We start from the raw sequence: 57,671 nt of genomic DNA, 5'->3' as shown, positions 1-57,671 counted from the left end.
GGAGGATACCGTGTATGTGGAAACGCTCATCCTGAAGAACCCTCAATTGGACAAAGAGGAGAAAATCAAGCAAATCAATGAGTTCAATCAGCTGTATCCGACAAACGAAGCCCGATTCGATTTGGCTTACTTTGAAGGAGACTACGAATTGATGATGAACCTCCCTTCCATCAACATGACGGTCGAACGTTCCGAGATGAAAACGTATGGCTTGCTGAAACTTGGAAAGCTTGAAGATGCCAAAGCAGAGCTGAACAATAACAACAGCGATGAATTGAAACAGAAAATTGATTTGCACGAAGTCCTGACAGCCGAAATCAAAACACTTGAGGATAAGTTAGCGGAAGCCAAGAAAGCCAAGAAAAAGGACGACAAGGCCATTAAAGGCATCACGGATGAATTGAAGAAGAAACAAGACGAATTGGCGACGCTGTAAAGGAGGAAGAGATGGATGTTCAATGAAAGTTTTATTTATTACCTGAAGAAGATCGGGATTCCATTGCTGCTACTGGCGCTGTCATTCTTGGTCTTTTTTCTTACACTGAATACCTTGTTGAATGTAATCGTTGAAGTGTTCCAAAAGACATTCAATACCCGAAGCCTACTTGAACCGGAGCCGATCAATCTGACAGTGGAAATGTTTTATACTTTCCCCTTCTTAGAAACAGCAAGCCTTGTCTATGCTGTGCTGTTCTTGTTCGCGTTTGTGCCGGCTGTTGTACTTACATTCAAATACATCACCAACTTTGGCCAAATCAAGAAGGAGCAGAAAGGCAGTGCCCGTTTCACTACGTTTAAGGAAATCCAGCAACAGTACCGAGATGTCCCCGAAAAAGGGGAGAAGTTCAAAGGCAGCGGCGGGGTGCCGGTGGCCCGGCATAAGAAGCGGATCTTCATCGATGACAGTCCCGTGAATAACATGGTCATCGGAACCACGCGAAGCGGGAAGGGGGAAACATTCGTCTTCTCGGCCATCGACATCTACAGCCGTGCCGAGAAGCAAGCCAGCATGATTCTGAACGATCCAAAAGGCGAACTGTACGCAGCTTCCAAAGATACGCTCGAAGGGCTGGGGTATCACGTCGAAGTCCTGAATCTGATGAATCCCATCCAGAGCATGTCCTACAATCTGCTGCAGCTCACCATCGATGCGTTCATGGAAGGCAACTATTCCTTATCACAGCAATACGCCCGCTCCGTGGCCTTCATGCTTTACCACGACCCGAAAGCAAAGGATCCCTTCTGGGCGAACTCGGCAACGGATTTATGTACTGCGCTTATCTTAGCTTTGTGCGAACAATGCAAACTGGAGCGGGAGAAAATCAACATGTACAACGTCGCGTTGATGCTCTCGGATTTAGGGACGCGCACCGTGATGAATGAAGACGAAGAGGAAGTAAGTGCCCTGGATGATTTCTTTTCCAAGTTCCCTGAGAATCATCCGGCCAAGATGCAGTATGCAACGATCAACTTCTCCAGCGGTCAAACGCGGGCCAGTATCTTAGCCAACGCCAATGCCAAACTCGGTGTCTTCACGCTGGACGGAACGGCAAAGCTGACATCTCGGAATTCATTCGATATGTCGAAAATCGGCTTTTCCCGCTGGATCAAAGGGAAGACCACTCCAGATACACGCATTCATGTCACTTTTTCTAGTAATGAAACGGCCACGATCCGGACGGACGCAGACGGCATGTTCACGCTGTTCCATAAGCACCCGCTACAGGTTGGCGATTCCTTCACTGTAAGGGCCGGCAAAGAGGAAACTGTGGTGAATGTCACTGGATTGATTGAACGGGAGCGGAAAGATGGCGTGAGGATTCACGAAGGGCTCCTGGAACACGAAGTTGTGAGTGGTAACGTGGAAATACAAGCACTCATGGAATTAGATAAGCCGACCGCGGTGTTTATGATTGTGCCGGATTACGATGCCACGTTGAACGTCATTGCGTCGCTTTACGTCAAGCAAGTCTATACGAACTTAGCCCGCATCGCCTCGAACTCGGAAGGCGGCAAGTGTCATCGTGAAGTCATCTTTATCCTGGATGAATTCGGGAACATGCCAGCGATTGAAGGGATGGCCAATATCGTCACGGTTTGCCTAGGCCGGAACATCCGCTTCAATTTGGTTATCCAAGCCTACGCGCAGCTTGAAAACCTGTATGGCGACGACTGGAAGACCATTGACGGCAACTGCGGGAATACACTCTATCTATTGACCGCAGACGAATCGACGGCTGAATTGATTTCCAAGAAACTGGGCGATGAAACGATCCTCACGAAGTCCCGCTCCGGCCAGACATTGTCCATGAGCAAGTCGAAGACAGAGAGTGTGGATTCGAGGAGACTGATGACGGCTACCGAAGTCATGGGGCTGAAAGAAGGGGAGATGATTGTGATCCGCATCATCAAACGCCAGGACAAGGACCGGAAGCGCATCAAGTCGTATCCGATTTTCTTGACCGGCAAAACCGCGCTCAAATATCGCTGGGAGTACCTGTCGGCGTATTACAATACCGATAATTCCATTAACGACATCGATATCCCATGCGAGCATTCCATGACGGACTTGAACCAGCTTCGGGCTTCATTTACTACGAATAACTTTGCGGATAACTTAATCAAACAGTTGCTAGAAAAGGAGGGTGCTGAAAAATCGGCAGCCGTCGCTTCGGTCAAACAGAAGAAAGCCGCTGCACGGCACGAGAAACGAAGAGCGGAGATGCAGAAAGAAATCGACTTCAATCAGTTCGTGAATGATCACTACAAAGTTCAGCAGCTCTTCAACAGTACCTTCCTTAAAAATGTCGATGCTGAAAACCCAGAACAATACCTGGACATGGGCATCGTCGACTTCCGTGAATTCATCTTGGCCAACAATCACCAAATCGAAGACAAGTTCTGCTCCGTCATCTTAACGAAGATAAACGGCACATTAACGAAAATAAAAGAAGAAGAGGAGCGTGTAACTGGATGAACGAGAAAATAGAGCAGCTGGACCGCTATTTGCTGTCGCGCGAAGACCGGCTCGATGCTGGAGAAGTCTTGACCGTTAAACTAACGGACGGCATGCTGACGGTGTATAAAGAAGAGAACCCGGATGGCAAAAAGAAAATTGTCACGTTGATTGAACAGTTTGACGACCAATTGGATCTAGCGGTACACGATTTACTAGCACAGCACCCGACTAAAGGAGGTCACCTAAAATGAATTACGCAGTTTCGTTTCTCTACCAGAGCGATGAATTCGAAATATCGGTCGGTACCAATCACGTCTTTGAAGCACAGAATAGGGAAGAAGCGATGAAGAAGGCCACAACCCTGCAAAAACTGTCAGATTATTTCTCACCCTATTACACCAAAGCGGAAGGCGATATTCTATTTGATGTGATGGAAAACAATTATTTTGACCAGGTATTTGTATTCGAATACACCTTTTACGATGAAACCAAAGGGGATTATCTAACCGTGGATGTAGGTGATGGAAAGGTCCTATCCCCTGTAATGAACCCAGCTTGTTATGTTAAGTTAGACAGAAGTGCATTTCTTCAATGCTTCAAAGAACATTACCCAGACAAAGAGGTAGTGACTTTCGGCTCCTTAAGTTACGGAGTGGAGGAAACCAGCGCGAAACTAAGGTAATGGTAATGAAGCATTGTCATAACTAATAATTAGGAGTGATTTTATGAAAAGAATCGTCGCTTTGGTAGGCATCGTTCTTCTATTAGCCGCTTGCAGTGAAAAGGAATACTTCAAACAGATTTACATCGGAGACATGAAAGAGTACATGGAAGAAGATAAAGATGGCTTTTTGTTAATTGTGAATGAAAACGACCAAGACTTTCAGGCGTATGTGAAAGAGGTAGCGGAGAACGAAAAGGTTGAAATCGGCATGTACAATTCGTATCTATCGGAAGAAGGAGCGGAAGAAAGCAATCCCGTCTTGCCGTTCGATGGCTTTGACCGGTACAACGAGCTTTATTATGTTGAGGACAATGAGGTGAAAGGGAATTTGGATGTGGAAAGTTACGAAGACATGGAGTTGACGCAAGAACTTGAGCATTTTGTAAATCTCCATAAATGATTTCCTGCGGTTTGATAAGGAGTGAGGTTGTATGAAAGACGCGGAAATTGTAGAAAAGATTGAGGAATTTAGCGAGTTTTTAAGCGTCGGTACTCCAATCAGCGACATGGTGCGCTGGTTGGGGTGGGTGTTTATCAAAGGGCTTGCCTTTATAGTAGATGGACTCGAAAGCGTGACAGACGACGTGTTGCTCGTCAAACAATTCTTTCAGAATCCAGAAATTGCGGCGTTCGTTGACACGATACGCCCTTTTTTGTACATTCTTTTAGCGTTCAGCCTGCTCTACGCCGGTTATATGCTGATATTCCAGAAGAAATTCGACCGAGAAGGCATGGCCATGAACTTGTTTATCGCCTTGATCATTGTCGTCGCTCTGTCCCAAGGAATGGGCAAAGCCAATGAATTTACCGATGAGGCCATCAACGCCATCAATACAACCGAGCTGTACAATGAAGGGGAAGGTTCTTTATCGGACAACATCGTTTCGAGGCAGCTCACGGATTTAATGGAGTTTGATAAAGGCGGATGGGAAACAACCGACATCGATCCATCCAATACGCTGCCGCTTTCCATGATTGGTCATCTTTCCGTTACAGAAAAGCTGGATAAAAAGCGGACAGAATTGGAACTGACACCGGACGGGAGAGAAATACTCGCGCATAAATTAACATGGTCTGTGAGTGAAAAAGAATTGGTGGAATTGGAAGACAGTAAACTGATGCCCTGGACGAATGAACGGTATTATCGCTACGACGTGAATTGGCTGACATTGCTGACGACATTGGCTGTCATGGCGTTCACGCTTTTCTCAATCGCATACAAACTGGCCAGGCTGTCTTTTGAATTAACGTTCAACTACATCCTGGCCTTACTTGTGGCACCGGCTGATATCCACGATGGCCAAAAGACCAAAAAAATCATGCAATCGATTCTGAATACATTTCTCGTCATCATCCTGATCTTCCTCTCCATGAAAATTTACATGATTGGCACCGCTTATGTGGCTGCTGAACTGGATGGTTTGGCGTATTTGATTGCGTTGATTGCGTTCTCGGTTGCCGTAATCGATGGACCGAACATCGTGGAACGGTTATTCGGCATTGATGCCGGCCTGAAAAACGGATGGGGCGTCTTGGCTGGCGCGTATGCCGGCGGCAAACTGATTTCGGGTGCCGGGGGTGCTGTCATGAATACCATGAATCGTGCCAACGGTTCCCGTGGTTCCGGTGATTCAGAAGAAGACGATGAAGAGGGCAAGAGCGGAACGGCAACTGGCGGACGTACCAAGAATGGTTCCGCTACTGAAAGTGCCGCGTCACCGAATGCCAGTGAAGATGCAGGTGGGGCACACGGTGCTCGGGGTACAGCCGCTGGAGTTGCTGTTGGCGGAATGGCCGGCAACAAAGGAACCAACGCTGGATTGGCTGAAAAAAATGAGGACGCTAAAAACGAACAGGCGCCATCACCGAATGACGGCATTAAACTTTCGAAAGGCAAAACAGAAACAAACGGAACATCCGGAAACGGCAACAACTCTCCTGGAAACGTCAATTCTGCTAAAGAGAATTTGCCTAGCGGCGAAAAAGGCCCTCTGGAGCCCTCGCAAGGCGCGGGAGCAGCCGGAGGACATACACCTTCACCAAACGATGTAGAACGCGTCGATTCCAGTGCTTCTGGAGGCAGTTTAAGGCAAGTAAGTTCGGCTGGTTCTGCACCTTCACCAAACGATGATGATCGTTCGAATGGCGGGTCGTCAGCGGCATCAACTGCCGAAAGTGTCCAAAATGAACGCATGGAGCAACGGACAACAGGCCGGACGGATTACGAGGTCGAAAGCATCAATGAACAAGCAGACGGCCATGCGACGGTTCGTGATAACTCAGCCGGAAGTTCCGGTTCGGGTCCAAGTGCTGCAGCCAGTCCAAATACAAGCAGCTCTGCTCCTTCTTCGACAACTTCACAAAGTCGCACAGAAAACAGCAGCGGCTCTTCTGGACGGCAGCAAACGACCACCACTATCAATCGCTCCGGCGGTGATCAAACAATTGATGAAAACGTTGTGGTGACTGAATCACAAAGCAATATCGCGCAGGGTTCCCGAAACGTGACCGAGAATACGAGTCGTGGTTCGGGTGCAGGCGGCTTTAATTCTGAAGCACCAGCTGCTTCGGGAGGTTCATCGACATCGAGCGGCGGAAGCAACCGGACAATCAACCAAGACAGTTCTTCCCGCGAGAACATCGTGAATGAAACGACAGTCAATCGGAATCAACTGCAAGATACGCAACAGACCGATAGAACGCGTGTGAATGAGAGCCGCCGACCGCGCATGCATAACTTGAATCAACAAGAGTCGAACACACTGGACCGCATCAAGAATTACAGAAGAAATAGATAATCGATGAGGACGGCGCAAAACTGCGCTGTCCTTTTTTCATAAAGGAGCTGACAACGATGAGGATCTACCAAATCCCGAATGAAATTACGACGGAGCTGAAAATCAACAAGGCGCTATACCTGTTCGACCTTTTCCTAATAATCGGGTTGATCTTGCTGCGGATGATTGTCTTGCCTTTTGTCCATTCGTCGCTGGTCTGGCCGTTTACAGGCTTCGTTGTGCTGTTCGGGCTGTTCTTGATCATCCGCCCTGCCACGAACCCGCAGAAACGGATGAATCAGGCCATCCTCTACGCACTGGTCCGAAAAAAAGATACGTACAGTGCAATTGATTACGAAGAGGGGGAATAAAAATGGCTTTATTTGAAGAAACAAAGAAACGGTCGACATCCCAAACCCGACCTGCCTTGCTGGATGAACGGGACATCGTGGCAGAACGGAAAGCGCGCAGCACGAAAAAGAAAGTCCTGTCCTCGTTCGCGGACATCGCGCCCATCGTGGACATCACCGATTCCGAATTCTTTGTAATGCGGAACGGGGAATTCATGGAAATCCTGCAAATCACCAGCAAGGACATCTATTCATTGAATGAGACGGATAAAGACAACGATATCTATTCACTGGCTCACTTTTTCCAAGCGTACCTGCCCTCGGTTAAAGTGGTCCCGCTCAATACGCCCGTCAATCTGGAGATTCCGAAACGGCATGTCCTGCGCGACATTCGGCGGAATCAGAATCCCTATTACCTGCCACATTTGGAAAAGAAATTGAAAGACCTGGAGTTTCTCGAAAACAACCGCACAGACCGCGAATTCTTCCTGTTCCTCTACAGCAATGATGAGAAAGCCATGCTGGAGAACAAGGTTCATGCCCGAAAGTTAATGGCACGCAGCAACCCGCTTGTTGAACTACCGCTCGATAAGAAGCTGAGTATCCTGTATCAGCTGGCGAATTTAAACTCGAAACCACTATCCGAAGTATAGGAGGACACAACATGCTGAATTTCTTAAGCACTTTGATCAAGCCTCGAAATGACGAAGAAGTAAAAGCGGAAAGGGGATTCAATCCTTACCTGCTCTCGAAAATTCAACCACAGGGCGGCATCAAATTCGAAAGCGGCTACGTGAAGACAGGGGACGGCTACATTTCCTGCATTCATGTCTACAAGTACCAATCCTTGGTCAGCGACTTCTGGCTGGAGGAACTGATGCGGATTGAACACGCAGTGGTCACACTGGACGTTGCCACAGCCGACAAGAAAGAAATCATCGAGTCCATCAACAAATCCATGGCGGAACAGAATACCCGCTACCAGACAGCGAAAGACAACGTCGACCGCATCGATGCCAGAACCAGTTACGAGGAGCTTGATGGCGTCTACCAGCAAATCACCAAAGGCGAAATCATGAAACGCATCCATCTCCGGGCTTATGTGAAGGCTCAGACATTCGAAGAGTTGGAGCAGCGCGTGCGTCAGGTATTGGATGAACTGGAAAGCCTCAACTTTAGAGGTTCGGTGTTGCTGAATGAACAGGATTATTTGTGGTCCGGCATATTCGCCAGCTACGACAACCAGCTGCAGTTCATCAATAAACGGAAAGGCAAAGAGATCCAAGCCCTGTCGGTTGCCGGCGGCTATCCGTTCCATTACACCAGCCTGACAGATGCACACGGCACTTATTACGGTACCACCGAGACCAACGGCAGCGTGGTCTTTGACCTGTTCCACAAAGACAAAAACCGCAAGTCCTATAACGCCTTGATGGTCGGGAAGATGGGCTCCGGGAAATCGACGCTGCTAAAGAAAACGGTGATGGATCAAGCCAGCAAAGGCAACAAAGTCCGCATCCTGGACGTGACCGGCGAATTCAGAAGCCTGGTCGAAGAGATGGGCGGCAAAGAGATTGCGCTGGATGGCTCGCGCGGGATCATCAACCCGCTCCAGGTATTCAAGACGGTGACGAATGAGGAAGACGGCTCCACCAACGAGACGCAATCCTTTACGCAGCACCTATCCAAAATGAGCGTGTTCTACAACTTCATCAATCCGCAGGCCAATGCGACCGAAAGTACGGAGTTTGAAATTCTGCTTCGCAAACTCTATGTGGAACGGAAATTATGGTCAAGAGATCCGGATGAAATCATTCCGATTACCCAATTCCAAGCGAACGAATACCCGACGTTCTCGGACCTTCTTTCTCTAGTAAGAGCGGAACTGTACCACGACTTTGAGCAGCAAATCCGCCATGAGAACTTAGCCCAGGAGCGAGAGTTGCGGCTGTCGAATATCGAACTGTCCCTGACGAACTTGGTCGACAACTACGGCAGCATCTTCGACGGCACGTCTTCCATTGAGAGTTTTGATGAGGAAGGCATCGTGTCGTTTCCACTCCGGAATTTGACCAACTTGAAATCGGAAATCTATCAGGCGCAGATATTCAGCATCCTGAACATGTTGTGGGACAGCATGATTTCCGAAGGGGCGCCCCAGTTCAATGCCTACAACAAAGGAAAGCTCGCCTTTGAAGACGCATCGAAGTTCCTGGTCCTGATCGATGAAGGGCATCACCTCATCAACACGCGGGAAGTTTCCCAGCCGGCGGTGCTGTATTTGAACAAGTTCATGCGGGAAGCGCGGAAGTATTTCGGCGGGCTGTTCTTCGCCTCGCACCTCATTTCCGATTTTGTGCCGGACGGTTCCAATAACGAGTATGCGGAAAATGTCAAAGCCCTATTCGATTTGACGCAATACAAATTCATCGGACAACAGGACGCCCAATCCTTATCGGCCATCCAGAATGTATTCACAGGGCAGCTGACCGATTCGGAGACACGCGTCATTCCACATCTCGAAACTGGAAAGGTCGTGCTCTCGATTTCCGGAGACAAGAACATTGTCTTCTCTGTCGATGTATCGAAACGGGAGCTGGCGATGTTCGGTGGAGGTGCGTAACATGCCGCAGCCCCGTTCAAAGGCGCAACTGGCCAAGACCGCGCTGAAATTAGCGCTGTTGAAATACAATCCCATTGGCCTGCAAGCCAAACTGATCATCATCGGTTCCGCTTTGGCCATCGTGATTGTCTTGATTTTCACAGCAGGCATCTTCTCGATGTTCTCCAGTCGGGATGATGGGTCTTCGGGAGACGGCATGGGAACAGGTCCTGCGTCCGTTTCGCCGGAGGTCGCCCAATACCGAGATGCCATTTCAAGCGAGCTGGCCAAGTACGAGATGGAAGGGCAGACCGAATTATTGTTGGCGCTGATGATGCAGGAATCCGGCGGAAAAGGGAACGATCCGATGCAAGCCAGCGAATCGAAATGCGGTGCCATTGGCTGCATCACCAATCCGGTTGAAAGCATTGCTTATGGCGTAAAACACTTCGTTTCCGTCTTTGAAAGCGCCAAGAAGGATATCAAGCTGACGCTGCAAAGCTACAACTTCGGGAGTGGCTTCATCGACTATGTATTGAAGAATGGAGGTTCCTATACAAAGGAGTTGGCCATTTCCTTTTCGCAATTGCAGTATCAGAAACTAGCGCACACCGGCCTCTATACATGCAACCGCCCGGAAGCGATTCAGCACAGTGCGTGTTACGGGGATATCGGGTATGTGGAAGCCGTACTGAAGTATTTGCCGTCTGCCAGTACCGGGAACTCGGCAATGATTGCGGGAGACTTGGCCGCCCCTGTCAGCAATGAAATGCGCGTCACTTCAAACTATGGCTGGCGGAACATCGGCGCGGGACCGGAACATCATGACGGCATTGACCTCGGCTGCAGTGAGGCGGATTCCATCCATTCGGTGAAAGACGGCACCATCGTTTATGCCGGCACGTATGGCGGTTACGGGAACGTCGTCACCGTTCAGCATGCGGTCAATTCATTCACCACCTACGCGCATTTAAGCCGCATCAGCGTTCAGGTAAGCCAAAAGGTCGAGGGCGGCAATCAAGTCGGCATGTGCGGCAATACCGGACGCTCTTTCGGTTCGCATCTTCATTTTGAAATCAAAACCCAGATGTGGGGCGGGTATATGGATCCTGCTCCCTTCTTATTCAAGGAGGCATAACGGATGAAATTCACATCGAATTCATGGCCCATTCTCTTCTGTTTTATTCTAATAATCTCCCTGGCCGTTAATATCTACGGCTTCATTTCACCGGACTCCGCAGACAACGGAGCCCTTGGTCAAGAAGAGGAAACGGAAGCGGAATCCGAAAAGGAGTTAGTAGAAAAAGAGGAGGAAATTGCATCCCTCCAGGAAGAACTGGACGCGAAAGAAACTGGCGTTCCAGCTGAGTCAGAAGAAGTGGACCAATCAACACCAGAAGCCAGCGCAGAAACGGAGGAACTCATCAACACCGCGCAACGCTTTATTGAATACGCGTTTGAAAGTGATCCCGAGTCGTATGCGACCCGCAAGAAATTGGCGCTGAATTACATGACCGAGAGCCTGTACGAAACATTGTATCTTGCCGACGGGATGGATCAAGAGCAGCAGAAGATAGCGATTGACATCAAGGAGGTGAATGTTTTTGCGAATGGCCAGAATGAAAACGAAGCCATTGTGCATTACACCTACAGCGAAGAAATCCGTTCTTCCGGATACGAAGAGGACAAGGAAATGTATGCAAAACTATCGTTCACAGTAGAAGGAAATCTCTTGAAAGTGGCGGAAATCAAACCGTTGGAAAATGAATACGGAGGGATCTAGATGGCGAAAAAAAAAAAGAAAAACTTAAGGCTCAACATGTCGACGCTCTATATCACCCTCGCTTTTATGTTCATTCTCGGCTTCGGGTTTTTCGGAACCTCGAAACTGTTCATGGCCGAAGACATTCCGCTCAATCAAACCGAATTGAACACCGAATTTGATTTGAAGGCGAACGGAAGTTTCACGATTAAGGACTGGGCATACGATTCGGAACAGAACATGATGGTGGTCACACTGGTCACCAATGGCATCGAAGACTACATGACGAAGCTGGATTTCACGGCAGTCAGTCGGGAGCGATTAGCTGCCGAACTGCCGACGGAGATTGTCTACGATGAAAGCGGCATTTACATCATCCACATTCAAGACGTCCCGAAAAATTTCAATCAGATGGCCCTCCGGTTCAACAAAGGCGAAAAGAGTTACGATGATTTGTTTGCTGAAGGCGAACCAAAAGAAGAACAAAACAAAGTCATTTCCACCATCTACACGGATCAGCGAGTCGTCAATGAAGAGGCGATACCTGACCGGAACTTTACGGAATACGCACTGGAAATCACCGGCGAATTGATTGCAGAAGCAGAACGAAACATCAAAGAACTGGATGGCAAACGCGGCATGATGGACGATGTGATTGCCGAGATTCGGGAAGAGATTGAGCAGCTCCAAGTGGACCTTCTTTATCAAACAGTGGATGAACAAGTCGAAACAAACAACGATGTTTTCCAACTGGAGAAGAACATTGAAGACTACGAAAAAGAGAAAGCCACGATGGCCGATGACATCCAAAATATCCGCGTAAAAGTGGAACGGCTGAAACAAAAACAATACGATTTGAACATTTGACATTGATTTTTATGTGTCTCCACGTGGAGACAAACGGGTGTTTTACGTGCCTCCACGTGGAGGCATATCACCTATTTTCGTGATATCACCTCAAACCCAGGCTCCGCCTGGTCTAGCACTGAAAGTGATAGCAGTTTTCCCTTATGCTCTTCTCTTCCCCCACCCAGTATTGGACTACTTCCGTATTCCAATATGCACTTAACGAAGGAGGTTTTGACATGGATCTTATTATTCGGGATGTTGATCCCCACGCCGTCAAAAAGATTGACGATTGGGCCAAGAAAAAGAAGGTGTCCCGTCAAGTTTACCTGAAGGAATTTATCGAAAAGGCGACGTTGTTGGAAATGATTTCGAACGCGGACGAGAGTTTCGAGAAGCAACTTCAAGTCAATACGTTGTTCATGGAAAAGACGGCTGACAGTCTCGATGAATTGGTCGGTGTCCTTCGGGAGTTGATGGCCAATGACGAATAGACCAGCTGTTGTCATCAAGTCGAAATTTATTGCCGGCAGTGATGGCGGAACGTCATTTAATGAATACCTGAATTACATGGACCGCGCAGAAACGCATGACAAAGTAAATGAATTTGAAAAGTATCAGGACTACATGAGCAACGAAGAGAAATCGACTGGGCTCTTCACGTTCAGCAAGGACAGCTTGAATGATTCGGACAAGGTGTACTTCAAGGAAGAATTCAAAAAGGCACAGGAAAGCGGCAGCCTCTTATGGCAGGACGTCATCTCGTTCGATAACGACTGGCTGAAAGAAAGCGGCGTGTTGGAACACAAGAACGTCGACAACAAACAAATCCAAGACGCAACCCGTTCTGCAGTCCAGGACATGCTGAAGAAGGAGGGCATGATCGATTCGGCCATCTGGACCGGCGCCATCCATTACAACACGGATAACATTCATGTCCATGTCGCCATCGTGCAGACAAAAGATTTTAAGGAGCGCGGCAAACGGAAACAGGCTTCCATTGATTCCATGAAATCGAAAGTGGCCAACAAGATCACCGATCGCTCCAAGCACAACGAAAAACTCAACCTGTTCATCCGGGAGCGAGTCATTGCCTCCAAGCGGGACGATCCACTCAACAGTCTGAAGAACCAGGTCATGAACCGCGACTTGGTCCGGCAGTTCAAGAAGATCCACAAGCAGTTGCCGGAAGACAAACGGTTGTGGCGCTACAACATGAACGCCATCCAAACAGTCCGGCCGGAGATAGACAAGCTCACCACGCTCTACATCGAAAAGAACTTCAAAGAAGAATTCAAAGACTTCCACAAGCAGCTGGAGAAGGAAGTGGAGATTCATAAACGGATGTATGGCAACTCGGCCCATTCAGAGCGGTACCGCGAAATGAAGATGACGGATTTGTATACGCGCATGGGCAACACCATCCTCAAAGAAGTAAGCGAATACGACAGGAAACAGAAAGAGTTTTCTAGAAAAAACGGCAAGAAGCCGAGCAAGTTTATTGTTCAGCGCGATCTCAACAAGGCCGTCTATTTGGTCAATCGTTATGCCAAAGATGAGTTGGAAACAAGCAAAAACCAAAAAGCTTATGAAGAACTGCAGAAGGAACAGGAGTACGAAAGGTGATTTTCAGTTGTCAGCAAACTGACGACAACTCGAAGGTGGTACCAATCTGGTACTCGCTGAAAAATAGAAAGAAGGTGGAAGTGTGGTAGCACCCTACACACACAATAAGAAACAGTTCCGTTATCGGATTGATATGGACTCTGATCAATACCTTAAAGATTACGCAGCCACCCAAAACTTGCCGCTGGAAAGTGCTTCACTGGCATTGGAGCTGATTATTAAGGAACACAAACAACTTACTTCTGAAAAAGCGAATATGCATTTAATGTCGCAAGCCATCTCGCATAACGTAACGAACTCTGTTCAAGAAATGATTGAAGCAGGCGTTGCAAAAGAAGTAAACAAGATTCGTTTAGGCACCAACAACACCGATCGCAACACACAGAAACTCATCGAGCTGGTCCAGGGGCTTCTGCAGCTCCAGAACATCGAACATATCATGACGACGGACATGAACGCGCCTCCGTTCTTGAAGCAGGTCGATGAGTTGATTGAGTCACGGATCACTGAACAGAAACAGCGGAAAGACAATCAATAGAAAAGGGAGCGGATGACAATGGCCGTATTTAGCCACAACTACACATTAGGTTTAATCAAAGAAGTCGGAGAAGAAAGTGTATTGGTTTCGGTAAACGGTGAAGACATTGAAATTGAATTGAAGGAAACGGACCGCGAAGTACTGTTCCAAATGGTGACGGAAAATGTCTTTCTGGTGCCGGTCGATTCCGATACAAACGAACTGATTTTGAACATGGATGAATCAGCTGTGCGTGAAGAGTTTCCAGAAATGGAGTTAGCCGAACTGCTGGGAGCGGCTGAAGAATTTGAAGAAGAGTGATCTTTTTTCTAGTAATCAAAAGGAGTGATTGGGGTGGGTGATCGAGTGGACAAAGAAGAAGTTCAAAAAGCCAATGACGTTCATGTACTGGATTATTTGCACGCGAAAGGTGAGACCTTGGAGCGGCAGGGACATTACTACCGACATCCGGAACACGATTCCCTGGTTATTAAAGACAGCGGGCATTGGTACTGGAACAGCCGAAGCAAAGGCGGCTATGGGGCCATCAGCTTTGCCCGTGAGTATCACGATATGACATTTCAGGATGCAGTCCGAGATGTAAACGCGCAAAACTCTTCCAAGACTTTTTCTAGAGAATCAGAGCGGCACACATCAAAAGAATTCGCATACCCGCTCCATCAAGAAGTTCCGAAACAGGAAAACATTTCGAGGTATCTAACCGAGGAACGGAAACTGGAACCGAAAATCGTCGCTGCTTTGATTCGGAACGATTTGCTGGCCGAGGACAAATTAAAGAACGGAATTTTTAAATGGAAAGATTCTGCCGGCAAGATCGTCGGAGGAGATCGGCAAGGCACCGTGAAGATGGCAAACAAGCGCGGCTCTTTCAAACAGATCCTGGCAAACAGCAAAGAAGACGGCGGATTCCGGCTGGACATCGGCACGCCGAACAAAATTGCGCTGTTCGAAAGCCCGATTGACGCACTCAGTTATTTCGAGTTGAAACGGCCCGAAAACATCCGTCTGCTGTCCATGTCCGGGCTCAAAGACCAATCCGCAACCGCCGGCATTCGGGACTTGATTAAGGACTGCAAGGAGCGCGGAACGGCAGTGGAGCAGGTCATCTTTGCAGTCGACAACGATGCAGCCGGCGAACAATTCGTGGAGCGCTGGTCCAATTACCTAACAAGCTTTGAAATCGACAAGCCGAAGAACAAAGACTGGAACATTGATTTGGTGGAAGCGAAGACTCCGGTAAAACAAAAGGAGCCGAAGAAAGCAATGGAAATGGAAAGGTGAGGGATTGAATGGCGTTTAAAGGGAAAAAGAAAACTCCGGAAGAGAAGATGAAGGAAATCGAAGAGCTGACAACCGGCATGGATCAGCAGATTGAATCGTACTTTGTTTCTGAAAAGGCGATGCGGGAGCACCTGGCGTTCATGGCCAACTTCCACAACTACTCACAGCGCAATATGGCATTGATCGATAAGCAATTCATGGGAGCCGAGGCAGTGGGCTCCTTTCATTTTTGGAAAAGCAAAGGAGCGGCTGTCCAGAAGGGCGAGAAGGGCATCAAGATACTTGTTCCGACGCCGGTCCAGTTTTATAAGAAGAACGGCATTGACGTGCCGGTCTCTTCCGCCAGTAAACAGGACCGTGAATTGATTGATAAAAAACAGCTGGATACAACCAAGAAAACGTTCTTCAAGATTGGCCATGTGTTTGAATACACGCAGACGAATGCGCGTGAATTGAATCTGTCCGTCTCCGAAATCTTCGGGAAGTACCACCGGGATGGCACGTTGGAAAGCAGCAGGGAAATGATGGCCGCGTTGAACAAAGTCGCCGGTAAATTGGATTTCACCATTGTCGACGAGGCGCCATTCGAACTCGGGACGGCCAAAGGAGCTGCGGCTCCGAGTGAAAAAATCATTGCGTTGAATCCGCGGAATACGGAATTTGAAAACGTTTCGGTCCTGATCCATGAACTGGCACACGCCAAGATGCACACGCCGGAACGATCCAAGGAGCTGACGACGAATGAAAAGGAATTCCAGGCGGAAATGGTTTCCTATGTGGTCGCCAATCGGTACGGCATCGATACAGAAGACTTCACGCTTTCCTATTTGGCCAACTGGACACAGGGGGCTGAATTAAAGGAGAAGGAGCGGCTGCTGAAGGAAGTCCAAAGCACGGCCAGCGAGTTTATTGATGAAATCGATTCGCATTTTGACCAGGTAAAAGAAATGGAGATGCAGCAAAGCAAAGCGGATGACCTGTCGCACAACCTTACGGACCAGGCGTTAAAAGCGCATGAAGCTTCTGCCGGAAACGAATTGGCCAACGACGAACCGGCGATGTTCATCCACGGCGTCAGCAGCCAGTTTAAGCCATTCGGAGAAGTGAATAACCTCGACTTTGATCAATACGACCAAGAGCGCACAGCCTATACGGTAGCCATTCCCCAAGACACCGGCCTTACGCTCGTCATCAGTTCCCAATACGAAAAAGGCGAGTACATTCACCCGCTCCATCAATTGGAGAAGGAACAGCTAGTGGACAAGGAGACATTCGCCATATTGGAAACCGGCTACCACGACGAATTGTTGAAGCAAGATGATGCCTACATCCAGTCATTCGCCGCCCGCTTGAGGACGGCGATCCACAAAGAAGAGACTCCTGCAGCAGACAAGAGCAAGAAGCTTCCCAAAACAACATTCGAAATCGAAAGGTGAGGAAAAACATGACACAAGAAAAAGCAATCGAACGAAGCCATTCACTTAAAATTACTTCTGGAGAGATGATTGACGGGAGGAAAGATGTTGACGATGTCGGGAAATTCGTGATGACCAACAGTGTAACCGGAAAAGAACACGAACTGACAATGTGGGCATATGGACTCGCATCAAACCACGAATTGGTTGATGTTGATATTTATAGCGCTTCACCAGAGGAATTGATTCGCATGACGGATGAAGGAATGGATATTGAGGATGCCTATTATCATTCCGCTAAACTGAATTCATTGGGCGATTTTATTACAATCGAAAAGGACGATGAAATCCGTCCAGATATTAGAACTTACACGTTCAATCCTACCGCTAAATATGAATATGATATTCCGACGACGGACTTGAAAATGGATCTGCATGACTTAATTGTTAAAGAAGAAATTGGGGATTTGATCATCATGAAGGAACAAAACACGTTGACGAAAGAAGACGTTCTTGATTTCGGGAAACTCGTTAGAGGAGATGACACCCGCTATAACCTTGGAGACACGCTAAAGGAGCCGATTCAAAACCTCCTAAAGGAAAATCAGTTTGATGCCGAGGAACTCGCTTTAATAAAAGGGGCTGCTAAAACCTTGGGCGCCGAGGTTGATGTTAATTCACCGGAGATAGCGAAAGAAATGCAGCACAAGGCCAAGGCGCCAGGCAAAGAAGAAATCGAGCGTTCCAGATGAGCTGATGAGTCTGCCAAGAGAAGTTTGTCCATCGATGAATTTAGCATGATTGAAAAAAAGTCAGTTGGGGCAGCCGTCAACGAAAAATACCTTACGAATCGAAACGATTGGAAATCAATAGAAAGAAATTAAAAAAGAGGTGATAGCTCATTATTCTTTCCTTATTTCATCGATAAATAGCAAGAAAATTCAGTTCTCAACTACTTCTTTTGAAAGGCTTCCGCTATACTAAGAAAAAACCGATTTTGGGAGAATGGGGAACGACATGAAGCATCTACCAACCATCAGCCGCGCGAAAGAGGAGATTGAATATTTACAGGACTATGTGTCACTTGCCGAAGTGTATCATGCAAACACGCTAAAGAAGGAAATCATTAAATTGTATGCCTATACGGGTAGTATTCAAAAAGTTGCTTTGCAACTAAACGAAGAGCGAGAAGCGCGAAATCTACCGCTGATTGATGCCGCTTTTGTGTCCTACACCATTCAAAGCAAACCACAAGATCCGTTGCACAAGCTGCTCCGAACCAATTACTTACAAAAGACGAAACATATCCGAAAAAAACCAGCGAAAAAAGGGAAATATAGCTATTGATGCTCTGCTAGGAGCTGATAGGAACACTCGAATGTCAAACGAGTTTTTTAAAAAAGAAAGTCAGTGGACCGGCTTTTTCTTCGGTAGTTAAATGCCTAATTTATAAAAAGAAGAGACCGTTTAAACTAGAAGAGACTGATACACAAAAACGATAGAATCAATTTTAATCGAAAAATGAAAGAACTTAATCAGTTGAGCCCCTCATCTTTCTTCGGATGAGGGGCTTTTTTATTTTCTTCAATGGATTATTCAATGGACTTTAGCGGTATAATAAGAACATATGTTCTTATTATACTTAGGAGGTGGTCAACATGAAAGTGAACAAACACTTGAAAGTACAAGGCACAATCAAAGATCGGGGAGTGATCAAGTGGCAAGGAATGATGTTGACAGAACACGTTGAAATGATACGTGCTTGGTACGAAGAGGACCAACACGATGCAGAACCGGAATTAAATGAAACTGACCTTCAGCTATTACAGGAAGAGCTTGTATTGGCCACTCAACGAAAATGCCAGGTGAAATTGAAATCGTGGAAAGAAAAAAAGTTTCATTACCATCTCGGTATTATCCAAGAGTTGGATGGGCGTAGCCGTTCCATCATCTACCAAGATCCTTCTGGTATACACCGATTGCCGATGGATGAGTTGGTGAGCGTCTGGTTGCTTGATTGAAACGGCGCTTATTCGTGTGGAGCGAAAGGAGCCAAGTTCAGTTTTGTTCCAAATAGGCAGAAATGAAGAAATGCTGCACTCAGAGTAGATGAAGAACAAGATAATTCAATGGACTTGGGCCCTTTCAGTTCGTAAAAGTGTACTTTTACGAACGGTTTTTAACAGCGAATTGCCTTAAGGTCTAATAAATATGTAATATTCAGCAAATAAATTTTTAATATGTTTGCCAAATACAAAAATAAGAGCTTCCTTCAACAAAGGAAGTTCTTATTTTTTATATTTCCATGAAATCTGAAGATGTCTTCAACAGCCGTTGTTATGCGACTACTGGATAACCCAGTTTCTCAATGACTGTTTTCAGTTCTTCAGGAGCAACTTTGTCCTCGTCATAGACTGCTTTTACTTTACTGGAGTTGAAAAGCACTTTCACTTCTTCAACGCCATCCATTTTTCCTAATTTTCCTTCAATTTTTTTGATGCAGGAAGGGCAAGTGAGTGGTTCTAATTGGAATTTAACTGTGGTCATGTTAATCTCTCCTTTGTTTTTTCTATCTTAAGTATAATACGTCTATCTATGTAATTCCTTGACACCCATCAATCTTTTGAACGGAATAAGTCTTACGGTAGTTATAGAAATGGAGGAAAGGAAAGAAAACAAACAGAAAAAGAAAATGTAAAAAACTTCAATCCTTGATGAAGGTCAAGTTATTCTGTTTTGAAACCACTTAAGATAAGGGTGTAGAGAAAATAACAGCCGAAAGAAAGAGGAGTTGAACAAAAATGATTGGATTCATTCATAAACACAAAAAAAGCATCACCTTTTTAGCCGGTTTCTTACTGGTCCTGGCGCTGGTCCTGAACTTTATGGGCTATCATGACCTGCGGCAGTTCACATTGATCGTCGCAACGGTCATTGCCGGGATTCCGATTGCGATGAAAGCGTTCCAGGCGTTAATGATGAAAGCGTTCAGTATTGAGATGCTGGTAACAATCGCTGTCATCGGTGCCCTTTTTATCGGGGAATACGTGGAATCGGCAGTCGTCACATTTCTGTTCCTGTTCGGGGATTATCTGGAAGCCCGCACACTGGAAAAAACACGATCTTCATTGAAAAGCTTAGTGGATATGGCCCCGCAGGAAGCGACCATCATCCGTGACGGTGTCAGTGTGACTGTGCCGGTGGAAGAAGTGGTCGAAGGGGACCGCGTTATCATCCGGACCGGCGGGAAAGTGCCGGTGGACGGCAAAATTGTCGCAGGACAGGCTTCATTGAACGAAGCGGCTATCACAGGTGAATCCGTTCCCGCTTCTAAAAAATTGGGAGACAGCGTCTTCAGCAGTACTATCATGGACACTGGCTATCTTGAAATAATTGCTGAAAAGGTTGGAGATGATACAACATTCGCGAAAATCATTGAACTGGTGGAAGAAGCGCAGGAATCAAAATCAAAAACAGAAAAATTCCTGAATAAATTCGCGAATATCTATACACCTGCAGTTGTCGTACTTTCGGTACTGGTTTATGCCCTTACGAGAGATCTTCATCTTGCTATTACGTTCCTCGTCATCGCTTGTCCCGGGGCATTGATCATCGGTGCACCGGTATCCAGTGTTGCGGGCATCGGCAATGGCGCGAAAAATGGCGTACTGGTCAAAGGCGGCGAAGTGATGGACCGCTTCTCAAAAGTCGATACACTGGTCTTCGATAAAACCGGTACATTGACTAAAGGGAAACCAGAAGTGACGGATATCGAGGTCTTCAATTCGTACGAAGAACAGGATTTGCTTCGATTGGTAGCGCAGGCGGAAACGGTGTCTGAACATCATCTTGGCCAAACAATCGTCAAAGAAGCGAAGAGTCGTGACATGGCACTCGACCAGGAACCGGAAGCCGTCGATGTGATCAAAGGCAACGGTCTGACGGCTACAGTGGAAGGTCGAATTTTGGCCATCGGGAACCGCAAGCTCATGAACGCAGAAAATATCGCCATCCCGGCGGAAGTGGAAGCGTATGCGGTAAATCGCGAGAAAGCCGGAAACACAGCGATCTTCGCGGCGGTGGACGGAGAAGTCGCTGGCATCTTCTCGATTGCCGACCAGATCCGTGAAGACGCAGCGCCTGCACTTGCTCAGATGAGAAAAAATGGCGTCAAAAAAATCGTCATGCTGACAGGAGACAACCAGCACACTGCGGAGCTAGTAGCCACTAAACTGGGGCTAGATGAATTCCATGCCGAACTGCTGCCGGAAGACAAAGTGGCGTTCGTGAAACAACTGAAACAGCAGGGCCATGTCGTGGCAATGGCAGGAGACGGCGTCAACGATGCACCGGCGATCGCCACAGCAGATATCGGACTCGCGATGGGCGAAGGCGGCACGGATATTTCGATGGAAACCGCGGATGTCGTCTTGATGGCCGATAAGCTGATGCAATTCTCACACGCTTACTCTCTGTCCAAAGCGACCATCCGCAACATGAAGCAAAACACGTTCTTCGCAGTCGGCATTGTCGCTGTTCTGCTCGTCGGTGTCCTGATGGGCTCCGTTCACCTGGCATCCGGTATGTTCATCCATGAAGCGAGCGTCCTGATTGTCATCCTGAACGCAATGCGGCTGATGGGCTTTAACCGGAAAGAAATGCAGCGGAGACAAGAATTAAAACCAGCTCATGCGTAAACTATAGATAAAAATCAACAGAGGGGAGAAACCTGCTACTTTCTCCCTTTCTTTTCTACAGCTATTCAGTAAAAAATTCAGTGTTAAACCCAAAAACATTAGGAGGAATCTTATCATGACTGAACATACTAACCACGAACACCATCATGCAACTGCAGCCTTTATGGTCAATCATTTAATCGCGAATCAAAACGTCTTATTCGTGAAACTTCACCAATTCCATTGGTACCTGAAAGGACCGGAATTCTTCCCGTTGCATGAGAAATTCAATGAGCTTTATGAAGAAGCCAACAAATACTATGATGCTTTCGGAGAACGCTTGATTGCCATTGGCAAGAAACCCTATTCAACGCTGGGCGAGTATTTGGAGCACGCCTTTATCAGTGAAGAACCTTATACCGAGCCGCTTACTTCCGTAGATATGCTTGGCATATTAGTGAATGATTACCGGGTCATTCGGGATGTCACAGTCAAATCCATCCATCTTGCGGTGAAAGAGAAAGACGATGTGACGGTGGATATGCTGACCGGATACAAAGCCAGTCTCGATAAAAACATCTGGATGCTGCAGGCTTATCTGGGAAATAATGCTTTAGAAGGGGAAGAAGACGAAGAATAGGAGGAAATAAAACGCGTTGCAGAAATATAGTCTTTCTAAACCATTAAACCATCATACAATAGGGTAGATTAACATAATTAAATGGGGCAATATAAAACACCTCCGCAATGGTACATTTACCACAAGTACTGAAATCGGAGGTGTTTTTGCATGGGCAGAAACGTATATTCAAGGGAGACGAAATGGGCCATTGTAAAAGACAAACTAAACGGTCAGATGACAAATGAAGAGATTATGAAGAAACACGGGATTAAAAACAAATCACAGATCAAGACCTGGATGAAATGGTATCGTGAAAATGAAATACACCGGTTCGACCAACCGATCGGCAAGCAATATTCGTTTGGACATGGGCCGGAATTTGCGAGTGAAGACGAGAAGAAAGATCGTCAAAATGTACATTTGAAAATGGAGAATAACATCTTAAAAAGTATATGGAAATGAAAAAGGAGCTGAAAAAGAAGTATCGTTTTGGCCATCGGAAAACCAAGAAGTTATTAAACGAAGATTTCAAGCTGGACCGGCATCCCAATACGGTTCAAGCCATCATGCAAAAGCATCATTTACAATGCCGGATCGAACCGAAACTGAAATGGAAATCACAAGGTGAATTTGTCATCATAGCGCCGAATCTTCTGCAACGCAATTTCACGGCATCTGCGCCGAACCAGAAATGGGTGACGGATATTACGTATATCCAGAATGGAAGTTCGACGATGTACCTGTCGACGATCATGGACCTGTTCAATAATGAAATTGTCGCGGACCACCAACAGACGCCGCTGGTCATTGATACCTTTAAGGAGGCGCCGGAGATGCATGGGAATTCGGAAGACGTGATCATCCACGCCAATCAGGGAAATGTGTATACCTCATTTGCGTACCAGGAGTTGGTCAAGAAGAGCCACCTGATCAGCAATATGTCGCGGCGTAGAAACTGTTGGGACAATGCGGTCATTGAATCATTCCATTCCAATATCAAATCGGAGGAATTTCAATACGTCAAATTCAATTCGATGCACAATATCCAGGTCGTGGAGAAAGTAGATGAGTACATGCGTTACTATAACGAAGACCGGATCCTAGAAAAATTAGGCTACCTGGCGCCAAAAGAGTTTAAGGGCAAGCAGTCTAAAGAGGTGTTTTATATATGTCTCAAATCGCTATATCAATCTAATAGACTACATCTTCTTTTGTATTATTCACTAAATTTTATTTTTTAATTCTTTTAAGGGTTAAGTTCTCTAAACTACTATCATCCTTGATGGTCATCAAGGTTAAAAAAACAAGCACCCCTTATAATGAAGAAAAATATAAGGAGGAGAGCAATATGAGAAAAGCGGTATTTCAAATGGAGCCATTCAGTTGTCCGTCCTGCATCAAAAAAATTGAGAATACTTTGGGGAAACAGGCTGGTGTAAAGGATGGCATAGTACTGTTCCATTCCGGAAAAGTAAGAGTTGAGTTTGATGAATTACAAATTTCAGATCAACAAATCGAAGAACTTATTGTGAAACTGGGGTATTCTGTATATTCAAGGAAAGTTGCCTAACTAGGAGGGAAAGTATGAAGTATCAGGAAGCATGCCAGCATACAGAAGGAAACAAGGGAGCACATCAATTATGTGTTTCCATAGTTCCGATCTTTAATCATCTTCAAGACGAAGAAATGGAGGAAGTCGCCAAAACGACGCGTTCCATCTCCTTAAAGAAAGGGGAGTTGCTGCACAGTGTTGGCGATGCCTCGGATTCCTTGTATATAGTCCATCAAGGAAAAGTGAAAGTTTACCGTCTGTCGGAAAACGGCAAAGAGCAATTGATCCGGATTCTGGAGCCGGGCGATTTCACCGGGGAACTCGCTTTGTTTAAGGAATCGATTCATGATGATTATGCGGAAGCGATGGAAAAGACCGACATTTGTAGCATCCAGCGCGACAATCTTCAGGAATTTCTGCAGCGATATCCGAATATTTCATGGAAAATCCTAAGTGAATTTTCCAATCGGCTTGGCCAGGCTGAAAGCCAGATGACCAGCTTTGCGACAGAAGACGTGGAAACACGGATTGGGCTTTATCTGGCTCAGCAGGTGGAAGAAAACAAATCGACGGAGTACCGTTTGCCGATGTCCAGAAAAGATCTTGCTTCTTTTCTCGGTACGACTCCCGAAACCATCAGCCGGAAACTTGCCAAGTTTGAAGACGAGGGATGGATTGAACAGGAAGACCAGCGCCGAATCCGTATACTGGATCTGGATGCTTTGCTGCTCATCTAGCAATCGGTACGATATTTGATGGTAATTATGTGTAATGTGAAAGGATTTCAAAATTAAGTAAGAGAGCGTAAAATATGTTGTGTAAATGAAAATAAGGAAAGCCCTGCCAAGAGTTCGGTTTACATATGATCGCTTATCGGAAGAAGACTGTTGAGAAGAGAAATTTATTTCTAGAAAAAAGGAAGGCCAAAAGCGAAATGTTTTCGCTACTTGGTCTTCCTTTTTGAAGAGGTGATAACTTCACTCGGTTTATTTCGCTGTTAATTCCTCTTCAGTCACCCATTTGTGATTAGTGACCGGTTCACCGCCGGTCGTAGGGGTGAAATCGACCATATAGACGGTTGTGTCCTCGGCTGAATCAATCGTAGCCGTTGCGCCATCCATTCCCTCCATATGATCGGCGGCCAGCGTTGCTTCATCGCCCGGTTTCAACGGTTGGTCTTCCGGATTTTCAAGTTCTTCGTGGATGACCCATTTGTGGTTTTCTACCGGTTCACCGCCAGTGGTCGGTGTATAGGTCAAGGCATAGGCAGTCGTGTCATAGGCTCCGACAATCGTGGCTTCGGCACCTTTCATCCCTTCCATATGATCCGTTTCAATAATTGCCTGGCTTCCCACTTCATACGTCGGATTTTCAGCTTCTTTCAAATCTGCCGGCACTTCGCCTGAACCTGAATGGTCCATGTTCATGTGTCCGGAATCCTCGCTCATATTTTCTTCAGCTGCGTTGTTGTCCATATCCATCGGTTCTTCACTCGTCTCGCTACCCGAATTGCAGGCGCTTAATGTGACGGCTGCCACAAGTGACAGCATTCCCATCATCCATTTGTTTTTCGGCATGGCGTTCTCCTTCTTTCTGCGTTTGTCTGTAGTTACTCTACCCCTTAACTTTGCATATTGTGTGCAGGAATCATGACATTTCTTTTGGGGGAAACTCGAAAAATCAACTTATAACAAGTTTATGAATGGCACGAGAAGTTCTCCATTCTATAGAAGAAACTGCACAGAAAATCGAGACTTGTTCGCTAAACTGGTGGAGGAACCTCGTTTATAAAAAAACAAGTGAGTTGGAGGAACAACCATGAAGAAACAAAGAAAGACGATTGGGGGACTGCTGTCCTTGCTTTTATTGGCAGGATGCAGCGGAGAAGCACAGGACTCTTTCGAAGTCCCATTTGAAGGGGAAATGGACCATGTCCACGGAATGGGCTATGCCGGGAATGAAGATGGGCTGTATTTCGCGTCCCATACTGGATTGAAAATCTACCGGGAAGGCGAATGGTTCGAAACAACGGATAACTTCCATGATTATATGGGCTTTAATGCGACAGATGAAGGCTTTGTGACGTCAGGCCATCCGAGCGCAGACTCGGAATTGCCCAATCCACTGGGGATTCAGCGCAGCGTGGACGGCGGGAAAACGATTGAAGAAATTGCGTTTCAGGGGGAAACAGATTTCCATGCGATGGCCGTTGGCTACACTAGCCAGGATCTCTTCCTCATCAATCCGGCGTCTAATTCCCTGTTGGAAGCAGGTGTCTACAGCAACTCGGCTGAAGGCGAATCATGGCAACCGGTCCAAGCTGATGGTTTGGAAGGGGAAGTGGCCGCACTTGCCCTTCATCCGGCTGACTCAAACCTAGTCGCAGCCGCCACTTCGACAGGCATCTACTTCTCCAAGGATGCCGGAGAAACGTTCCAATCTCTTACGCCTGAAGGAGAACGAGGGACAGCGGTGCATTTTACCGAAGAAGGGCTGTATTTCGGCAGCTACGGGACAGCTGCAGCGTTGATGCAGTATACTGTTGAAAACGAAGAGCTGGAACCATTGAACATGCCGGATCTTCCGGACGACGCCATCGCCTTTATCGCTGAAAATCCGACGGACGACCAGGAACTGGCCTTCTATACGTTGCAGGGCCATGCTTACCTGTCGGAAGACGGCACACAGAATTGGAAAGCCTTGCTGCAAAACGGAAAGCCCCAATAAAAAGGCCGCACAATTTGATTGCTCTATAGGAAGAGGGACGCCATGTTGAATAAACTCGCTTTGAAAATCGGCTTGTTGTTTTTTGTCTTTATCCTCGTCATCGAGACGGTCCTATTCCTGACGTTATACGTGAACTACGTGGATGAGCGGGTGGAAGAAGTCATGACGAATCTGCTTGCACGGGGGAATACCCACAGTGAAGTGCTGGAAGACAGCTTTGAATCCACCACATTGAATCACGTGGCCATGATGGAATCGGCATCCGATTTCATCGTCATCATCACAGATGCGGATGGGAATGAGTTGACCCATTCCGACACGATTGAACCTGAAATGAGGGACGTGCTGCAACACACCGATTTTGGCCAGGTTCCACAAGATGGGAAAATCGTGGAGGACCGGTGGGATGATAAGCAGTTTATTGCGACTGACAGCCCCATTACCATTGCAGGCGAACACCGGGGACATGTGTTCATGTTTGCCGAAACCAACCACATCCAACAAATGGTCGAACACTTGCGGAATCAATTTTTGTTTGTTGGCTTGATTGCGGCTGTGCTCACCATCGCCGCCATCTTCGTGTTGTCGCGCTTGATTACGAGACCCCTCATCCGAATGAAGGAAGCCACCGAACAATTAAGACAAGGAAACCACACGGTCAGGCTAAATCTCGACCGGAAAGATGAACTGGGGGAATTGGCGAACGCCATCACCACGTTGTCGACGGATCTAGACCGTTTGAAGAAGGCGCGCAATGAATTCCTGGCCAGCATTTCACATGAATTGCGTACACCGTTGACCTACATCAAGGGTTATGCGGACATTGCAGGACGTCCGGATACGTCCGATGACGAAAAAAGGGAGTATATCGGCATCATCCGGGAGGAAACAGCCCATTTGACGGAGTTGATCCGGCAATTGTTCGAACTGGCTCAGCTAGATCACAACGAGTTCTCCATCCGGAAAGAAACAGTTTCCCTTAATCGGCTGTTTCGCTCGGTTGCCGGGTTGGTCCGCCCAGCCTTCGACGAGAAGCACATCTCCTTAGTGGTCCAGTGCCCACCTGAGGTAACGGCTCTCCTGGATCCCGAACGTTTTCAGCAGGTGTTATTGAACGTACTCGATAATGCCCGGAAATATTCACCGGAAGGATCGCTGGTGACGCTTTTGGGAACGCAAGAGAATGATACGGTATTCATTAGTGTCAGCGATGAAGGAGAAGGGATCCCGGCAGCTGATCTTCCTTTTGTTTTTGACCGGCTGTACCGGGTCGATAAATCCCGTTCCCGGCAGTACGGCGGCAGCGGGCTCGGCCTTACCATCGCCAAGGAAATTGTCGAATCGCACGGTGGTCAGATGACGATCCAAAGTGAGAATGGCAAAGGAACAACAGTCCAGATGGAGTTGAAAAGGGGGGATTCGCTTGCAGAAAGTGCTGTTGGTGGATGATGAAAAACGGATGCTGGATTTGGTCGCGCTGTATTTAAAGCCCCATCAGTATCTTTGCACAAAAGCACTAGGACCATTCGAAGCCTTAAGCTACTTGGAAAAAGAGTCTTATGATCTGATATTGCTCGATGTCATGATGCCGGAAATGGACGGCTGGGAGCTGTGCCGGGAAATCCGGAAGTTCTCGGACGTGCCGATCATCATGCTGACAGCACGCGAACAGCAAGAAGATATTATCAAAGGCTTGAAACTCGGTGCGGATGATTACGTCACCAAGCCGTTCAATGAAGAGGAATTGCTGGCCCGGATGGAGGCCTTGCTGCGCAGAAGAACACCGAAAAAAACCATTGAAATCGATGGCTTGTTTTGGGACGAAGACCGGTTCGAACTCATCTACCAAAAACACAGCATCAAACTGACACCGAAAGAGTTCCTGATGCTCGGACAGCTGATGAAGAATCCGGATAAGGTCTTCAGCCGGGACCAGCTGATTCAAGTGATCTGGGGATTCGATTCGGAGACGGAAGGACGGACCATTGATTCGCACGTGCGGAATGTCCGGGAAAAGATCCGTCAGGCTGGATTTCCCATTGATGACCATTTCCTCACCGTTTGGGGAATTGGCTACAAATGGATCAATGAAGCCGAGGTGTAGTGGTCAAAAGAAAAAAGCCTAACGGAATGCTAGTTCCGTCAGGCCTTTTCATCTGCTTAAGCGATGCTTCTGCAAGCTTTTGCACATCTGCGGCAAGCTTCCGCACAGCGTTTGCAATGGTCGTGATGGTCGGCGTGTTTCTCGCATTCATCCGCGCATGCTTCACAAATAGTTGCGCAAACGGCTGCCAGTTCGGAAACGAACGGCGAGTTGCGGGTAATGGCATGTTCCAGAAATGCGCAAATGTCTGCGCATTCACGGTCTAATCGAATGCACTGTGCCATCATCTTCACATCGTCTTCCTGCAGACAAGCGTCAAAACAATGGTTACATTCCGCTGCACAATCGTGCAATGCCTGAATCAATTCCTGATGTTGTTCATGAGCCATGTCAAAACCTCCATTTTTTATTTTTGCTTCATTTACTGGCTTTCCCTCTGTATTCCAGACTAAACGGAAATACCGAAACTCCATAGAAACTGCACAAATTCATTGTGAAACAGCAAACTCCTTCCGAAAAAAACAAAAAGTATATCTGGTGATAGCCCATTGTCGGCCGTTTATAGAAAAGTAATCGAATATCAAATCAATAGGGTGGTTTTTTCTTTTTGGTCACAGTAAATTCCTTGGGCGTCCAGAAAACAAAGACAAAGTAAAAATGAAACTGAAAACTTGATATACCCTCATGGGGTATGTTAAGTTTATGGAAATACTACTCCAGGAGGAATAAGAATGATTGAAACATTAAAAGTACAAGGCATGTCCTGCAGCCACTGTGTAAACTCGGTTGAAACCGGCGTCGGTGAACTCGAAGGGGTTTCATCTGTGGCAGTTGATCTTAAAAAAGGTGAAGTGGCAGTGGATTATGACGCTGGCAAGACATCATTAAACGAAATTCAGGAAGCGATTGAAGAACAAGGATATGCCGTCGTATAAGAGTGCTTTCACAGCACTCTTTACTTTTAAAAGAAATATACCCCGCGGTAGTATATTGGGGGCTTTGTGGCTGTTAAGAATGTCATAAGGGTAATTGGAATAAAGAAGCACTATTTTGAAGGAGGCGTACTGAATGGCTAAAAGTGAAAAAGACCATCACCACCATCACGACGAACAAGCAGATCACAGTAAAATGGACCATTCCAAACATGTTGGGCATGTCTATCATGAAGCTCAAGTAAAAGAGGGCATTCAAGACCACAGCAATCCATCCCAGAATCACAATCATCATGTCGATTCGGATCACAGCGGGCATGATCACGGACACCATCATCATGGGAATTTCAAAGAAATTTTTCTGAAGTCGCTGCCCTTGGGCATTGTCATTCTATTATTGTCGCCGATGATGGACGTTCGGCTCCCCTTCCAATTCACTTTTCCATACTCGGATATTATTGTCGCGGTACTTGCGACCATATTGCTGGTTTATGGCGGAAAACCCTTCTATCAAGGGGCAATCGCTGAATTCAAGGAAAAAGCGCCGGGCATGATGGCCCTTATTTCTTTAGGAATATCCGTTTCCTATCTGTATAGTATTTACGCAGTGCTGGCTCGTTACGTGACCGGTGAACACATCATGGATTTCTTCTTTGAATTTGCGTCCTTGCTCTTGATCATGCTGCTTGGCCACTGGATTGAAATGAAAGCGGTCGGAGAAGCCGGGGATGCGCAACAATCACTCGCTGAATTAGTGCCGAAAGATGCGCATGTGGTACTGGAAGACGAGTCGATCGAGACGCGTCCCGTAAATGAGCTGAAAGTCGGAGATCTTGTACGGGTTCAGGCCGGAGAAAACGTCCCTGCCGATGGCATCATCAAAAGAGGCACCTCCCGGATCAATGAAGCTTTGCTGACGGGGGAATCTAAACCCATTGAAAAAGGAGCCGGAGACAAAGTAATCGGCGGTTCCACGAACGGTGCAGGCATCTTGTATCTTGAAGTACAGGAAACCGGCGACCAATCGTTCATTTCCCAAGTACAAGCCCTGATAAGCCAGGCGCAGGATCAACCTTCAAGAGCTGAAAACCTGGCTCAAAAAGTAGCCGGCTGGCTGTTTTATATCGCCATTGCGGCGGCTTTCATCGCTTTTGTCGTTTGGCTGTACATTGCTGACATTCAAACTGCTGTTCTTTTTACGGTTACGACATTAGTCATTGCATGTCCACACGCTCTCGGCCTTGCCATTCCGCTGGTTATTGCACGAAGCACCAGTTTAGGTGCAAGCCGCGGGCTGTTGGTAAAAGACCGCGAAGCATTGGAGCTGGCAACTAAGGCTGATGTAATGATACTGGATAAAACGGGTACGTTGACTACTGGCGAATTTAAAGTTTTGAACATGGAAACACTGGATGGTCAACATACCGAAGCCGAAATCGCGGCGTTAATGGCAGGGATTGAAGGTGGATCCAGCCACCCAATCGCCCAGTCAATAGTCCAATACGCTGAGAAACAAGGGATTCAGCCTGTCCACTTTGATTCGATTGATGTTGTGTCGGGTGCGGGTATAGAAGGAAACGCCAATGGCCGCAAATACGAATTGATCAGCCAAAAGGCATTTGGAAGAGATGTAGCGGTGGATGTTCCCAAAGGGGCAACATTAAGTATACTGGTTGAGGACGGGAATCCGATCGGTACGGTCGCATTAGGCGATGAATTGAAAGAAACGAGCAGAACGCTGATACAGGCATTGAAGCATTACAATATAAAACCGATCATGGCTACAGGCGACAATGAAACGGCTGCCCAAGGAGTAGCAGAGGAACTGGGCATTGAATACAGAGCCAATCAATCGCCGCAAGATAAATATGATTTAGTGGAATCATTGAAAAATAATGGACAAACGGTCATCATGGTCGGCGACGGCGTAAACGATGCACCATCCCTTGCAATAGCAGACGTGGGTATTGCAGTCGGTGCGGGAACTCAAGTCGCGATCGATTCCGCTGATGTGATTTTGACTCAGTCGGATCCAGGAGATATTGAATCCTTTATTGAATTGGCCAACAAAACAACCGGTAAAATGAAACAAAACCTCGTGTGGGGAGCCGGGTATAACTTTATTGCCATTCCCATAGCAGCGGGTGTTCTAGCCTCTATTGGGATTACCTTGGCTCCTGCAGCAGGAGCAGTTCTGATGTCCGTGTCCACGGTTATCGTGGCTATCAATGCGATGACATTAAAACTAAGAAATAGAGCTGTTTAAAACAGTGGTTAATTGTCGTACACGAAAAGTGCTGCCTCCCAAAAGTTGGATTTTTTTAACCTGGGGGCACAGTTTCGTATTAGGTTAAAGTCAAACGGAAGTTTGAAGACTTTGGATAATTAACTATAGTTTCACAGTTAACATATGAGGGATTATCAGAAGTAGCATAAAAACAGAAGTCCACTTAATAATTTAAGAGAAGAAGCTCTCTTCTACAACGCTCTTTTATTCCTTCTGTTTTTTATGAAATAATCTCTACTGATAAACGACAAAATTGATATATATTTTTGTTGGAAAAAATGATTCAAATACAAAGCTAATATTCAATAATAGGTATCGGCTTTTTCTTTTCCCTTATAATAAAGATAATTAAGAAAAGGGAAAACGAGGTGCAGTTATGGAGATAAAGCAGGTAGTGAATGGTCTATCTGAAATAATGACAGAGCATTGGGATACATTGAAAAATGCTTTATATAGTGGAGAAACGGAAGATCTTTCATTAGAAGAAATAGTTAAGAAGTATACTTTTTTCAAAGTCTTTGATGACTTAGTTGATAATATGGCATCACAATTCAGTTTTCCAATTAAAGATGTGGGAAGGCTTTATAGAGGCGTTGGAGTAAACGAAGAGATTGATTTAGATTTCTACCAAAGGATGATTCCTCATTCTGATTATGTGAAAAATCATAATCGGATGAATCCGCCAGGAGAGGAATTTATATATTTAGGGGTAATGCCGGTAAATAGGAGAAAATCTAAAGAAATAGAAAAAAAGTTTATTTTAAAAACCATAGAAGCAGAACTGCGAGTAAAAAAAGGAGACTTTTATACAAACGCGCGATTTGAGTCTAATAGCGACAAAAATATTTTTGACGTGGTAGGAGATCCTAGTCTGCCAACAGATATATATCAGCTGGCTGAAATTCTTAGCAAAAAATCAGCAGCGGAAAGAAGTCGAATTACGGCGTTATTTTACTTTAACTTATTCAATAATGATCAGATATTTAAGCCTGTACATAGTACAGAGCCTGATATCAGAGCAAGGGAGTACGCTCCTTTCCAATTTTTAGCTAACTATTTTAAAAGCAAAGGGTATGGAGGAATAAAGTATAGAAGTACTGTACATAAAGAAGGAACGAATGTAGTAATATTTAATCCTAAAAATGTTAAACTAATTGAAACTTCAATGGAGAAGATTGTTCGTTAAAAGGAAGGTGTATTTTGCAAAAACGAAGTGCAGAGAATTGCAAAGGTCGAGTACATAGTTTTGCAAAAGATAATACAGACTCCAGGTTGATTTGACATGGAGCCTCTGCGCGCAGGACTCACGAGCCGAGAAGCCAGTCACCTAAAGGATCTGGCTCTGCCCAAGCAGGCTATCATGCCCACCTCTCCATGTAAAATCTTGGTCAAATCGGTATGTATTTTTCTTTGCAATTCTCTGTATCATTTTGCTGCATTTCTATGCACTATTATTTTGCATTACACAGAAGGGGTATATGCCTTTCTTTCTTTTTAACCAATAATATATGTTCGCAAAACACTTATTCAATGCAGCTTAATAATAAGTTGAGTTTCACTTTTAGCAGAAGTAGATACTTTAAAAAATAACTAGTAAAAAGGACAGGCAGCCCACCAAAACTGTCTGTCCTTTACTTTATAGCAACAATTATTTTAAAGTATCTGTTTGTTTTGAGCGATTTGCTTCCATCCGTGATAAGACCTGTTCGTTGTCTTTGTTAGACAAATTCGTATAAAGAGAAGTGGTCTCGATATTGCTGTGGCCCAATTGATCACGCAGGAGAACAATGTTGCCGCCATTGCGGATAAAGTCTGCTGCAAAGGTATGCCGAAGCTTATGCGGACTCATGCCTTCCCCTTGGGCAAAGGCAGCGGTGTACTTGGTCACCAGGTTCTCAATGGCCCTCCGGGATAATGGGCGAGTAATCCCTCCGTAAAGCGTCACAAACAGGAAGGGAACTTCTTTCGCTCCTTTATACCGGTCTTCTCGTATTTCCAAATAGGCTTTCAATTGCTCGATAGCCTGATCCATAACCCGAACGGTATCTTCTTTCGAGCCTTTCCGCTTGATGTCGATCAATTGCTTCTTGAGGTTGATTTTCTTTACAAGAATACGTGCCATTTCACCGAGACGGATGCCGCTTCCGAGGAACAGGGAAAGGATCGCCAAATCCCGCTCCTTGTCTCGGTTGAACCGCTGGCGTGCTAAGCCACTCGTCAAAGTGGTTTCATACTCCTCGTCAATGAATTGGAGGAAATCATTAATTTCATGCTCATTCAGGATGACTGAGCTGATCTTCTGTGCGCGTCGGCTCGCCGTCTCTTTTTTTGTATGCAACACAATTTTGCTCATGACATTGCGGTAGAAGTACGATTCGCCGTCCTCATTTTCCGTTTCCTTCGTCAGGTAATTAAAGAGCGATTTCAGCGCATTCACAGATAGTGTCACGACCGCATTGNTCAGCGCATTCACAGATAGTGTCACGACCGCATTGCCACGCTTTTTCACAGTGTTGTTCTCCTGGGTGAGGGATTCTTCTTTCAGGAATTCAATGTAGTGCTCCACGTCCTGCTTCTTTAGTTCGGCTAATCTGGAATAGGGAATGGAAGCTGTATCATTAGCCTCTGCTAGGCCTTCCCGGAGCAGCCATTGGAAAAAGTGCTGATATCGGTAGAGATACTGCAGCAAGGTATCAGACGAAAGGCCAGCGCGCTTCTTGGACCGGACATACTCGACGACATAGAAGGGCATGTCCTTCAGCTGTTTTTCAATCCGTTGGAGGACTTGCAGTTCTTCGGGTGTCAACGCCATATCATAGTGGCCTCCTTTTGTTTATGTATTTCTATATGTTCGCAAAATGTAATTTAAGCGAACATATAGGGGTAGTAAGTACTTTTTCTAGAAAATCGCTAAGTGAATGAACTAATTGCTATAGAATCGCTTTTAAATAAGTAGTTAAACTTTCTTCCACACATTGCGCAATCAACTCGACGAAAGGCTGCGTATTACCTTGTACGCTCGCTGTTTCCAGCACTTTGTAATAGGTTAAGCGCTGTGCGTCTTCCGCTTTAACGATAGCAGGAGGGAAGCCATGCCCCATCAGAATCAAGTTCATCAGTAGCCTCGCGGTCCGGCCATTGCCATCTGCGAATGGATGAATATAAACGAATTTAAAATGAAACAATGCGGCCAGCTCCACCGGATGCAGCCGATCTTTTTCATGCTCGTACCAGGCGAAAAGCTCTTGCATTTCATTCGCCACCTGCAGAAAATGCGGTGGTTCGTGCTGGCTACCGGAGATTCGCACGTTGATGGAACGATATCTACCTGCATTTTCATCGTCGATATTCTTTAAGATCAAGTGATGAATCGTTTTTAGCGTGCGCTCATCCAACGGTTCGGTTTGAGTGACCTGCTCCTCAATAAAGCTAATGGCCTCGGCGTGGTTGATGACTTCAAAATGTTCCTGCAGCCGTTTACCACCAATCGTTAAGCCATCTTCCATGACTACTTTCGTTTCAATCAGCGATAAAGTATTGCCTTCGATGGCATTCGAATTGTACGTCCATTCCACACGATACACGTCGCGGAGGTTCTTCACAGCCGCAGCCGGAAGTGGTCTGTATTGATCTAATTGCTTTTTTAATTCGTCGACGCGAGTAAATGAGCTCATTTCGGAACACCTGCTTTTCAGAAGATTAAAGGAAAAATTGCTTGATTTAAGTAGATTTGATGCTAAATGCCTTGATACTCTTCATTTTATCATATGCCTTTTCTATTTGTTCGTTAAATTGATATTTTGCGAACATATAGAAAAAGCCAAAAGACAACTGTTAGCAATCAGTTCTCTCTTGGACTGTACTCCCTTAGTTCTCTCTTTCCGATAAGCAGCCTATAAGCCATGTTTACGTATTATCAATGCTTGGACAAGGACTGGGAACATGTCGTCGTCCGTTGCACCCACTAAATGAGCCAGCGATAGCTCATATTCGTAGAAGCCGAATAAATTAGCTGCCGCCTTTGCCATTAAAACATGGCCGCTGCTGAAGTCCTGTTTTTCAAACATGTCCAGGTGGTTAAATCCCTCACTGCTGAAATATGGTGTGGCTTTTTTATAGAGTTCTTCTGTGCTAGTCAGGATAAAGAGGGCCGATTGGTATTCGGAGCTAGCTTGTTGATGCGCACTCAATTGACTCAAATGTTGATTAAATCTGGATTGATGTTCAGCGTCTAAGAAAATAGATGAAAGTGTTCGGCTTTCTGAGTGAGATCCGGAATCTCTTTGTCGGTATTCAGACACTTATTTCCCTCTTTTCATTAAATAGTAGTGTATCCATTACGCGGTTCTTATAAAATTCTTTCTCAATTAAGTATATCGCAATTACTTCTTTAGAATGAGAAAATTCGGATTAAATTAAACGAATGTTAAACATCGACAGTCTCTTTCTGTTTAACGGACAATCTTTTCCATCGGAGATTCAACTAAATAGAGGTCTTCAGAATCGAATATTACTACATTCGTTCCATCCCTATGTACAGTACTTCTATATTTTATCCCCGCATATCCTTTGTTCTGAAAGTATTGAGCTATTTGAGAACATTTTTATATATCAAAGGATCCTAATAAGAAAAGAGAAGGAGCTTTTTGGCTCCTTCCCTTCCGATACTCCCTCATATGTAAACTTTTACTCATCTAGAAAATAAGAAAACTAATGGTTTTTGCAAATCGATCTGGATTTTCAATTATAAAAGGGAATATCTATGTGACGGTGCTGCTTGGAACCTTGATAGCTATCCCAATGAATGGAAATTAAATGTCGTTATGGGCTTAGCGGTAACATCCGTACATAATTGGAAACTTGCTAAAGCAAAGTATCAATTTCAACGAATTTATCGATTATCGCTGCAAGTCGTTTTCTGAATTCAACATCATGGATTCAAAGAACAGAGAAGGCGAGTTTTCATTCCATTCGTTGAAACTTACGTTTGCTGTCCGTTCGGTTGTATAGCCATAAGCCAGTTGTGTACGAGGATCATCGGTCAACTGCAGTTTGACCAATGGCCCTTCAGGCGTCAGCCAGTTTAACTGGGCTAGACGGTTTTCAAGCGAAAAAGTGATCCACCCATCTTCTGCTTCTTCCGTTTCGAACAATGGTTCTTGCCCGATCATCATCCAGGTTTGGCTCTGATGTTTTGGCGGCAGCCAGTAATTTTTAGCTAAAACACCTTCCTCTAAAGTAAATTCAGGGATTTCGTGGCGAAGCTCTTGTACCCAGTCCCCATTGCCCAGCTGCAGGTTACGTGAAACGAAGACATTCCCCTGCAAAATTTCTGTATTTCCTTTAGTGAAGACTCCATACGGATTTGTTGTCGGATCGGGACCATAAATTTTTTCGTCCAGGCTTGCCACAGCTTCCGGGTTCCATGACTTGAAGTCGACCTCGGCCAGATTTTTGATATTCAAGGATAGAGCATATGGAATCCATCCGGTATTTTCAATTTCTTCAAAAATGAGCGATGTCCCGTTTTCCAGTGTCCGTTCGACCAATGTGTAAGTTCCGACATTCAGGCCAAGCAAAGACATGTCATAGACAACTGTCATATCGCTGCCTTTTTCTGTAGCTACCGGTTCACTTAAGTTGATGAACATAGGCTTTTCAATCGCCAACGTCACTTCTTTGTCCGAATAGACCTCGACTTCATTTTTCAAAAACATGATAGCTGTAAAAATAATCAGCATCATGAAAAATACGACGAATAATAAAATCACTAATTTCCTGAACATATTTCCACCTCAGTTTTCTGTGTTGTAGCTAGTTTTGGTTAGAGTTTCTGAAACAAAAGAAAAAATCGCACAATAAAGCAGCGAATGAAGGTGTTTTGATAAGTTGCCCATAAGCCAACGAAATTTGGTTGAGTCACTTCCAGAGTCGTTCATAAATTAAAGCTAACAGTAAAAAAAGCGCCCTAGAGGCGCCTTTTTTTACGCGTATGAATGTAGTCCCGCAATGATCAAGTTGACAACTATTAAATTGAACATGATAATCGCGAAACCGATTACCCCCAACCAGGCTGATTTTTCACCTTGCCAGCCTTTACCGAGACGTAAATGCAGATAGGCCGCATAGAATAACCAAGTAACCAACGCCCAGACTTCTTTCGGGTCCCACCCCCAGAAACGGGACCAGGTGATTTGGGCCCAAATCATGGCAAAGACCAGCGCGCCCAGAGTAAATAATGGAAAGCCGATAATCACTGCACGGTAATTAATTTCATCCATCAGTTGAAGATTGACATTTTTCATTAGTGGTTGAATAAGTTGCGATATTCTCCGGCGGGTAATCAATCTAATTAGGACATATAGAACAGTTCCAACTAACAAAGACCACGTGACAGTCGTCAGTTTACTAGCATCTACTAACGCTGGGGTTTCGACTAGTGGTGTCATGGCATCCTCTGTTACTGGAACCGATTCATTCATACCGAAAATAGGGGGCATGTTATAAATAATCGTGGCTTCCTGATCATCTTTGTTCACATACTGAAAGGTGTTTTCATAATTTGTTAGGGTGAAGTAAGAACTTGAAATAACAAAACCTACGACTAGCACCAAAAAATACAGAATTCCTTCCAGCCAAAATCGCTGCTTTGACTTTTTTGACAAATCCACCACTTTGAGCAAGTAAATCAACCCCGCTGCCGCACTCATGGCCAAGATCCCTTCCGCAATGACAACCGTGCTGACGTGAATCGCCAACCAGTTTGTTTGAAGCGCCGGGATAAGCGGGCTGACTTCACTCGGGAACATGCTTGCATACGCAATAATCAACAAGGCCACCGGCAATACAACCATTCCTAAAACGGGTGTTTTATAGAGGAAATAAAGAATGATGAATCCTCCTACAAGCGTCATGCCGAACGCTGTCGTAAATTCAAACATATTGCTGAGAGGTGCATGTCCCGATACGATCCACCGGGTGAAGAAATAGCCGAGGTTTGCAAGAAAGCCAATCACGGTGATCGTAATCGCTACTTTTCCCCAGCGTTGTTCCGAGTTGAACGTTCCTTTCTTATTGCCTTTAACAGCTCCACCAAAAACGAAAGTGGCAATCAGGTAAGCAAAGAACGCAGCGTACAGTAAATTCGAGCTAATCTCGGTTAATGTCATGACGAAGACTCACCTTCCTTTTCCGCTTTCTCTTTTTTATCGATTTCATCCTGCTGATCTGTGTAAGCAGGCAATTTAGCAGAGTCAACCACTCGATCCAGGTCTTTCTTCAAGCCGAACCAGTTTTTATTGGTATGGCCAGCAAGCAGGATCGTGCCATCAGCCTTCTGCTGAATCCAGAAACGGCGGTGGTTAAAGTACATCCCCTGCGCGACACCAATCATGAAGATCAAACCGCCAAGGCCAAGAATCGGCAAGGTGCTGTCTTTGCGAACCGTTAAACCGGAGACATTACGCGTATCCGCATTCTGAAAGGTTAATTTGTATTGATTTTCACCGAGTGGTTCCACCGTATTCTGGATGGTGATAAAGCTTGTTTCCCCTTCCGGTGTTTCTGGGGTAGTCAGTTCCACCAGGAAACCGGGATTGTTTGGCAAAGGGGTCGCAGTTTGCGGTTCTCCATCTTCAAAACCAGAGAAATCTGGGTAATAACCAAGCAGTTCTACTGTTGATCCAGTCTCCAATTCGTACAGTGCATCCGGATTAATCAAGTCGATTGTCAATTCCCCCAATGATTCTTCCGTTTCTTTGTTCGTCAACGCGAATGTCATTGCCTTTAATTCATTCAGTTTATAATCCATTTGATACACGGCATAGCCATCAAATTTCAACGGCTGGTTGACACGGATCGGGTATTCTTGAACGACTTCCAAGTTATCGGTTGCACCGGGCAGGCTATCTTCCGGCTCTTGATAAAGAACGATATCTGTTTGGTAGTTCTTCACGACCGTTCCCACCCGATCGATTGCTTCCCCGAACTTCGCGTCTTCTCCTTCGCCCGTATACGTTTCCAATTTAAAGTTTTTGTTTTCCAGGTAATAGCCCGGCACTTCAGGAATCGCTCTGGTTTCGCCTTCGCGCAGCCAAAGCGTTTCATCGACATAAAATCCGGGCATCATCCGCAGCATGACGCCGAAAAGGAAAATAATCAGACCGATGTGATTGACGTAGGGGCCCCATCGGGAAAAACGGCCTTTTTCAGCCAATAGTCCATTTTTTTCTGTCCGGACAGTGTATTTCAACTCTTTTAATTTCGTTTCTGCTTTTTCCAGTGCATCTTCAGCCCCAGGGCCGCTGCCATAAATGCGCTGCTTGTCCATAAAGCTTGGATGGCGCAAAACCCGTTGGTTCTTTAACGACTTATAAAGCGGGACGAAACGGTCCAAGCTGGCAATTACCAACGAAATGGCCAACATCCCGACCAATGCGATAAACCAATAGGAGCTGTATAAGTCATGGAACCCAAGCGCATGATAGACGCGTCCAACACTGCCGTACGTATCGGCATAATAAGCTTGGATCGTTGCTTCGGTACTCGCTGGAACAAAAGCTTGCTGGGGCAGGATCGTGCCAATGGCTGCAGCTACCAACAGGACGACAATAATGCTGACTCCTACTTTGACACTTGAAAAGAAGTTCCAAATTTTATCGATGATGGATTTATTATAGGTTTGGGAACGTCTGGCTGTGCCCTCATAACGCATATCCACTAGCTTGCTGTTTTGATCTTTTTCAGTCAAAGAGCGCCCGCACGACTCACAAAGCTTCGTGCCAGGAGGATTCGTATGGCCACATTGGCATTGTATGTTTTCCATCTAAAAAATCTCCTTATTCGGGTTTGATTTCTTCCATGTAGCTGGAAATGTCCTCTTCAGACATCTCCCCGGTAATGATTTTCGTGATCTTCCCTTCAGGATTGACCAGCAGTGTAGTCGGCAAGGGACGAATGTTGTAAGCTTCCATTACACTTTTGGTTTTATCAATCACAATCGGAAAGGTTAAATCCCGTTGTTCCGCAAATTGTCTCACTTCATAATCGGACTGAGCAATATTGACGGCTAAGATTTGAACGCCTTGGTCCTTGTACACTTGATATTGTTTTTCCATCAGCGGAAATTCTTTCTCACACGGTTTGCACCAAGTCCCCCAGAAGTTCACAAACACGCCTTGACCTTGGTAATCCGATAATTGATGTTCTTTACCTTCAAGATCCACTAAGGCAAAGTCCGGAGCTTCATCTCCCACTTGCAATAGTTCACTTTTTTCACCTGCAAAGCTGTTGTAAATCGTAAAAACGATGGCTCCTGCCATCACCAGTAAGATAGCCGCCCGTACATAAGACCGCTTTTTCTTTTTAACTGTCATGTAAAAACCCTCATTTCTATCTAATCAGTTAGAATCCTGTAAATCCTCCTGTGAATTGAGAAAGGAAAGCAATAATTTCTGTCATCATATCAAAATACAATAAAACACCCATCAGAATCATCAATGCGCCGCCAATTGACATGAAAAGCGCACTCTTTTTCTTTAGAAAGCTCATTTTCTCAATGAACAGGGACATCAAAAGGAAGGGAATCGCAAAGCCTAACACATAAAACAGCATATAGAGGAGCCCTCTATCCGGATCGGCTACGCCAAGTGCAATGACCCCTGCCAAAATCGGTCCCGTACAAGGCGTCCACCCTGCCGCAAATCCAATACCAATCAAAACAGAACCGGCATATCCAGAGGGTCTTTTTTGGAAATGGACTTTTTTATCTGACAGCAAAAAATCAAACTTCAAAATTCCTGTAAGGACCAAACCGAAAAATACCATCAAAATCGCACCTAATTGCCGTAAAAGAGCTTGGTTTTCCAAGAAGAACGATCCGATAAATGAAGTGGATAATCCTAATGCCAAAAAAATGATGGAAAAGCCGATTAAAAAGAGAATGGTGTGAATCAACGCATTGCGCCTCATCACGCCTTTTTCGGTTTTCAAGTCATTCACTGAAACACCGGTAATGTACGAGAGAAAAGCTGGATACAGCGGCAGGGAGCAGGGAGAAAGAAATGATAACAGTCCTGCACCAAACGCTAGAAGTAAACTGACTTCTGCCACATGGTCATCTCCTTATAAAAATTTACAGCATGAACCAGTCATACCTGCTTATGATTTAAACGGACTTCTTGCGGAATCGATAGGTAACGCTGAAAAATCGAAGGTCAATCCTTCTTGTTTTTGACCACTAAGACCACCATGGCTACTGAAATCAAGATGAAGGCAATCAGCGCGAGGAAAGGAATTGTCACAAATCCAAACCAGTTGATATACTCAGAGCTGCAGGGAACACCACTAACACAGGGTTTAATCCCCCCGAAGCCAGGTACTTTTTGTTCCAGGTAATGGAGAATCGAAATACTTCCTCCCAAAAGCGATAAAGGCAAGACGTAAATAAATACCTTTGCATCGTTCCGGAATGTGGCAATTCCTAAAATCAAGACCAGTGGATACATCGCGATTCGTTGATACCAACAAAGTTCACAAGGAATGAATCCTTTGATTTCACTGAAGTACAGACTGCCAAGTGTCGCAATCAATGCCACAAACCAGGCACCGTATAACAAAATCGCATTTTGGCTGGATTGTATTCTTTCTTTCTCCATTACTCCTCACCCATCAATTCTTGTTCAATCAGCTCTTTAATCGCTTCATAGTCAAACGGATCTTCTAATGTCTGCCCATTGATAACAATCGTCGGTGTTTGGGCAACTCCAGCTTCTTCCACTAACGCTGTGTCAACTTCCACAGCATCCATTGTGGCTTGCTTTTCCATATCTTCTTTCAATTTCGTTTGATCGATTGATGGATAAACTGCTGCCACTTCCAGAACTTTTTCAGGAGTGATCCAGGCCCCGTCATGGTTTACTTCTGGCTGTGCCGCAAATAGAGCTTTGTGGAAATCCCAATAAACTTCCGGACTTTGCTGATAAACGGATTCTGCCGCTAGAGAAGCTAACGTAGATTCCTCTCCATGGAAAAGAACGTTGATATAGGAAAACTTCGCCTCTCCTGTGTCCACGTAATCCTGAACGAGTTGCGGATAAACCGTTTCTCCCCACGCTTTGCAAGAAGGACATTTGAAGTCTCCAAATTCGACGACTGTAACTGGAGCTTCTTCTTCGCCTAAAATCGGCTGTCCGCTGAGATCGATTTGTGCCGTTTCCACTGCTGGCGCTTCTTGTTGATTAGTCAAAACCACAATCGCAACCAAAATCACAACTGCTAAAGATGTTAAGAGAACCGCAAACTTCAAGCCGGATGGCTTAGCTTTTTTCTGATTGTTATTCATAATCTTCCTCTTTTCTGTATAGGTTTATTTAAGAAATACTCATCATCAATCCTACATACAATGCCAACACACTAAATAGGCTCATTAATAAGGAAACGAATGAAGGTGCCTTCTGCTTAAAGCAGTAGAGAACAAGAAAACCAAAAATGACAGCTACCCCAAAGAACAACGAGCCCAGAAGAGTGAAATCAACTTGCAGGTGCATCGCGGGATCGATCTGCCCCGAATAAAAGTAACGGAAGAGATCGGAGGCACCACTTCCCTTCAAGTAGGCTTCAATGGAATGAGGAGGCTCTTGCTGGCCCAATACGGCAGTTGCCGCAAAAATCAACAGCAAGACGACGCTTTCTGCCCTTGACCAAGGAACCGGATTTATGTCTTCTCCACGTTGGAGTTTTCTTCTCATCCAGACCCCATTAATCCAAGCGAACAACAAAACAGGGAGTACCAGTAAATGCTTCAGCAAGATTGCCTGGCCGTAGGGCATCATCCAAGCATCTTGATATTCCGTTACATCCACCGCCAATGTCATGATAAAAATTCCTGAACCGACGACAATCGCCAAACAACTGAGGGCTACCGGTGTATACCATTTTAAAAAGGACAGCCAGTTTTGTGCAGTAGTCGAAAACCAACTCACCACCAACAACAAGCCTACCCAAACCGCGACAGCTGTAAAATGCAGCGTATGAACAACAAAGCCACTCCAGTCGGTCAGGGAAGCTGCATGGCTTGCCCATCCCACCGCCAAAAGCAGAATAAAGGAAAAAACAAGCGCAATGCCTATAAATGCTTTTCTTTTAAAGACTGGAACAAGCGACACAAAAAGGTAGAAAAATACCGAAATAAAAACAGTTACGGTCCAGGCTTGCCCAACTTCGAATTCTCCTATGACATTTTGAGTTGTTACTAAAAGACCGATATCTTCATAGAGAAACAGAATTAATCGAATGACCGGTGCCGCAGACAAGAAGGCGATTCCCAGAATGGCCACTTGCAACACACGTTTGTTGATTTTCAAGTGGGGCTTTAGGTGAGACGGAACCAGTTGAATCACCAATGTACCGATCAACAGGGAAAAGCATAGATACAGCAGAGTCTCTGTTACATAAATCCAAATCATTTATTTCCCCTTTTATTCGACACCCACATCAACGTGCCAACAGCAATCACTGCCAGTATCATCAACACAATCACCATCACATAAGGTGCATTAGTCGTTTCCTGAGGAGCCGCTAGATTTTCATTTAGAGGTTCTTCCGTTTCCCCTTGGTCTGCCAGTTCGTCCTCAGTGGACGGCGTAGCTTCTTCTGTTATCCCTGAAGAGATTAAGTCCTCACTGACTTTTAGGGTAAAGGCATAAGTTCCTTCAATGGGATGGCCATCAGCTCCGATGATCTTCCAGTTGACCGTATAGGTGCCGTTTGCTATTGCCGCCCCTAACGTCCCTGTCATGGACTGTCCACCAATTTCAACACCTATTGGAACTTCCTGTCCTCTTTCATCTTCCACCGTAAAAGAGCTTCCTTGTTCCAAGTCGGTATTGAATTCCAATACCATTTCTTGCAATTCCTCGGTGACTACATCTCCCTCTGCAGGGTTAGCACTTTCCAATGCGGTGTGCGCAAAGACGGCTGATGATGTTAGAGATAAGAAAAATAATAGGAATAAGACCACTTTTTTCACTAGACTTCACCTCTTTACTCGTAACTTTTTTCTTGTAAAACTGATGCTTTTACAGCACTTTTTCTTTTTATTCCCCATTCATTCTAACAGGCGAACAACAACATTTAAACAATCGTTTGAATATAAGATTGACAAAGTTTCGAATTTTTCCTACACTGGACATAATCAAACGAACATTTGAATGAGGTGGAACCATGGATGAAATAAAAATCAAAGTTAAAGTTGGAACAAAACAAGATACTTGCCAAACCTTTTGCTATGACGAAGAAGTGATTGAGCGAATTCAGCCCAAGCTCGTTGGAATCAGTGGAGTTGAATTGCTTTTCAAAGCACTTTCGGATGCAACGCGCTTAAAGATCACCTATGCGTTAACGCTGGAAAAGGAACTATGTGTATGTGATGTCGCCAATATTCTCGAGACTACAACGGCCACAGCCTCTCATCATCTTCGCTATTTACGAAATATGGGCTTAGCGAAATATGAAAAAAGAGGGAAATTGGTCTTTTACTCACTGACAGATGATCACGTAAAGCAACTGGTACGCATTGCGTTGGAGCACGCCAAAGAGGATCGATACAAATGAGCAAAGAAACGAATGGTTATCAAATGCGTAATCTGTACGGCAAAATTCGAGAAAAACATTCGGAACATTCTTTCTGTTCAAGATGTTCAGTTGAATTGCGGCGCTTCGAAAATCTCAGTTGCCGGTGAAGCCTCTATATGAACAGTTGGAAAAAGTGAGAAAATCATTTGACCCTTTTTTTCGAAACGGTGCCTTTGCACTAGGATTGAAAATACTGGCGTTGCTTTTAATCATCCCAGGGTTGCTCACTCTTTGGATGGCTATCTTCGCTGACATGAGCACCACATTAATTGTCGTATTGAACTCTCTTCGACTGATGAAGAATAAATATTAAGAAGATAACTTAAAGAGAAAATGAAATAAAGAAACAGCCGACATCTCTTGGGATGTCGGCTGTTTTTGTTAAGATCCAATATAATTTCGTGGATCAACTGCATTGGAACTTGAACCGTTCCAGATGCCGATATGTGTTTCGAAATGTAGATGTGGTCCGGTCGAACGCCCGGTATTCCCCATGCCACCAATTCGTTGTCCCTGAGATACTGCCTGACCAGTAGAAACGTCAATCGAGTTCAAATGGCCATATACCGTCGTCATCGTTTGCCCATTGACTGAATGTGTAATGACAACGGCATTACCTAGTCCGCCCATCGTACCAGCACTTGAAACGTAGCCGTTGGCTGCTGCCATTACCTGTGTACCTGGAACATTAGCAATGTCCATGCCTGCGGTAAATTCAGGTCCATCTCCAATATCACGCCATCCAAAATTAGAGGTGTTTCTGCCTGCTGCTGGTCGGATAAACGGAGACCCCGAAGCTGCTGCAGGAGCTTCATACTCACTGGCTGGTGCATTCGCTTCTACGGATTTTTCCACGCTCGGTGTTTTTACAGCTGCTGATTTTGTACTGCTCTCAGCCGCAGCTTTTCGTTCTTCTTCAGCTTGTCTCGCGGCAGCTGCTTCTTCAGCTGCTTGTTGTTCAGCCGCCGCCTGTTCAGCCGCCGCTTTTCGTTCTGCTGCCAACTTGCGCTGACGTTCTTCTTCAGCTTTTCTTGCCACTTCTGCAAGACGCTTCTGTTCATTCACAATTTGTGTTTCCAGTTCCGCACTGATGTCCAGAGCTTCAGCACGCTGACCCTCTAAATTGGATTTCTCACTTGCTAAACGTTCTTGTTCAGCTTGTAATTCTCTCCCAAGACCTGCTTGCTCCGCTTTTTGCCCATCAAGTGAAGATTTAAGAGTTTCTAACTCTGCGCGACGTTCTTCTTGCTCAGCAAGTTTTGTTTCAACTTGTGCTTTTTGCTCAGCCAGCAATTCTTTGTCTGCCGCCTGTTCACGCATGATGTTACGGTCTGCTTCGATTAACGTATTCACGGCTGAAAAACGGTCGATGAAATCAACAAAGCTGTTTGCGCCAAGTAATACATCTATGTAATCCACCGAGCCTCCACTTAATTGGATGGCACGTGCCCGTTCTTGTAGTAATTCCGTACGTTCAGCAATTTTTTGCTCAAGTTCAACAATTGAAGCCTTTAATTCTTCAATTTCCTCTTTTGTTTGTGCAATAGTGCCTTCAACGCTAGCGATTTTCGCTCCAGTTTCTTGAATTTTAGCATCAAGTACCTGAATTTGTGCCATGATTTCTTCCAATGTGGACTTATTTTTAGATATTTCATTCGACTTTTCGTTGATTCCAGAGTTTAATTCGCCTTGCCTCTGTTCAACTTGCTGTTTCTTTTGCTCTAGTTCACTTAGTGTATCAGCACTTGCTGTTGGTACCAGCAGTGATAAAGCCAATACAGAAGTCAAACCAGTCAACATCCATTTCGATATCATGTTTCGTTTCCCCTTTCAAATCCCAATTCATTTCTCTCTATATCGTTCTATTTAGAAAAACTTAAAATATGCGTGTACATCCGTTAAAGTCATTCAGGAAGTAGCTATCAGTTAACTTCATGAGTTTAAAAACCCAGTTTAGTTTAACTATTTTTAGTTCCCTACAAATTCCGGCTCTGTTATTGTAACACCCTATACGGTTTGCTTTGTTACAGTCACATTTCATTTTGGTATAAAATAATAACAATTTAACATTTTTACTTGAAAATATTAGGGGATAGAAAAATCCAACTCATAAATATAAGTCGGATTGCTTACTTGTATGCTTATTTACTATCATTACTCTTATAACAAATTTTGGGCGTTGACATGTGAAATTCGCTTTACCCATGGTTAGGCTTTGGGAATTCTTCAACATCACTATTCTTTGATTTATTTGCTTTAGCTAAGTTCCGTTTCCGTCCTCTACGCCAAGCCAACACAAGAAAACTTATAAACAACGTATAAAGAAGAATTAAGGCAGCAATATAGGCTTTATTAAATCCCTTTCGTTCGATGACATTGAAGGCTTCCCCTAACTCACGATCCAATGTAATTTGGTAATCACCGTCATCATTCTGACGAACCACGTCATTTTCAAATAATCCCCGCATTTCTTTGTCGTCACCAATCACTTCGGCTGGTATCGTCAAACTCTTTGTTGAGGAGGAATTATTAATAGCGATAATCCATGACTCTTCCTTATTAGACCGTTTATAGACAAGCCATCCATCCTTTTCATGCAAGACTTCCGTTTCTCCTGTCCGAAGTGCTTCCGACTGATTTCGAAGCGAAGTCAAACTTGTAATGTGGTCAATCAGTTCTTCGTCTACCCCCATATTTAGAATAGAGTGAGATTCAGGGGGGGCACTTCCGTTCATAGCAATCTCGGAGCCGTATTGAACAATCGGGATTCCGGGCATGGTCAATAACTGAAACATCAATAAGTTCCATCTCGTTGGGGGAAACCCTCTCACTGCCACTATATCAGATGTAAAGCGATTGCTTAAAAGAGAATCCACTCGAGTTAATTGGCCCTCAGCCGTCTCTTCAAAGTCCGGAGAAGTTGTTGAAAGGGGATCGAAATTTTTATAACTGCTTCGCAAATCCTCTTCTATACCAGGCTTTACAACCGCATCCAGTCCGGATTGAGGTCCCATTTCTAAGTCGCTTATGATATAGACATCCCGAATACTTTTCATGGTTTCTGAAAATTGACTAATAAAATCTTCATCCAATTGATCTGCGGTTTGTAGGCGAATTCCATCTATTTCATATTCTTCGACAAATTCACTGAACCAATCAATTAATTTTCTTTGAGCTTCCGGATTTGTTGTATCCAGTGCCATCGTTCCATCTTCATTTTCAGAGAACCACTCCGGATTCTCTTTGTTCCATACGTGTTCTTTGCTGACCCGTTGAGTTGGAATATCGATTATTACTTTCATATCCAACTCATGGATTTTATCAATGGCCTCTTGAAACTCCTCCTCCGTACCAAAATGACGTTCAAATTGTTGATAATCGATTACTTCTTTTCCGTCATACGTATCCGTCGCAAATACCGGCCCAATCGATACCATTGTAAATCCCATATCTTTGATGTACTGCATTTCGCTTGCCAATCCTTTAAAATCGCCACCATTGAATGCGGTTATATCCCGGGAATCCACTTCATAGTCATTCTGTATAACTTTATTGAAGTAACGATCGACTAACAGGTCGTATATGATTTCATCTTGCAGTGAATTCTTTTCTTTTGCTGCTGCTGGAGTTACTAAGCTCACTAATAAAATTCCAGTTATAATTGCTAAAAACCACTTTGCTTTCAATCCAACTTCCTCCTTCGGTAAAACTCATCGATTTCCTTACGTCCGGTCTAGTTTATCAAACAGCAGGCATCGCTACTATGCAATATTATCAAAAATCAAGTATCTCTAGCTTAGTTTCGTCGAAACTGTGAAGAAAGATGTTTGCTTCATGGTTGATTCCCCATCCAGTTCAGTACCAATGCACATATCTTTTTTCATAGAATTGCCTTATTACTTAGTTGATTAATCGCCTAAATCCATTAGAGTTAGAGTTACCTGACGAGATAAGTTCAGTTAGTAAAAATACCTAAACAGAAGAAGTGAGGGAGGAAAAAGATGACAGCAACGAAAAAAGAGAACAAAAGAAAACAAAAAAAAGAGAGATCCTCAACATACGGATTCCTCTTTTATAGTGTGGCTCTCTTTGTTTGGGCCCTTTATGATTTTGTTTTGAATGATAAAACGGGATGGCAAATGCCCATTTTGCTTATTGGACTGGCTATTTACCTTTGGTCAAAAGTGTTTTACCACCAACAACTAGTTAAACAACTTGCTGAAACTAAAAACAGTTTTAAAAAAACTTAATGACAGAATTTCTTTCGAATCCGAACAGGACAAACGGTAAATTCATATAAAACTCATCCTTCTCCATTAAAAAGAGTTGGCGAAAAATGCTGAAAATTATTCAAATACAAGATATTCAATCTTTTCCTTCATTACAGAAGCAGTACTTAAAAATAGTTGTAGCTCAATGCAGCTTTTTGCTGAGCGAAGCTCCAGCTTTTTTGTAGTATGGCAATACATCAGTTCGTTTTTCATAATGGTAAAAATAGTCCAGTGTACCGAGAAATAACGCTTTCCCCATTCTTTGACGCTCCAACTCCGATTTTATAAATTGAAGATCCTTCGAATTATCGATAAATCCTATTTCAGTTAGGGAGGCAGGAACTGTGTTTTCACGCAGCACGGCTAAATTCCCTACTTTAACTTGACGATTGGTCAACTTCCACGCTTCTTGCATGCGTGCCTGCAGATAAATGGAAAGCGCACGTGACTCTTGGACGTTCGGATTTGTCGCTGTTGTTTTCGCATAGTAAAAGGTTTCTTGTCCGTTTACTTCGCCATTAAATTTATTGGTATGAATGCTAACAAAAACATCTCCATCATTTTTTGCTGCTGCCTTAGCACGGTCACTTAACTCAATGAAAACGTCGGTACTGCGTGTCATTGTAGTAGCAATCGGTGTTTGATCAAAATAATTTTTCATGTGTTTTCCGACATTTAGAGTAATCATCTTTTCTTGAAAACCATTAGCGACGGATCCCGGATCTGTCCCTCCATGACCGGGATCTATAATAACTTTCAAATCACTCGTTCCTAGGGAAGTGGAAACTGGCGCTGGAACAGTTGGCTTTAAAGCTACAAGATAATTTGTACTGACGTAACCAATAACACCATTCACCTGAACATGTGACCAGCCATTTTTTGATGAAGCGACATTAACGGTTGTTCCATGTTTCAAACTGCTTATTACTTTATCCGAAGTGCTGGGACCAGAACGCATATTTAAAGCATCAGCACCTGTATTAACATACATTGTCTTGCTAAATGAAACACCCTCCGGTTTAACTCTGAAATTTTCATTTAAGCTTCTTGCCAAAAAAATTGCAAAGTCTGCTCGAATGATGGTCTCGTCCGTTCGAAAACTGCCATCAGGAAAGCCTTGTGCAATTCCTTTTCGCATTAAGTTGTCCACCGAAGTAGAGATACTGATTCCACCCAAATTAAAACTCCTATTTATCAGAAGAGCCATCTCTCCACGAGATAGAACTTTATATGGTTGAAACGAGCCATCGGGATAACCTGATATTATCCCTTTCCGAACTAATTCATCCACATACCCTGAAGCGAAGTTGCCTACTCTTACGTCAGAGAATTTGGTATTTCTTTTAACTCCACTTAACCCTAGTGCTCTGCCGAGCATAGCGGCTGCTTCACCTCGGGTTACCTGTCGGTTAGGCACAAAAGTTGTTGCCGTTACCCCGTGGACAAAACCACGAGTCACGAGATACGAGATTTCAGCTTGAGCTCGATGATTAGCTACGTCTACGAAAGTGAGATTTGTATTTGCATAACTTTTTGGCGTGTATATCGAGACTAGCAAAATCATTAAAAGCATTATTATCCATTTTTTCAACTCATAATACCTCCTATTTTATACCTACAATATACTTTAAACTGTTTCTACTTGAATACACATCTGACATTATATTTAATTTTTATTTTATTTTGTCATTTTAATCGGAACACCTGGGCAGAAAGATACATTTCGTTATAGAGATTTGGCTTTTCCAATGAGATTCAGCTGGTTATACGGGTGCAATTCGATAATTTTAAGCTAAAAAGAATACTCTGGGAATATACTTGACAATTAATAAAAGAAAACCTTATAATCAATATATGAACATATGCTCATATATTGATTATAAGGTTAAAATATATCTTTGGAGGTCTTTAGAAGATGAGTATGGATTTTGAAAAAAAAGAAGTTTCCGTCACGAGTAGCCGGTTAGATGAAGAAACCCTCTTTGTCGTCTCCCAAACATTTAAAGCATTAAGTGACCCTACTCGAATTCGCATTTTGAATCTGCTGTGTTCCGGTGAATACTCCGTCAATGACCTGGCAGAAAAGTTGAATTTGGGGCAATCCACGGTGTCGCATCAACTGCGTTTTCTGAAACAGTTGCGATTAGTGAAATATCGTAGAGCTGGAACCACACTCTACTATTCGGAAGACGATAATCATGTCATGAATCTTTTAAAGCAGGCCATTGAACACGCGATCCATCATTGAAAAACGTTTAATTACAAGATTCACAGCTGGACATCCTATGCGTTGAAAGGAGTAAAAAAAATGGCACATGATCATAACCGATTACAAAAAGATGCTTCCAATCTCCTGCATTCAATGGGATTAAGTTATACACGACCGACTTATACACTTCAAAAATCGGATCCCAAAAAGCCAGACACTTTAGTTTAAGAGACCTTTCCAACATTTAAAAAAATTGATAGACGGTGAGATTGATCACCTGTATTTGAAGATGATTCGTGATTACCAAGACCGGTACCTGGTTCCTCAAAGGAAAACAGCGACTCATTCCCACCTATGGCCAGCATAAGGGCGTGAAGCTGATTGGTACGGCGGATTATGAGACCGGTGCAATTTTCTGCATCGAAGAAGAATAGTATAATGCCCATGCTTTTCTACGTTTCCTCTCGAGAATCTGAGCGATTTAATCAACGGGTAAAATTGTCATGATTCTAGACAACGCTAGGATTCACCACGCCAAATTGATTCAGCCATTCTTGGAAGAAAATCGATGTCGCCCTCAAATGGTCTTTTTGCCTCCGTGTAGTCCCATATTGAACATAATGTTAATGTAAGGTGTCTGGAAATAGTTAAAGGAAACAGTCATTAACAATGTATTCTTTGGCAACGTCCAGAAAATTATTCTGGCTATCAGTGCGTTTCTTCAGGACGTCATGCGCCGAAAAAAGAAACGATTGATCGGTTGTGCGTTAGATTAGTAAACATTAATTCAACTTATATAGATGATATTACACGCCACTTTTTTTAGTTTAGAGGGAATAAGTCCACAAAATTTATGGACACAAACAATAAGTGTACGAAAACCAAAGAGACTACATTTAAAGAGGTGATAGAAATGGAGACAGTTAAAGAACAACAATCTCATGAAACACATAACCATGACCATGATCACGGAAAGATGCCCATTATTTTGTACTTCATTGGTTTAGCCCTAGCGCTTATTGCTTTATTTTTAAATGGAGAGTATACAATTACTAAGAACATTTTATTTTCAATTGCAACAATTAGTGCGGGCTATCATGTCATTCTTCTTGAAGGAATTGGAGAAACAGTTGAAAATACAAAAGCCAAAAATAAATTTACACCTAATTCCCACATTTTAATGGGATTAGCTGCACTTGGTGCTTCACTGATAGGGAATTTTTGGGAAGGAACGTTGCTGATTCTCATATTTTCTGGTGCGCATTTTTTAGAAGATTATGCTGAAGGTAGAAGCAAACGAGAAATCACAAAATTACTTAAACTGAATCCAACGACTGCCAGATTGATCATTTCTGATGGCAATACAAAGATTGTTGATGTTAATGAATTAAAAGTGGGAGATCGGCTCCAAGTATTGAATGGAGATCAAGTACCCATTGACGGAGTCATTTTATCTGGAAATACCTCCATTGATGAATCTTCTATCAATGGAGAAAGTATCCCTAAAGAAAAATCAAAAGGAGACGTGGTTTTTGGGAGTACGATTAATGGAACAGGAACTTTCACAATGGAAGTCTCAAAAGAAAATAAAGATACTGTCTTTTCAAAAATCTTACAACTAGTCAATCAAAATCAAAATAATCAAACAAAAGCCGCCAGTATTATCCAGAAATTTGAACCGAAATACGTTACAGTTGTTTTAATGGCAATACCGCTCTTCATTATACTCACTCCTATGATTTTGGATTGGACTTGGTCACAAAGTACTTATAGAGGATTAGTTCTTCTAGTCGCAGCTTCACCGTGTGCTCTAGCTGCAGCTACCGTATCCGTAACTTTGTCAGCCACTTCAAACCTAGCTAAAAGAGGCGTACTTTCAAAAGGAAGTTCATATTTGTCTCAATTAGCCGGGATTCAAGCAATTGCCTTTGATAAAACGGGAACCTTAACGAAAGGAAAACCTGAAGTAACCAATTATTATTTTACTAATTCTGTAAACGAAGAAAATATTATTGATATCGTAGTGGCTCTTGAAAAGGAATCCAACCACCCCTTAGCAGATGCTATTCTAAGAAAGTTTGAACAAAAAAATAAACTAGCTATTGAAGTAGAAAATCAGATTGGTAGAGGATTGACAGGAGATTACAAAGGTAAAAATTATCGAATAGGAAAGCCGACTTCTTTTGACGGTGTTTCAGATGAATATATTCATTTAAATAGTGAATGGGCGTCAGAAGGTAAGACAGTCGTATATGTAGCAGAAGATGAAGAAGTGATTGGTCTGATTGGGCTAATGGATATTCCAAGTGAACATGCGAAAGAAACTATTGAGTATTTTAAAAAACTAGGTATACACACTACTTTAATTACTGGTGATTCTGAAATGACCGGGAAGGCGGTTGCTGAACAGTTAGGACTGGATGAAGTTATCGCTAATGTTATGCCGGAAGACAAATCTAATATTATAGATCAACAAAAAGAAAACTATGGCATAACCGCTATGGTGGGCGATGGTGTAAATGACGCACCTGCTCTTGTGAAAGCAGATGTCGGAATTGCTATGGGAGATGGTACGGATGTTGCAGTAGATGTATCTGATCTAGTTTTAATGAAAAACGATTTATCCAAATTAGTAAAAGCTCATCAGATTTCCTTAAAAATGAATCGTGTTATTTGGCAAAATATTATTTTCTCAATGACAGTTGTAGCATTTCTAATTATCGTTACCTTATTAGGATTAACGGATATAGCAATCAGCGTCATTATTCATGAAGGAAGTACATTGGTTGTAATTCTCAATGGGCTTCGTTTGTTAAGATCTAGATAATCTGGTCCAGACTTTTTTAAAATAGGATTACTATAAAGTGTTTGTAAAAGTACTTTTTTACAAACTTATACAGACCAAAAGAGAGAAAAGAGGCTTTTAAATTTGCCCTTTTCTCTCTTTTACTTAAGCAACTCCTAGAAAGCTATTGAGAGTTCCCTTAGAAATCATACGCACTAAAAGGAAGGTTATTAGCGGTCTTTCCATTCCAATTCAATGGCGGAATGGACAATCCTCAGGTCGGAAGTAGCCTTTCTTACTTTTTCTTTTATAGCGGCTGAATCCGCAAGGTTATCTCCCTCAACAGAAAGATGTAGATTCAGTGCATTCTCTTCTCCGTCGATCGACCAAATATTTAAATCCCCGACAGACAATACCCCTGGAATTTTCTCGATTTTCGCCTGTATTTCTTCTATATCAATTCCTTCGGGCACGCCTTCTAACAGAATTTTCATGGTTTTAGTAAGATTGCGCACAACGTTCACTAAAATAAACAGGGCAATTGCCAGGGATAAAATCGGGTCGAGGATATGAATATCCTTGAACAGCAGAACAATGCCGACAATCAGTACTGCCACCCATCCTAAAACATCTTCGAGCATATGCCAGGACAGGACTCCTTCATTTACTGATTTTCCTTTATGTAACTTGAAAGCTGCATAACCATTTAAAAGAACGCCTACAATGGCAAACCAAATCATCCCTTGGGCATTGGAATGTTCCGGATTAAACAGCAAAGGGATAGCCTGAGTAAAAATATAAATAGAGCCAGCAATCAAAACAGCTGCATTGATTAATGCGCCCAAAAGGGAAAAACGTTTATAGCCGAACGAAAACTTCTCATCCCCTTCTTTATTTGAAAAGTTTTGTAGAAACCAAGAAATCCCTAAAGCAATAGCGTCTCCTAGATCATGAATAGCATCAGACATGATTGCGACACTGTTAATTAAAAAGCCGCCAATGAGTTCTCCTATTGAAAATAGAAGGTTGATCATGAAAGCCAACTTGATATTCTTGGTGGATTTATGAGCTTTTGCCATGATACGTCCCCTTTCCCTGACTCCTGTTTTAGTTTCGATTTTAGAAAAATTACGTGGATTCTAAATGCACAGCAGAATCATCTGTCCTTTAGTCATCTATTCCCCGGAAACATCAAAATATGCATAACATTAATAAGTGGCCAATCGTTCATGTGGTCGTGCTTACTCAATGGCTAAATTAATATTCAACTTGTTTTCCTATCACTACTGATTTGCCATAGATTACAGGTGTTTTTTAAAATTCGTCACTTATTCATAATCGCAAAATCTATTACTTCGTTCATTCTAACAAGCATACTCAAATATTAAAACAATCATTTGAATGTATCATTGACAATCTAGCGAAATCTTTGTACACTTGCATTAATCAAACGTTCGTTTGAATGTTTAACTATTAGAAGGATATTAGTTGGTTCTAGTATTCACAAAGGAGTTGGTGGTGCTGATTACGACAATTTTTTCCGCTGTTGCAGCTTATATTGCGACAAGTATTGATTACGTCATCATTTTATTGATTCTGTTTTCACAGACCAAAAAATCCGGCCAATTAAAATCCATTGTCGTCGGTCAGTATTTGGGGACAGCCCTATTGGTTGGCGTCAGTCTATTGGCTGCATCCGGTCTTACCTTCGTTCCGGAACATTGGGTCGGGCTGCTCGGACTGATTCCAATTTATCTGGGAATCAAAGTGTGGTTTAAAGAGGAAGAGGAAGAGGAGAACGACGAAGAGGATATCCTGTCCCGCTTGTCTTCCGGAAAATCCAATCGTTTTTTTGTAACCGTCACAGTCATTACACTGGCGGCTGGCGGTGACAACATCGGTGTCTACATACCCTATTTTTCAACCTTAAATTTGAGTGAGACCGTTGTGATGCTTGTTGTCTTTGCCATTATGACAGCTGTTTTGTGTTACCTCAGCTACCGTTTGGCCTCCGTTAAATCAATCTCGGAAACAATCGAGAAATGGGAACGCTGGATTGTGCCGGTCGTCTTTATCGGACTGGGCATCTTGATCATGGTGGAGAACGGGACATTCCGTTTCCTTTGGAGTTTAGTGAGCTGATATGGTTTTCGAGTTTTGTTTTCTATAGAAAAGAAAGACTGCTGTAAAACAGCGAGTCAGAAAAAGGAGTGAAAGAAATTGGCAAAAGAGATTTGTGATGTGGTCTGTATAGATGAAGAAAAGGTGGAACGAGTCCAGCAACAGCTGGCAGAACAGAATCCATTGGAAGTGGCGAAGATCTTCAAGGCGTTGTCGGATGATACGCGTATCAAGATCGCCTATGCCTTATCGCTGGAGGACAAACTTTGTGTGTGCGACGTTGCGAATATCATCGGCTCTTCCACCGCAACCGCCTCCTACCACCTGCGCCTGTTAAAAAATATGGGGTTGGCGAAATACCGCAAAGAAGGCAAATTGGTCTATTATTCGTTGGATGACGCGCATGTGAAACACTTGGTGCAAGTGGCCTTCCTCCATCAGAAGGAGGTTGTTGAAGTTGGTTGAAAAAACAAAGGAAACAGAAGACAAAACGGTTTACCGGGTGGAAGGCTTTACGTGTGCCAACTGTGCCGGGAAATTTGAGAAGAATGTTAAGCAGATTTCCGGTGTCCAGGATGCGAAAGTGAATTTCGGGGCTTCGAAAATTTCCGTTTACGGGACGGCCTCGGTTGAAGAATTGGAAAAAGCCGGTGCATTTGAAAACTTGAAAGTGGCACCGGAAAAACCGAAACGCCAGACGGCTCCCGAAGTGAACGTGGCAGTCGAAGAAAAAAATGTCTTCCGGGTGGAAGGCTTTACGTGCGCCAACTGTGCCGGGAAGTTTGAGAACAACGTCAAGCAGATTCCCGGTGTCCAGGATGCGAAAGTGAATTTCGGCGCTTCGAAAATTTCCGTTTACGGGACGGCCTCGGT

The 57,671-nt window shown here is 44.2% G+C and carries 59 protein-coding genes and 1 pseudogene (1 of these 60 running past the window's edge); 40 read left to right on the top strand and 20 right to left on the bottom strand.

What is annotated here, in order from left to right; translation table 11 throughout:
• From IRE19_RS16920 to IRE19_RS16820, 21 genes are all read left to right on the top strand, one after another.
• Positions 1-436, top strand: partial view of a hypothetical protein gene (locus IRE19_RS16920; RefSeq protein WP_203341296.1) — the end only. Its footprint begins 686 nt before the window's first position; 436 of the gene's 1,122 nt are visible here — the last part of the coding sequence; its start codon lies beyond the left edge, outside the window; it ends in the stop codon at positions 434-436.
• Between the two features lie 15 nt (positions 437-451).
• Entirely contained in the window at positions 452-2,977 is a 2,526-nt protein-coding gene (locus IRE19_RS16915) for a VirD4-like conjugal transfer protein, CD1115 family (protein ID WP_203341295.1), read from the top strand.
• Positions 2,974-3,210 carry a hypothetical protein gene (locus IRE19_RS16910; RefSeq protein ID WP_203341294.1) on the top strand — a complete coding sequence of 79 codons (237 nt, stop codon included), beginning with the start codon at positions 2,974-2,976 and terminating at the stop codon, positions 3,208-3,210. Before IRE19_RS16915 ends, IRE19_RS16910 begins: the two co-directional genes overlap by 4 nt.
• Positions 3,207-3,641 carry a hypothetical protein gene (locus tag IRE19_RS16905; protein ID WP_203341293.1) on the top strand — a complete coding sequence of 145 codons (435 nt, stop codon included), beginning with the start codon at positions 3,207-3,209 and terminating at the stop codon, positions 3,639-3,641. Before IRE19_RS16910 ends, IRE19_RS16905 begins: the two co-directional genes overlap by 4 nt.
• Before the next feature lie 43 nt (positions 3,642-3,684).
• On the top strand, positions 3,685-4,083 hold the full coding sequence (locus IRE19_RS16900; RefSeq protein WP_203341292.1) for a membrane lipoprotein lipid attachment site-containing protein: 399 nt from the start codon (positions 3,685-3,687) through the stop codon (positions 4,081-4,083).
• A 31-nt stretch (positions 4,084-4,114) separates the two neighbouring features.
• Positions 4,115-6,481, top strand: a complete 2,367-nt coding sequence (locus IRE19_RS16895) for a pLS20_p028 family conjugation system transmembrane protein (protein ID WP_203341291.1) — start codon at positions 4,115-4,117, stop codon at positions 6,479-6,481.
• A 56-nt stretch (positions 6,482-6,537) separates the two neighbouring features.
• Complete coding sequence (locus IRE19_RS16890) at positions 6,538-6,831, top strand: DUF5592 family protein (protein WP_203341290.1); 294 nt, start codon at positions 6,538-6,540, stop codon at positions 6,829-6,831.
• Between the two features lie 2 nt (positions 6,832-6,833).
• The gene (locus tag IRE19_RS16885; RefSeq protein WP_203341289.1) at positions 6,834-7,463 is read left to right on the top strand and encodes a TraC-like domain-containing protein; all 630 of its coding nucleotides are present in this window, start codon (positions 6,834-6,836) and stop codon (positions 7,461-7,463) included.
• Positions 7,464-7,474: 11 nt separating this feature from the next.
• Positions 7,475-9,433, top strand: coding sequence for a VirB4 family type IV secretion system protein (locus IRE19_RS16880; protein WP_203341288.1), 1,959 nt, complete (start codon positions 7,475-7,477; stop codon positions 9,431-9,433).
• 1 nt (position 9,434) lies between these two features.
• A complete protein-coding gene (locus tag IRE19_RS16875) occupies positions 9,435-10,550 on the top strand; it encodes a lysozyme family protein (protein WP_203341287.1) in 1,116 nt (371 codons plus the stop codon).
• A 3-nt stretch (positions 10,551-10,553) separates the two neighbouring features.
• The gene (locus IRE19_RS16870) at positions 10,554-11,195 is read left to right on the top strand and encodes a hypothetical protein (RefSeq protein WP_203341286.1); all 642 of its coding nucleotides are present in this window, start codon (positions 10,554-10,556) and stop codon (positions 11,193-11,195) included.
• The gene (locus IRE19_RS16865; protein ID WP_203341285.1) at positions 11,196-12,041 is read left to right on the top strand and encodes a hypothetical protein; all 846 of its coding nucleotides are present in this window, start codon (positions 11,196-11,198) and stop codon (positions 12,039-12,041) included. It abuts the gene before it with no gap.
• A 218-nt stretch (positions 12,042-12,259) separates the two neighbouring features.
• Complete coding sequence (locus IRE19_RS16860) at positions 12,260-12,514, top strand: hypothetical protein (protein ID WP_203341284.1); 255 nt, start codon at positions 12,260-12,262, stop codon at positions 12,512-12,514.
• Positions 12,504-13,646, top strand: a complete 1,143-nt coding sequence (gene mobP2, locus IRE19_RS16855; protein WP_203341283.1) for a MobP2 family relaxase — start codon at positions 12,504-12,506, stop codon at positions 13,644-13,646. The genes IRE19_RS16860 and mobP2 overlap by 11 nt, the downstream gene beginning before the upstream one ends.
• 82 nt (positions 13,647-13,728) lie before the next feature.
• The gene (locus IRE19_RS16850; RefSeq protein ID WP_203341282.1) at positions 13,729-14,184 is read left to right on the top strand and encodes a hypothetical protein; all 456 of its coding nucleotides are present in this window, start codon (positions 13,729-13,731) and stop codon (positions 14,182-14,184) included.
• An 18-nt stretch (positions 14,185-14,202) separates the two neighbouring features.
• Positions 14,203-14,484: a hypothetical protein gene (locus IRE19_RS16845; protein ID WP_203341281.1), complete on the top strand. Its 282-nt coding sequence runs from the start codon at positions 14,203-14,205 to the stop codon at positions 14,482-14,484.
• Positions 14,485-14,517: 33 nt separating this feature from the next.
• Positions 14,518-15,465 (top strand): DUF3991 domain-containing protein, encoded by a 948-nt coding sequence (locus IRE19_RS16840; protein WP_203341280.1) that lies wholly within the window; start codon positions 14,518-14,520, stop codon positions 15,463-15,465.
• Between the two features lie 8 nt (positions 15,466-15,473).
• On the top strand, positions 15,474-16,901 hold the full coding sequence (locus IRE19_RS16835) for an ArdC-like ssDNA-binding domain-containing protein (protein ID WP_203341279.1): 1,428 nt from the start codon (positions 15,474-15,476) through the stop codon (positions 16,899-16,901).
• Between the two features lie 8 nt (positions 16,902-16,909).
• Positions 16,910-17,632 carry a hypothetical protein gene (locus tag IRE19_RS16830; protein WP_203341278.1) on the top strand — a complete coding sequence of 241 codons (723 nt, stop codon included), beginning with the start codon at positions 16,910-16,912 and terminating at the stop codon, positions 17,630-17,632.
• 265 nt (positions 17,633-17,897) lie between these two features.
• Positions 17,898-18,227, top strand: coding sequence for a hypothetical protein (locus IRE19_RS16825; protein WP_203341277.1), 330 nt, complete (start codon positions 17,898-17,900; stop codon positions 18,225-18,227).
• Between the two features lie 311 nt (positions 18,228-18,538).
• Positions 18,539-18,901 carry a YolD-like family protein gene (locus IRE19_RS16820; protein ID WP_203341276.1) on the top strand — a complete coding sequence of 121 codons (363 nt, stop codon included), beginning with the start codon at positions 18,539-18,541 and terminating at the stop codon, positions 18,899-18,901.
• A 316-nt stretch (positions 18,902-19,217) separates the two neighbouring features.
• On the opposite strand, the gene IRE19_RS16815 is transcribed toward IRE19_RS16820, so the two are convergent.
• Positions 19,218-19,427 carry a heavy-metal-associated domain-containing protein gene (locus IRE19_RS16815; protein ID WP_203341275.1) on the bottom strand — a complete coding sequence of 70 codons (210 nt, stop codon included), beginning with the start codon at positions 19,425-19,427 and terminating at the stop codon, positions 19,218-19,220.
• Between the two features lie 254 nt (positions 19,428-19,681).
• On the opposite strand from IRE19_RS16815, the gene IRE19_RS16810 reads away from it, so the two are divergent.
• The 5 genes and pseudogenes from IRE19_RS16810 (at position 19,682) to IRE19_RS16790 (ending at position 24,467) form a co-directional block, all read left to right on the top strand.
• Positions 19,682-21,577: a heavy metal translocating P-type ATPase gene (locus IRE19_RS16810; protein ID WP_203341274.1), complete on the top strand. Its 1,896-nt coding sequence runs from the start codon at positions 19,682-19,684 to the stop codon at positions 21,575-21,577.
• 115 nt (positions 21,578-21,692) lie between these two features.
• Positions 21,693-22,196, top strand: a complete 504-nt coding sequence (locus IRE19_RS16805) for a Dps family protein (RefSeq protein WP_238943289.1) — start codon at positions 21,693-21,695, stop codon at positions 22,194-22,196.
• 150 nt (positions 22,197-22,346) lie between these two features.
• Positions 22,347-23,329, top strand: a pseudogene (locus IRE19_RS16800) (IS3 family transposase); the annotation flags it as partial.
• Positions 23,330-23,526: 197 nt separating this feature from the next.
• Complete coding sequence (locus IRE19_RS16795) at positions 23,527-23,748, top strand: heavy-metal-associated domain-containing protein (RefSeq protein WP_203341273.1); 222 nt, start codon at positions 23,527-23,529, stop codon at positions 23,746-23,748.
• A 14-nt stretch (positions 23,749-23,762) separates the two neighbouring features.
• Positions 23,763-24,467, top strand: a complete 705-nt coding sequence (locus IRE19_RS16790) for a Crp/Fnr family transcriptional regulator (RefSeq protein ID WP_203341272.1) — start codon at positions 23,763-23,765, stop codon at positions 24,465-24,467.
• 249 nt (positions 24,468-24,716) lie between these two features.
• On the opposite strand, the gene IRE19_RS16785 is transcribed toward IRE19_RS16790, so the two are convergent.
• Positions 24,717-25,307, bottom strand: a complete 591-nt coding sequence (locus IRE19_RS16785; RefSeq protein ID WP_203341271.1) for a YdhK family protein — start codon at positions 25,305-25,307, stop codon at positions 24,717-24,719.
• A 241-nt stretch (positions 25,308-25,548) separates the two neighbouring features.
• Between IRE19_RS16785 and IRE19_RS16780 the strand changes: the two genes are divergently transcribed.
• Genes IRE19_RS16780 through IRE19_RS16770 form a run of 3 tightly spaced genes read left to right on the top strand, consistent with a single transcriptional unit; the run spans position 25,549 to position 28,561 of the window.
• On the top strand, positions 25,549-26,457 hold the full coding sequence (locus IRE19_RS16780) for a F510_1955 family glycosylhydrolase (RefSeq protein WP_203341270.1): 909 nt from the start codon (positions 25,549-25,551) through the stop codon (positions 26,455-26,457).
• 42 nt (positions 26,458-26,499) lie between these two features.
• Positions 26,500-27,906: a sensor histidine kinase gene (locus IRE19_RS16775; protein WP_203341269.1), complete on the top strand. Its 1,407-nt coding sequence runs from the start codon at positions 26,500-26,502 to the stop codon at positions 27,904-27,906.
• The gene (locus IRE19_RS16770) at positions 27,881-28,561 is read left to right on the top strand and encodes a response regulator transcription factor (protein WP_203341268.1); all 681 of its coding nucleotides are present in this window, start codon (positions 27,881-27,883) and stop codon (positions 28,559-28,561) included. The genes IRE19_RS16775 and IRE19_RS16770 overlap by 26 nt, the downstream gene beginning before the upstream one ends.
• Positions 28,562-28,617: 56 nt before the next feature.
• Here IRE19_RS16770 and IRE19_RS16765 read toward each other — a convergent pair whose 3' ends face one another.
• Positions 28,618-28,950, bottom strand: a complete 333-nt coding sequence (locus IRE19_RS16765; protein ID WP_203341267.1) for a four-helix bundle copper-binding protein — start codon at positions 28,948-28,950, stop codon at positions 28,618-28,620.
• A 342-nt stretch (positions 28,951-29,292) separates the two neighbouring features.
• On the opposite strand from IRE19_RS16765, the gene copZ reads away from it, so the two are divergent.
• From copZ to IRE19_RS16750, 3 genes are all read left to right on the top strand, one after another.
• The gene (copZ, locus tag IRE19_RS16760) at positions 29,293-29,496 is read left to right on the top strand and encodes a copper chaperone CopZ (RefSeq protein ID WP_094942858.1); all 204 of its coding nucleotides are present in this window, start codon (positions 29,293-29,295) and stop codon (positions 29,494-29,496) included.
• Positions 29,497-29,629: 133 nt separating this feature from the next.
• On the top strand, positions 29,630-31,759 hold the full coding sequence (locus IRE19_RS16755; protein WP_203341266.1) for a copper-translocating P-type ATPase: 2,130 nt from the start codon (positions 29,630-29,632) through the stop codon (positions 31,757-31,759).
• Between the two features lie 397 nt (positions 31,760-32,156).
• Positions 32,157-32,966, top strand: coding sequence for an RES family NAD+ phosphorylase (locus tag IRE19_RS16750; protein ID WP_203341265.1), 810 nt, complete (start codon positions 32,157-32,159; stop codon positions 32,964-32,966).
• A 462-nt stretch (positions 32,967-33,428) separates the two neighbouring features.
• Here IRE19_RS16750 and xerS read toward each other — a convergent pair whose 3' ends face one another.
• From xerS to IRE19_RS16685, 13 genes are all read right to left on the bottom strand, one after another.
• The gene (gene xerS / locus IRE19_RS16745; RefSeq protein ID WP_203341264.1) at positions 33,429-34,592 is read right to left on the bottom strand and encodes a tyrosine recombinase XerS; all 1,164 of its coding nucleotides are present in this window, start codon (positions 34,590-34,592) and stop codon (positions 33,429-33,431) included.
• A 118-nt stretch (positions 34,593-34,710) separates the two neighbouring features.
• Positions 34,711-35,454, bottom strand: coding sequence for a Fic family protein (locus tag IRE19_RS16740; protein WP_203341263.1), 744 nt, complete (start codon positions 35,452-35,454; stop codon positions 34,711-34,713).
• Positions 35,455-35,673: 219 nt separating this feature from the next.
• On the bottom strand, positions 35,674-36,081 hold the full coding sequence (locus tag IRE19_RS16735; protein ID WP_203341262.1) for a hypothetical protein: 408 nt from the start codon (positions 36,079-36,081) through the stop codon (positions 35,674-35,676).
• A 150-nt stretch (positions 36,082-36,231) separates the two neighbouring features.
• Positions 36,232-36,372 (bottom strand): RES family NAD+ phosphorylase, encoded by a 141-nt coding sequence (locus IRE19_RS18575; protein WP_203341331.1) that lies wholly within the window; start codon positions 36,370-36,372, stop codon positions 36,232-36,234.
• Positions 36,373-36,678: 306 nt separating this feature from the next.
• Complete coding sequence (locus IRE19_RS16725) at positions 36,679-37,566, bottom strand: hypothetical protein (protein WP_101805595.1); 888 nt, start codon at positions 37,564-37,566, stop codon at positions 36,679-36,681.
• A 198-nt stretch (positions 37,567-37,764) separates the two neighbouring features.
• The gene (gene ccsB / locus IRE19_RS16720; RefSeq protein WP_191715289.1) at positions 37,765-38,949 is read right to left on the bottom strand and encodes a c-type cytochrome biogenesis protein CcsB; all 1,185 of its coding nucleotides are present in this window, start codon (positions 38,947-38,949) and stop codon (positions 37,765-37,767) included.
• Positions 38,946-40,604: a cytochrome c biogenesis ResB family protein gene (locus tag IRE19_RS16715; protein WP_203341261.1), complete on the bottom strand. Its 1,659-nt coding sequence runs from the start codon at positions 40,602-40,604 to the stop codon at positions 38,946-38,948. Before IRE19_RS16715 ends, ccsB begins: the two co-directional genes overlap by 4 nt.
• Before the next feature lie 13 nt (positions 40,605-40,617).
• Positions 40,618-41,154, bottom strand: a complete 537-nt coding sequence (resA, locus tag IRE19_RS16710) for a thiol-disulfide oxidoreductase ResA (protein WP_203341260.1) — start codon at positions 41,152-41,154, stop codon at positions 40,618-40,620.
• Between the two features lie 28 nt (positions 41,155-41,182).
• On the bottom strand, positions 41,183-41,890 hold the full coding sequence (locus tag IRE19_RS16705) for a cytochrome c biogenesis CcdA family protein (protein WP_101191810.1): 708 nt from the start codon (positions 41,888-41,890) through the stop codon (positions 41,183-41,185).
• A 104-nt stretch (positions 41,891-41,994) separates the two neighbouring features.
• Positions 41,995-42,435, bottom strand: a complete 441-nt coding sequence (locus IRE19_RS16700; protein WP_101191811.1) for a disulfide oxidoreductase — start codon at positions 42,433-42,435, stop codon at positions 41,995-41,997.
• Complete coding sequence (locus IRE19_RS16695; protein ID WP_149456927.1) at positions 42,435-43,121, bottom strand: DsbA family protein; 687 nt, start codon at positions 43,119-43,121, stop codon at positions 42,435-42,437. Before IRE19_RS16695 ends, IRE19_RS16700 begins: the two co-directional genes overlap by 1 nt.
• Positions 43,122-43,149: 28 nt before the next feature.
• Positions 43,150-44,244: a copper resistance D family protein gene (locus IRE19_RS16690; RefSeq protein WP_101191813.1), complete on the bottom strand. Its 1,095-nt coding sequence runs from the start codon at positions 44,242-44,244 to the stop codon at positions 43,150-43,152.
• The gene (locus IRE19_RS16685; protein WP_101191814.1) at positions 44,241-44,807 is read right to left on the bottom strand and encodes a copper resistance CopC family protein; all 567 of its coding nucleotides are present in this window, start codon (positions 44,805-44,807) and stop codon (positions 44,241-44,243) included. The genes IRE19_RS16690 and IRE19_RS16685 overlap by 4 nt, the downstream gene beginning before the upstream one ends.
• Positions 44,808-45,001: 194 nt before the next feature.
• On the opposite strand from IRE19_RS16685, the gene IRE19_RS16680 reads away from it, so the two are divergent.
• Positions 45,002-45,391: an ArsR/SmtB family transcription factor gene (locus tag IRE19_RS16680; protein ID WP_101805597.1), complete on the top strand. Its 390-nt coding sequence runs from the start codon at positions 45,002-45,004 to the stop codon at positions 45,389-45,391.
• A gap of 402 nt (positions 45,392-45,793) precedes the next feature.
• On the opposite strand, the gene IRE19_RS16675 is transcribed toward IRE19_RS16680, so the two are convergent.
• Positions 45,794-47,227 (bottom strand): murein hydrolase activator EnvC family protein, encoded by a 1,434-nt coding sequence (locus IRE19_RS16675; RefSeq protein WP_101191816.1) that lies wholly within the window; start codon positions 47,225-47,227, stop codon positions 45,794-45,796.
• A gap of 383 nt (positions 47,228-47,610) precedes the next feature.
• Entirely contained in the window at positions 47,611-49,098 is a 1,488-nt protein-coding gene (locus tag IRE19_RS16670; RefSeq protein ID WP_101191817.1) for an alpha-amylase family glycosyl hydrolase, read from the bottom strand.
• A gap of 315 nt (positions 49,099-49,413) precedes the next feature.
• On the opposite strand from IRE19_RS16670, the gene IRE19_RS16665 reads away from it, so the two are divergent.
• Entirely contained in the window at positions 49,414-49,662 is a 249-nt protein-coding gene (locus IRE19_RS16665; RefSeq protein ID WP_225218477.1) for a hypothetical protein, read from the top strand.
• 163 nt (positions 49,663-49,825) lie between these two features.
• On the opposite strand, the gene IRE19_RS16660 is transcribed toward IRE19_RS16665, so the two are convergent.
• Positions 49,826-51,274, bottom strand: a complete 1,449-nt coding sequence (locus IRE19_RS16660; RefSeq protein WP_225218476.1) for an N-acetylmuramoyl-L-alanine amidase — start codon at positions 51,272-51,274, stop codon at positions 49,826-49,828.
• Between the two features lie 330 nt (positions 51,275-51,604).
• On the opposite strand from IRE19_RS16660, the gene IRE19_RS16655 reads away from it, so the two are divergent.
• The 3 genes from IRE19_RS16655 (at position 51,605) to IRE19_RS16645 (ending at position 54,719) form a co-directional block, all read left to right on the top strand.
• Positions 51,605-51,931 (top strand): ArsR/SmtB family transcription factor, encoded by a 327-nt coding sequence (locus IRE19_RS16655; protein ID WP_101805639.1) that lies wholly within the window; start codon positions 51,605-51,607, stop codon positions 51,929-51,931.
• A gap of 464 nt (positions 51,932-52,395) precedes the next feature.
• Positions 52,396-52,524, top strand: a complete 129-nt coding sequence (locus tag IRE19_RS18570) for a transposase (protein ID WP_101191818.1) — start codon at positions 52,396-52,398, stop codon at positions 52,522-52,524.
• Positions 52,525-52,805: 281 nt separating this feature from the next.
• Positions 52,806-54,719: a heavy metal translocating P-type ATPase gene (locus tag IRE19_RS16645; RefSeq protein ID WP_101191819.1), complete on the top strand. Its 1,914-nt coding sequence runs from the start codon at positions 52,806-52,808 to the stop codon at positions 54,717-54,719.
• 188 nt (positions 54,720-54,907) lie between these two features.
• Here IRE19_RS16645 and IRE19_RS16640 read toward each other — a convergent pair whose 3' ends face one another.
• Complete coding sequence (locus IRE19_RS16640) at positions 54,908-55,756, bottom strand: cation diffusion facilitator family transporter (protein ID WP_101191820.1); 849 nt, start codon at positions 55,754-55,756, stop codon at positions 54,908-54,910.
• A gap of 442 nt (positions 55,757-56,198) precedes the next feature.
• On the opposite strand from IRE19_RS16640, the gene IRE19_RS16635 reads away from it, so the two are divergent.
• The 3 genes from IRE19_RS16635 to IRE19_RS16625 form a co-directional block, all read left to right on the top strand.
• Complete coding sequence (locus IRE19_RS16635) at positions 56,199-56,819, top strand: CadD family cadmium resistance transporter (protein ID WP_101803174.1); 621 nt, start codon at positions 56,199-56,201, stop codon at positions 56,817-56,819.
• Between the two features lie 78 nt (positions 56,820-56,897).
• On the top strand, positions 56,898-57,263 hold the full coding sequence (locus tag IRE19_RS16630; protein WP_101803172.1) for an ArsR/SmtB family transcription factor: 366 nt from the start codon (positions 56,898-56,900) through the stop codon (positions 57,261-57,263).
• Positions 57,256-57,671: cation transporter (locus IRE19_RS16625; RefSeq protein ID WP_238943288.1), on the top strand; the 416-nt coding region annotated here is incomplete at its 3' end. The genes IRE19_RS16630 and IRE19_RS16625, both read left to right, overlap by 8 nt.

This window comes from Planococcus beijingensis (assembly GCF_016820615.1).
Classification (GTDB): domain Bacteria; phylum Bacillota; class Bacilli; order Bacillales_A; family Planococcaceae; genus Planococcus; species Planococcus notacanthi.
Note: the sequence above shows the minus strand (reverse complement) of the source record. Positions and strands in the feature narration are given on the sequence as shown.

Excerpts from the sequence above, each read along its gene's own strand:
- IRE19_RS16795 (WP_203341273.1), top strand. The coding sequence starts at position 23,527 with ATGAGAAAAGCGGTATTTCAAATGGAGCCATTCAGTTGTCCGTCCTGC.
- IRE19_RS16740 (WP_203341263.1), bottom strand. The coding sequence starts at position 35,454 with ATGAGCTCATTTACTCGCGTCGACGAATTAAAAAAGCAATTAGATCAA.
- ccsB (WP_191715289.1), bottom strand. The coding sequence starts at position 38,949 with ATGACATTAACCGAGATTAGCTCGAATTTACTGTACGCTGCGTTCTTT.
- IRE19_RS16645 (WP_101191819.1), top strand. The coding sequence starts at position 52,806 with ATGGAGACAGTTAAAGAACAACAATCTCATGAAACACATAACCATGAC.
- IRE19_RS16895 (WP_203341291.1), top strand. The coding sequence starts at position 4,115 with ATGAAAGACGCGGAAATTGTAGAAAAGATTGAGGAATTTAGCGAGTTT.
- IRE19_RS16805 (WP_238943289.1), top strand. The coding sequence starts at position 21,693 with ATGACTGAACATACTAACCACGAACACCATCATGCAACTGCAGCCTTT.
- IRE19_RS16790 (WP_203341272.1), top strand. The coding sequence starts at position 23,763 with ATGAAGTATCAGGAAGCATGCCAGCATACAGAAGGAAACAAGGGAGCA.
- IRE19_RS16780 (WP_203341270.1), top strand. The coding sequence starts at position 25,549 with ATGAAGAAACAAAGAAAGACGATTGGGGGACTGCTGTCCTTGCTTTTA.
- IRE19_RS16675 (WP_101191816.1), bottom strand. The coding sequence starts at position 47,227 with ATGATATCGAAATGGATGTTGACTGGTTTGACTTCTGTATTGGCTTTA.
- IRE19_RS16810 (WP_203341274.1), top strand. The coding sequence starts at position 19,682 with ATGATTGGATTCATTCATAAACACAAAAAAAGCATCACCTTTTTAGCC.
- IRE19_RS16875 (WP_203341287.1), top strand. The coding sequence starts at position 9,435 with ATGCCGCAGCCCCGTTCAAAGGCGCAACTGGCCAAGACCGCGCTGAAA.
- IRE19_RS16690 (WP_101191813.1), bottom strand. The coding sequence starts at position 44,244 with ATGATTTGGATTTATGTAACAGAGACTCTGCTGTATCTATGCTTTTCC.
- IRE19_RS16820 (WP_203341276.1), top strand. The coding sequence starts at position 18,539 with ATGAAAGTGAACAAACACTTGAAAGTACAAGGCACAATCAAAGATCGG.
- IRE19_RS16680 (WP_101805597.1), top strand. The coding sequence starts at position 45,002 with ATGGATGAAATAAAAATCAAAGTTAAAGTTGGAACAAAACAAGATACT.
- mobP2 (WP_203341283.1), top strand. The coding sequence starts at position 12,504 with ATGACGAATAGACCAGCTGTTGTCATCAAGTCGAAATTTATTGCCGGC.
- resA (WP_203341260.1), bottom strand. The coding sequence starts at position 41,154 with ATGACAGTTAAAAAGAAAAAGCGGTCTTATGTACGGGCGGCTATCTTA.
- IRE19_RS16845 (WP_203341281.1), top strand. The coding sequence starts at position 14,203 with ATGGCCGTATTTAGCCACAACTACACATTAGGTTTAATCAAAGAAGTC.
- copZ (WP_094942858.1), top strand. The coding sequence starts at position 29,293 with ATGATTGAAACATTAAAAGTACAAGGCATGTCCTGCAGCCACTGTGTA.
- IRE19_RS16765 (WP_203341267.1), bottom strand. The coding sequence starts at position 28,950 with ATGGCTCATGAACAACATCAGGAATTGATTCAGGCATTGCACGATTGT.
- IRE19_RS16870 (WP_203341286.1), top strand. The coding sequence starts at position 10,554 with ATGAAATTCACATCGAATTCATGGCCCATTCTCTTCTGTTTTATTCTA.
- IRE19_RS16640 (WP_101191820.1), bottom strand. The coding sequence starts at position 55,756 with ATGGCAAAAGCTCATAAATCCACCAAGAATATCAAGTTGGCTTTCATG.
- IRE19_RS16865 (WP_203341285.1), top strand. The coding sequence starts at position 11,196 with ATGGCGAAAAAAAAAAAGAAAAACTTAAGGCTCAACATGTCGACGCTC.
- IRE19_RS16880 (WP_203341288.1), top strand. The coding sequence starts at position 7,475 with ATGCTGAATTTCTTAAGCACTTTGATCAAGCCTCGAAATGACGAAGAA.
- IRE19_RS16915 (WP_203341295.1), top strand. The coding sequence starts at position 452 with ATGTTCAATGAAAGTTTTATTTATTACCTGAAGAAGATCGGGATTCCA.
- IRE19_RS16665 (WP_225218477.1), top strand. The coding sequence starts at position 49,414 with ATGACAGCAACGAAAAAAGAGAACAAAAGAAAACAAAAAAAAGAGAGA.
- IRE19_RS18570 (WP_101191818.1), top strand. The coding sequence starts at position 52,396 with ATGATTCTAGACAACGCTAGGATTCACCACGCCAAATTGATTCAGCCA.
- IRE19_RS16890 (WP_203341290.1), top strand. The coding sequence starts at position 6,538 with ATGAGGATCTACCAAATCCCGAATGAAATTACGACGGAGCTGAAAATC.
- IRE19_RS16830 (WP_203341278.1), top strand. The coding sequence starts at position 16,910 with ATGACACAAGAAAAAGCAATCGAACGAAGCCATTCACTTAAAATTACT.
- IRE19_RS16655 (WP_101805639.1), top strand. The coding sequence starts at position 51,605 with ATGGATTTTGAAAAAAAAGAAGTTTCCGTCACGAGTAGCCGGTTAGAT.
- IRE19_RS16755 (WP_203341266.1), top strand. The coding sequence starts at position 29,630 with ATGGCTAAAAGTGAAAAAGACCATCACCACCATCACGACGAACAAGCA.
- IRE19_RS16750 (WP_203341265.1), top strand. The coding sequence starts at position 32,157 with ATGGAGATAAAGCAGGTAGTGAATGGTCTATCTGAAATAATGACAGAG.
- IRE19_RS16860 (WP_203341284.1), top strand. The coding sequence starts at position 12,260 with ATGGATCTTATTATTCGGGATGTTGATCCCCACGCCGTCAAAAAGATT.
- IRE19_RS16725 (WP_101805595.1), bottom strand. The coding sequence starts at position 37,566 with ATGTTCAGGAAATTAGTGATTTTATTATTCGTCGTATTTTTCATGATG.
- IRE19_RS16905 (WP_203341293.1), top strand. The coding sequence starts at position 3,207 with ATGAATTACGCAGTTTCGTTTCTCTACCAGAGCGATGAATTCGAAATA.
- IRE19_RS16700 (WP_101191811.1), bottom strand. The coding sequence starts at position 42,435 with ATGGAGAAAGAAAGAATACAATCCAGCCAAAATGCGATTTTGTTATAC.
- IRE19_RS16900 (WP_203341292.1), top strand. The coding sequence starts at position 3,685 with ATGAAAAGAATCGTCGCTTTGGTAGGCATCGTTCTTCTATTAGCCGCT.
- IRE19_RS16885 (WP_203341289.1), top strand. The coding sequence starts at position 6,834 with ATGGCTTTATTTGAAGAAACAAAGAAACGGTCGACATCCCAAACCCGA.
- IRE19_RS16910 (WP_203341294.1), top strand. The coding sequence starts at position 2,974 with ATGAACGAGAAAATAGAGCAGCTGGACCGCTATTTGCTGTCGCGCGAA.
- IRE19_RS16695 (WP_149456927.1), bottom strand. The coding sequence starts at position 43,121 with ATGAATAACAATCAGAAAAAAGCTAAGCCATCCGGCTTGAAGTTTGCG.
- IRE19_RS16785 (WP_203341271.1), bottom strand. The coding sequence starts at position 25,307 with ATGCCGAAAAACAAATGGATGATGGGAATGCTGTCACTTGTGGCAGCC.
- IRE19_RS16775 (WP_203341269.1), top strand. The coding sequence starts at position 26,500 with ATGTTGAATAAACTCGCTTTGAAAATCGGCTTGTTGTTTTTTGTCTTT.
- IRE19_RS16835 (WP_203341279.1), top strand. The coding sequence starts at position 15,474 with ATGGCGTTTAAAGGGAAAAAGAAAACTCCGGAAGAGAAGATGAAGGAA.
- IRE19_RS16715 (WP_203341261.1), bottom strand. The coding sequence starts at position 40,604 with ATGGAAAACATACAATGCCAATGTGGCCATACGAATCCTCCTGGCACG.
- IRE19_RS16815 (WP_203341275.1), bottom strand. The coding sequence starts at position 19,427 with ATGACCACAGTTAAATTCCAATTAGAACCACTCACTTGCCCTTCCTGC.
- IRE19_RS16825 (WP_203341277.1), top strand. The coding sequence starts at position 17,898 with ATGAAGCATCTACCAACCATCAGCCGCGCGAAAGAGGAGATTGAATAT.